55 protein-coding genes and 4 tRNA genes (1 of these 59 running past the window's edge) are annotated in these 57,671 nt (G+C 53.6%); 30 read left to right on the top strand and 29 right to left on the bottom strand.

Annotation, left to right across the window (positions count from 1 at the left end; translation table 11 throughout):
* Positions 1-54 precede the first annotated feature (54 nt).
* The 12 genes from OGV79_RS21565 to aspA all read right to left on the bottom strand — a co-directional run bounded on the left by OGV79_RS21565 (position 55) and on the right by aspA (position 11,528).
* A complete protein-coding gene (locus OGV79_RS21565) occupies positions 55-759 on the bottom strand; it encodes a fimbria/pilus periplasmic chaperone (protein ID WP_161799976.1) in 705 nt (234 codons plus the stop codon).
* A gap of 56 nt (positions 760-815) precedes the next feature.
* The gene (gene fimI, locus OGV79_RS21560; protein WP_200031299.1) at positions 816-1,355 is read right to left on the bottom strand and encodes a type 1 fimbrial minor subunit FimI; all 540 of its coding nucleotides are present in this window, start codon (positions 1,353-1,355) and stop codon (positions 816-818) included.
* A gap of 72 nt (positions 1,356-1,427) precedes the next feature.
* Positions 1,428-1,976 carry a type 1 fimbrial major subunit FimA gene (gene fimA, locus OGV79_RS21555; RefSeq protein WP_012134480.1) on the bottom strand — a complete coding sequence of 183 codons (549 nt, stop codon included), beginning with the start codon at positions 1,974-1,976 and terminating at the stop codon, positions 1,428-1,430.
* Between the two features lie 473 nt (positions 1,977-2,449).
* Complete coding sequence (locus OGV79_RS21550) at positions 2,450-3,088, bottom strand: tyrosine-type DNA invertase (RefSeq protein ID WP_012134479.1); 639 nt, start codon at positions 3,086-3,088, stop codon at positions 2,450-2,452.
* Positions 3,089-3,492: 404 nt separating this feature from the next.
* On the bottom strand, positions 3,493-4,095 hold the full coding sequence (locus OGV79_RS21545; RefSeq protein ID WP_012134478.1) for a tyrosine-type DNA invertase: 603 nt from the start codon (positions 4,093-4,095) through the stop codon (positions 3,493-3,495).
* A gap of 664 nt (positions 4,096-4,759) precedes the next feature.
* Positions 4,760-5,170, bottom strand: a complete 411-nt coding sequence (locus tag OGV79_RS21540) for an ASCH domain-containing protein (RefSeq protein WP_165383406.1) — start codon at positions 5,168-5,170, stop codon at positions 4,760-4,762.
* Positions 5,171-5,718: 548 nt separating this feature from the next.
* Positions 5,719-5,794: transfer RNA gene (locus OGV79_RS21535), tRNA-Phe, on the bottom strand.
* Positions 5,795-5,909: 115 nt separating this feature from the next.
* Positions 5,910-6,485: a transcriptional regulator gene (locus OGV79_RS21530; RefSeq protein ID WP_024130805.1), complete on the bottom strand. Its 576-nt coding sequence runs from the start codon at positions 6,483-6,485 to the stop codon at positions 5,910-5,912.
* A gap of 36 nt (positions 6,486-6,521) precedes the next feature.
* Positions 6,522-8,231, bottom strand: a complete 1,710-nt coding sequence (locus OGV79_RS21525; RefSeq protein WP_286468914.1) for a protein-disulfide reductase DsbD — start codon at positions 8,229-8,231, stop codon at positions 6,522-6,524.
* Positions 8,207-8,554 carry a divalent cation tolerance protein CutA gene (gene cutA / locus OGV79_RS21520; RefSeq protein ID WP_012134473.1) on the bottom strand — a complete coding sequence of 116 codons (348 nt, stop codon included), beginning with the start codon at positions 8,552-8,554 and terminating at the stop codon, positions 8,207-8,209. The genes OGV79_RS21525 and cutA overlap by 25 nt, the downstream gene beginning before the upstream one ends.
* Before the next feature lie 121 nt (positions 8,555-8,675).
* Positions 8,676-9,977: an anaerobic C4-dicarboxylate transporter DcuA gene (gene dcuA, locus OGV79_RS21515; protein ID WP_012134471.1), complete on the bottom strand. Its 1,302-nt coding sequence runs from the start codon at positions 9,975-9,977 to the stop codon at positions 8,676-8,678.
* A gap of 114 nt (positions 9,978-10,091) precedes the next feature.
* Complete coding sequence (gene aspA, locus OGV79_RS21510) at positions 10,092-11,528, bottom strand: aspartate ammonia-lyase (protein ID WP_024130804.1); 1,437 nt, start codon at positions 11,526-11,528, stop codon at positions 10,092-10,094.
* A 338-nt stretch (positions 11,529-11,866) separates the two neighbouring features.
* Here aspA and OGV79_RS21505 point away from each other — a divergent pair, with 338 nt between their 5' ends.
* The gene (locus OGV79_RS21505; protein ID WP_012134469.1) at positions 11,867-12,343 is read left to right on the top strand and encodes an FxsA family protein; all 477 of its coding nucleotides are present in this window, start codon (positions 11,867-11,869) and stop codon (positions 12,341-12,343) included.
* 84 nt (positions 12,344-12,427) lie between these two features.
* On the opposite strand, the gene yjeH is transcribed toward OGV79_RS21505, so the two are convergent.
* Positions 12,428-13,678 carry an L-methionine/branched-chain amino acid transporter gene (gene yjeH / locus OGV79_RS21500; RefSeq protein ID WP_071257317.1) on the bottom strand — a complete coding sequence of 417 codons (1,251 nt, stop codon included), beginning with the start codon at positions 13,676-13,678 and terminating at the stop codon, positions 12,428-12,430.
* Between the two features lie 275 nt (positions 13,679-13,953).
* Between yjeH and OGV79_RS21495 the strand changes: the two genes are divergently transcribed.
* The 3 genes from OGV79_RS21495 to OGV79_RS21485 all read left to right on the top strand — a co-directional run bounded on the left by OGV79_RS21495 (position 13,954) and on the right by OGV79_RS21485 (position 16,550).
* Positions 13,954-14,247, top strand: coding sequence for a co-chaperone GroES (locus OGV79_RS21495; RefSeq protein WP_000027827.1), 294 nt, complete (start codon positions 13,954-13,956; stop codon positions 14,245-14,247).
* 43 nt (positions 14,248-14,290) lie between these two features.
* Positions 14,291-15,937: a chaperonin GroEL gene (gene groL, locus OGV79_RS21490; RefSeq protein ID WP_012134466.1), complete on the top strand. Its 1,647-nt coding sequence runs from the start codon at positions 14,291-14,293 to the stop codon at positions 15,935-15,937.
* A gap of 259 nt (positions 15,938-16,196) precedes the next feature.
* Complete coding sequence (locus OGV79_RS21485) at positions 16,197-16,550, top strand: DUF4156 domain-containing protein (protein WP_024130803.1); 354 nt, start codon at positions 16,197-16,199, stop codon at positions 16,548-16,550.
* Positions 16,551-16,729: 179 nt separating this feature from the next.
* Here the strand turns inward: OGV79_RS21485 and OGV79_RS21480 are convergent, their stop codons facing one another.
* Positions 16,730-17,593, bottom strand: coding sequence for a YjeJ family protein (locus OGV79_RS21480; protein ID WP_058668457.1), 864 nt, complete (start codon positions 17,591-17,593; stop codon positions 16,730-16,732).
* Between the two features lie 183 nt (positions 17,594-17,776).
* A complete protein-coding gene (epmB, locus tag OGV79_RS21475; RefSeq protein ID WP_047459494.1) occupies positions 17,777-18,805 on the bottom strand; it encodes an EF-P beta-lysylation protein EpmB in 1,029 nt (342 codons plus the stop codon).
* Between the two features lie 41 nt (positions 18,806-18,846).
* On the opposite strand from epmB, the gene efp reads away from it, so the two are divergent.
* The 3 genes from efp (at position 18,847) to ecnB (ending at position 19,992) form a co-directional block, all read left to right on the top strand.
* Positions 18,847-19,413 (top strand): elongation factor P, encoded by a 567-nt coding sequence (efp, locus tag OGV79_RS21470; protein WP_012134461.1) that lies wholly within the window; start codon positions 18,847-18,849, stop codon positions 19,411-19,413.
* A 189-nt stretch (positions 19,414-19,602) separates the two neighbouring features.
* Entirely contained in the window at positions 19,603-19,737 is a 135-nt protein-coding gene (gene ecnA, locus OGV79_RS21465; RefSeq protein ID WP_024130802.1) for a lipoprotein antitoxin entericidin A, read from the top strand.
* 108 nt (positions 19,738-19,845) lie between these two features.
* A complete protein-coding gene (ecnB, locus tag OGV79_RS21460) occupies positions 19,846-19,992 on the top strand; it encodes a lipoprotein toxin entericidin B (RefSeq protein WP_024130801.1) in 147 nt (48 codons plus the stop codon).
* Between the two features lie 30 nt (positions 19,993-20,022).
* Here the strand turns inward: ecnB and OGV79_RS21455 are convergent, their stop codons facing one another.
* Positions 20,023-20,622, bottom strand: coding sequence for a LuxR C-terminal-related transcriptional regulator (locus OGV79_RS21455; RefSeq protein ID WP_049011510.1), 600 nt, complete (start codon positions 20,620-20,622; stop codon positions 20,023-20,025).
* A 255-nt stretch (positions 20,623-20,877) separates the two neighbouring features.
* Here OGV79_RS21455 and sugE point away from each other — a divergent pair, with 255 nt between their 5' ends.
* Positions 20,878-21,195 carry a quaternary ammonium compound efflux SMR transporter SugE gene (sugE, locus tag OGV79_RS21450; RefSeq protein WP_012134457.1) on the top strand — a complete coding sequence of 106 codons (318 nt, stop codon included), beginning with the start codon at positions 20,878-20,880 and terminating at the stop codon, positions 21,193-21,195.
* Between the two features lie 16 nt (positions 21,196-21,211).
* Here the strand turns inward: sugE and OGV79_RS21445 are convergent, their stop codons facing one another.
* The 5 genes from OGV79_RS21445 to frdA all read right to left on the bottom strand — a co-directional run bounded on the left by OGV79_RS21445 (position 21,212) and on the right by frdA (position 25,149).
* Entirely contained in the window at positions 21,212-21,745 is a 534-nt protein-coding gene (locus tag OGV79_RS21445) for a lipocalin family protein (protein WP_047459488.1), read from the bottom strand.
* Between the two features lie 109 nt (positions 21,746-21,854).
* A complete protein-coding gene (gene frdD / locus OGV79_RS21440; RefSeq protein WP_012134455.1) occupies positions 21,855-22,214 on the bottom strand; it encodes a fumarate reductase subunit FrdD in 360 nt (119 codons plus the stop codon).
* Positions 22,215-22,224: 10 nt separating this feature from the next.
* Entirely contained in the window at positions 22,225-22,620 is a 396-nt protein-coding gene (gene frdC / locus OGV79_RS21435) for a fumarate reductase subunit FrdC (RefSeq protein ID WP_012134454.1), read from the bottom strand.
* A 10-nt stretch (positions 22,621-22,630) separates the two neighbouring features.
* Positions 22,631-23,365 carry a fumarate reductase iron-sulfur protein gene (frdB, locus tag OGV79_RS21430; RefSeq protein WP_104867865.1) on the bottom strand — a complete coding sequence of 245 codons (735 nt, stop codon included), beginning with the start codon at positions 23,363-23,365 and terminating at the stop codon, positions 22,631-22,633.
* Positions 23,365-25,149, bottom strand: coding sequence for a fumarate reductase (quinol) flavoprotein subunit (gene frdA / locus OGV79_RS21425; protein WP_047459485.1), 1,785 nt, complete (start codon positions 25,147-25,149; stop codon positions 23,365-23,367). Before frdA ends, frdB begins: the two co-directional genes overlap by 1 nt.
* 324 nt (positions 25,150-25,473) lie before the next feature.
* On the opposite strand from frdA, the gene epmA reads away from it, so the two are divergent.
* Positions 25,474-26,451 (top strand): elongation factor P--(R)-beta-lysine ligase, encoded by a 978-nt coding sequence (epmA, locus tag OGV79_RS21420; protein ID WP_012134451.1) that lies wholly within the window; start codon positions 25,474-25,476, stop codon positions 26,449-26,451.
* A gap of 218 nt (positions 26,452-26,669) precedes the next feature.
* Entirely contained in the window at positions 26,670-28,172 is a 1,503-nt protein-coding gene (yjeM, locus tag OGV79_RS21415; RefSeq protein WP_049011512.1) for a glutamate/gamma-aminobutyrate family transporter YjeM, read from the top strand.
* A gap of 84 nt (positions 28,173-28,256) precedes the next feature.
* Here yjeM and mscM read toward each other — a convergent pair whose 3' ends face one another.
* The 3 genes from mscM to rsgA form a co-directional block, all read right to left on the bottom strand.
* Entirely contained in the window at positions 28,257-31,583 is a 3,327-nt protein-coding gene (gene mscM / locus OGV79_RS21410; protein WP_200076228.1) for a miniconductance mechanosensitive channel MscM, read from the bottom strand.
* 17 nt (positions 31,584-31,600) lie between these two features.
* Positions 31,601-32,569 (bottom strand): archaetidylserine decarboxylase, encoded by a 969-nt coding sequence (gene asd, locus OGV79_RS21405; protein WP_071257330.1) that lies wholly within the window; start codon positions 32,567-32,569, stop codon positions 31,601-31,603.
* A 91-nt stretch (positions 32,570-32,660) separates the two neighbouring features.
* Positions 32,661-33,713: a small ribosomal subunit biogenesis GTPase RsgA gene (gene rsgA, locus OGV79_RS21400; RefSeq protein ID WP_230012270.1), complete on the bottom strand. Its 1,053-nt coding sequence runs from the start codon at positions 33,711-33,713 to the stop codon at positions 32,661-32,663.
* A gap of 106 nt (positions 33,714-33,819) precedes the next feature.
* On the opposite strand from rsgA, the gene orn reads away from it, so the two are divergent.
* From orn to OGV79_RS21380, 4 genes are all read left to right on the top strand, one after another.
* Entirely contained in the window at positions 33,820-34,365 is a 546-nt protein-coding gene (orn, locus tag OGV79_RS21395; protein ID WP_047459474.1) for an oligoribonuclease, read from the top strand.
* Between the two features lie 277 nt (positions 34,366-34,642).
* Positions 34,643-34,718: transfer RNA gene (locus OGV79_RS21390), tRNA-Gly, on the top strand.
* A 68-nt stretch (positions 34,719-34,786) separates the two neighbouring features.
* Positions 34,787-34,862: transfer RNA gene (locus tag OGV79_RS21385), tRNA-Gly, on the top strand.
* A gap of 75 nt (positions 34,863-34,937) precedes the next feature.
* Positions 34,938-35,013: transfer RNA gene (locus OGV79_RS21380), tRNA-Gly, on the top strand.
* A 269-nt stretch (positions 35,014-35,282) separates the two neighbouring features.
* On the opposite strand, the gene queG is transcribed toward OGV79_RS21380, so the two are convergent.
* Entirely contained in the window at positions 35,283-36,422 is a 1,140-nt protein-coding gene (gene queG, locus OGV79_RS21375) for a tRNA epoxyqueuosine(34) reductase QueG (RefSeq protein WP_286449922.1), read from the bottom strand.
* Here queG and nnr point away from each other — a divergent pair.
* The 15 genes from nnr to OGV79_RS21300 all read left to right on the top strand — a co-directional run bounded on the left by nnr (position 36,421) and on the right by OGV79_RS21300 (position 54,031).
* Positions 36,421-37,968, top strand: coding sequence for a bifunctional ADP-dependent NAD(P)H-hydrate dehydratase/NAD(P)H-hydrate epimerase (gene nnr / locus OGV79_RS21370; protein ID WP_286468912.1), 1,548 nt, complete (start codon positions 36,421-36,423; stop codon positions 37,966-37,968). The two genes, queG and nnr, sit on opposite strands and share 2 nt — an antisense overlap.
* Positions 37,940-38,401, top strand: coding sequence for a tRNA (adenosine(37)-N6)-threonylcarbamoyltransferase complex ATPase subunit type 1 TsaE (tsaE, locus tag OGV79_RS21365; RefSeq protein WP_012134443.1), 462 nt, complete (start codon positions 37,940-37,942; stop codon positions 38,399-38,401). Before nnr ends, tsaE begins: the two co-directional genes overlap by 29 nt.
* 16 nt (positions 38,402-38,417) lie before the next feature.
* A complete protein-coding gene (gene amiB / locus OGV79_RS21360; RefSeq protein ID WP_286468910.1) occupies positions 38,418-39,746 on the top strand; it encodes an N-acetylmuramoyl-L-alanine amidase AmiB in 1,329 nt (442 codons plus the stop codon).
* A 9-nt stretch (positions 39,747-39,755) separates the two neighbouring features.
* Positions 39,756-41,615 (top strand): DNA mismatch repair endonuclease MutL, encoded by a 1,860-nt coding sequence (gene mutL / locus OGV79_RS21355; RefSeq protein WP_104867862.1) that lies wholly within the window; start codon positions 39,756-39,758, stop codon positions 41,613-41,615.
* Positions 41,608-42,558 (top strand): tRNA (adenosine(37)-N6)-dimethylallyltransferase MiaA, encoded by a 951-nt coding sequence (gene miaA / locus OGV79_RS21350; RefSeq protein ID WP_286468909.1) that lies wholly within the window; start codon positions 41,608-41,610, stop codon positions 42,556-42,558. The genes mutL and miaA overlap by 8 nt, the downstream gene beginning before the upstream one ends.
* A gap of 84 nt (positions 42,559-42,642) precedes the next feature.
* The gene (gene hfq, locus OGV79_RS21345) at positions 42,643-42,951 is read left to right on the top strand and encodes an RNA chaperone Hfq (RefSeq protein ID WP_012134439.1); all 309 of its coding nucleotides are present in this window, start codon (positions 42,643-42,645) and stop codon (positions 42,949-42,951) included.
* Between the two features lie 73 nt (positions 42,952-43,024).
* Positions 43,025-44,305, top strand: coding sequence for a ribosome rescue GTPase HflX (gene hflX / locus OGV79_RS21340; protein WP_047459460.1), 1,281 nt, complete (start codon positions 43,025-43,027; stop codon positions 44,303-44,305).
* Between the two features lie 92 nt (positions 44,306-44,397).
* On the top strand, positions 44,398-45,654 hold the full coding sequence (gene hflK / locus OGV79_RS21335) for an FtsH protease activity modulator HflK (RefSeq protein WP_012134437.1): 1,257 nt from the start codon (positions 44,398-44,400) through the stop codon (positions 45,652-45,654).
* A gap of 2 nt (positions 45,655-45,656) precedes the next feature.
* On the top strand, positions 45,657-46,661 hold the full coding sequence (gene hflC, locus OGV79_RS21330; protein WP_012134436.1) for a protease modulator HflC: 1,005 nt from the start codon (positions 45,657-45,659) through the stop codon (positions 46,659-46,661).
* A gap of 82 nt (positions 46,662-46,743) precedes the next feature.
* Positions 46,744-46,941, top strand: coding sequence for a DUF2065 domain-containing protein (locus OGV79_RS21325; protein ID WP_024130795.1), 198 nt, complete (start codon positions 46,744-46,746; stop codon positions 46,939-46,941).
* Between the two features lie 102 nt (positions 46,942-47,043).
* A complete protein-coding gene (gene purA, locus OGV79_RS21320) occupies positions 47,044-48,342 on the top strand; it encodes an adenylosuccinate synthase (RefSeq protein WP_012134433.1) in 1,299 nt (432 codons plus the stop codon).
* 227 nt (positions 48,343-48,569) lie between these two features.
* Positions 48,570-48,995, top strand: a complete 426-nt coding sequence (gene nsrR, locus OGV79_RS21315; protein WP_024130794.1) for a nitric oxide-sensing transcriptional repressor NsrR — start codon at positions 48,570-48,572, stop codon at positions 48,993-48,995.
* Positions 48,996-49,033: 38 nt separating this feature from the next.
* Entirely contained in the window at positions 49,034-51,466 is a 2,433-nt protein-coding gene (gene rnr / locus OGV79_RS21310) for a ribonuclease R (RefSeq protein ID WP_024130793.1), read from the top strand.
* A gap of 93 nt (positions 51,467-51,559) precedes the next feature.
* On the top strand, positions 51,560-52,291 hold the full coding sequence (rlmB, locus tag OGV79_RS21305) for a 23S rRNA (guanosine(2251)-2'-O)-methyltransferase RlmB (protein WP_012134428.1): 732 nt from the start codon (positions 51,560-51,562) through the stop codon (positions 52,289-52,291).
* A 117-nt stretch (positions 52,292-52,408) separates the two neighbouring features.
* Positions 52,409-54,031, top strand: coding sequence for an isovaleryl-CoA dehydrogenase (locus OGV79_RS21300; RefSeq protein ID WP_286468908.1), 1,623 nt, complete (start codon positions 52,409-52,411; stop codon positions 54,029-54,031).
* Positions 54,032-54,116: 85 nt separating this feature from the next.
* Here OGV79_RS21300 and yjfN read toward each other — a convergent pair whose 3' ends face one another.
* Together yjfN and bsmA are read right to left on the bottom strand one after the other, a co-directional pair.
* Positions 54,117-54,392: a DUF1471 family protease activator YjfN gene (yjfN, locus tag OGV79_RS21295; RefSeq protein WP_012134425.1), complete on the bottom strand. Its 276-nt coding sequence runs from the start codon at positions 54,390-54,392 to the stop codon at positions 54,117-54,119.
* A 130-nt stretch (positions 54,393-54,522) separates the two neighbouring features.
* Positions 54,523-54,852 (bottom strand): biofilm peroxide resistance protein BsmA, encoded by a 330-nt coding sequence (bsmA, locus tag OGV79_RS21290; protein WP_012134424.1) that lies wholly within the window; start codon positions 54,850-54,852, stop codon positions 54,523-54,525.
* 178 nt (positions 54,853-55,030) lie between these two features.
* On the opposite strand from bsmA, the gene yjfP reads away from it, so the two are divergent.
* Positions 55,031-55,780 carry an esterase gene (gene yjfP, locus OGV79_RS21285; protein WP_286468907.1) on the top strand — a complete coding sequence of 250 codons (750 nt, stop codon included), beginning with the start codon at positions 55,031-55,033 and terminating at the stop codon, positions 55,778-55,780.
* Here yjfP and ulaR read toward each other — a convergent pair.
* Together ulaR and ulaG are read right to left on the bottom strand one after the other, a co-directional pair.
* Positions 55,777-56,532, bottom strand: coding sequence for an HTH-type transcriptional regulator UlaR (ulaR, locus tag OGV79_RS21280; RefSeq protein WP_012134422.1), 756 nt, complete (start codon positions 56,530-56,532; stop codon positions 55,777-55,779). The genes yjfP and ulaR overlap by 4 nt on opposite strands.
* A 106-nt stretch (positions 56,533-56,638) precedes the next feature.
* Positions 56,639-57,671 carry the 3' portion of an L-ascorbate 6-phosphate lactonase gene (ulaG, locus tag OGV79_RS21275; RefSeq protein WP_024130791.1) on the bottom strand. It continues 32 nt past the right edge of the window, so the window shows 1,033 of its 1,065 coding nt (coding positions 33-1,065); its start codon lies beyond the right edge, outside the window; its stop codon occupies positions 56,639-56,641.

Raw genomic sequence — 57,671 nt, 5'->3', positions numbered from 1 at the left:
GTCAGTTCTTAATTGTAATGTGCGGGGGAGTCCTGTTGGTGGACGGCCCCTGTGTTAACGCAGAACGCCCTTCATTTGCGGGGTCAGTGCGCCATAGTCATTAATCGTCCGGTAGGTAATGTTGCTACCGGCATCAGGTGGCAACTTGACCGAGGTTTTACCCATTGGCGGCACCAGCGCATTTTCCAGCACGCGCGTGCCGGCATTGAGTTCGGTCACCGTCAGGTAATACGGCGTCGGGTTGTTGAGCGTCAGCGATGAACCGTCACGGTTAAAGGTCAGTTTTTCCGCCGCCTGATCCGGTGGCAGAGCCAGTTTCGTTGGGCGGTAGTAGAGTTTGATGCGGCTGATAATCGCCAGTTGTAAGGTGTTATCGCTGAGCTTTGATTTATCCATCGAAGGAATGGCTTTTACGTTTACCCAGAACAGGCTTTCCCGGTCCTGCGGTAACTGGTTGTTAGTGGCATCAATAATGCGCAAGGTATTCTCTTTCTTACCTTGCATCGCAAACAGCGGAGGGGTGATGACAAAACGACCATCTTTGCCGCCATCGGCGTTTTCAACCCATGACTGAATCAGATAGGTACTGTTATTGTCGTTATTGGTCACCGCCAGCTGAACCTGTTTTTGTCCAGCCGGATAGATAACCCGGGTGGCGCCCAGCGCCACGCCTGCTTCAGCGCTGGTGGAAAAACCGCTTGCGGCGAGCATCAAAAAGCCCGCCAGTAAGCCGCGTGTCATCTCCAGTGTTTTTTTCACATTTTCCCCTTTCGTACTCACCGTTGTTTCCTGTTTCCGGCATACCTGCTGGCTAATTACTGATAGGTCAGAGAGAACCAGATTTGAGCATTGGCGGCTCCCCCGGTGACCTGCTTCCCGGTCGCCCGATACTTCGCCACGAAATGAAGCGTGGTGGGGCCGCTATACAGCCGCGTCCAGGCGCCCGGCGGGCTGTTGAGTGGAATCAATTGATTGTCTTTATCAAATAAAGCGATGCCTACGCCGGTTGCTATCCCCGGCCCTTCGCCAACTGAAAGCACCTCCGGGTTTTTGCCGTCGGCAACTCCGCGAAATGACACGCCTACGTGCTGACTCACGGCAGTGCTGCAATCCTGTAGATGAATATCGAATGGCACGGGGTTGGCATCTTCCCCTGACGAATGAAACCGATTACTGCTGATCTGCCCCATATTGACCGTCATCTGTTGATCTCCTGCTTCAACGCGGCAGGATTCGGCAATAATGACCCCCTGGAAACGCATGTTTCCCCCGGGCAACGTCACGTTCCAGTGATTGCCAGCCAGTGCCAGCGACGGAAACAGAAATATCAGCAGACCTGATTTCACTCCTTGCATCGTTATCACCCCTGTCCTGTTATGGATAACGGGCCATCCTGGCCCGGAATGCTTCCCTGTCAGACGTTTGAATTACTGGTATTGCACTTTGAAGGTTGCGTCTGCGTTCGCAGTACCGGCAGTTGCTGCGCCAGTTGCGTAGTAACGAGCCTGGAAAGGAATGATGTTAGTACCGTCATTCAGCGTGGTAGCGCTGCTGAAGGTCGCGCCATCCAGCCCCAGAGCGGTGCCAGTTTTGTCGAGGATCTGTACGCCGACGTTAGTCGCGCCGCCTGATGCGGAACTCTGTAGCGCCAGAACGGTAGGGTTGGCGCCATTAACAGCAGTACCTGTGAACGCAACGGAAGCCTGGGTCGCAACGGTCGTGTCGCAATCATCCAGTTGAATGTTGAAACCCACAGCGGAGCTGGTGTTGCCTTCAGCAGCGAGTTTGGCGGAACGAACCTGGCCTAACTGAACTGTCTGATCGATAGAACCGGCATCAACTGCACAAGCGGCGTTAACGATTTCCCCTTTAAAATGCACGGTGCCGCCGTTTACCGTGGTGGTGTCGGCCAGGGCTGCTGTGGAGCTCAGGGACAGTGCTGACAGAACAACGATTGCCAGTGTTTTGATTTTCATGCGGTTTTCCTTTAAACAATGTCGATATTACGAACCGAAACTGGCAGTCGTGGTACCTTCCTGGCATTTCAGGTTTAAGCCGAATAGTTCGACTGCCGATCTTGCGCAGTTTTTACCCAACTGATGAGTCAATTGGGACCATTTTGACTCGTCGCAATAAATTTCTTAATTTCGTTTTTTTATGCGTTGTTCTGGAATTTAATTCTTATTTTTTGGTTTTCTATAGATGAATATATCTGAGGTGATCGTGAGTCATATCAACAAGACAAGTGGAAAGCAGAACTCGACGTGCGGAGAAAAGGTGCGGAAAAAAGGTGAGGATGTATGAAACGTAAAAAAATGTGAGTAAAAAAACAATTTTAAATCAGTTGGATATTTTTTTTTCGCAAAAAAAATGGACTTACAGGTTGCAGAAAATTACAAAATTCCTCTACGATATAGACAGTTTGGTCCCAATTGACTTGTTCAGCGTCTTATTTTTCCTTAGTTATCAATGAACTATATAGTTCATCATTTTTGATCTTCTGTTTTAGTAGCTTTTCCTCTAGCGGATTTACCCTTTCCCATAATCCTGCAAACCGGGCGGCATTACTGGCTGTATAACGTACGGTGTGGCGAATATTTCGGTGACCAAGGTAATCCTGGATTAGACGTGTATCTGTACCTCTTTCAGCAAGTTCATAACCACATGCATGTCGCAGCATATGCGGATGTGTGGTGGTGCTGGTTCCGGCCTTTTGACCAGCAGAACGTATTATACGGTATGCCTGCTGGCGGGAAAGTTGTGAGCCTTTGCGGGAAATAAACACCGCGTTTATTTTCTGCGCTCCTTTCCAGCTCGCACGAACCCGGCTCCAGCATTCAATGGCTTCACACTCATCCGGCATGAGGGGATGAATAGTAGAAAAACCATTTTTCAGTCGGCGGATATTGATCCGACCTTCATAAAGATCAAAATCCCGGTAATGCAGGTTCAGTAGTTCACTTATACGCATTCCATGACGAAAGGCCAGCAGGATAAGGCAATAATCTCGCTCTCCTGTCTGACCATGACGTACGGCTTTCATCATGGCCTGAACTTCTCTGGCAGTAAGAAAACGGCGTCGGTTCATAATATTTCTCCTGGTATCAGAATGATAAAGAGTCAGCTCCAGTGATACGAATAACTGATAGCTAAAGCTAGGGATGTATTATTAATTGCACATATTGACCACTATCCCATTTTATTCTATGAAGCTCACAAAGCCCCATGTCAGTGGGCGACTTCATTCTAAAGATTTCATCAGACATCACAAGAAGACTATTCCGTATATTCTCAGAGGGGAAAAACGTATTCAGCGGGGGAATAACTATTCAGACCATGTCAGAGGTGTCAATTATACTGGTCAGAAAAAATAACACAGGATATAGTGCAGAAACATAAAATAGATAACCATACTGCCAATGCGACTATTACAGTGCCATCCATGGCACATAGCTTTATTCAGACTTATTTACTGTCTATATTTTTCTTTCCTTACAGTCTGCTACAGACATCTCTGTTTTTTGTTTTATTCCAGATGCCATAAAAACGACCAGCGTTACTGGCAGTATACCAGACAGTATGACGAATATTGCGATGGCCAAGGTAATCCTGAATCAGGCGGGTATCTATCCCCATATTTGCCAGAGCAAACCCACAGGAATGGCGAAGCATATGCGGGTGGGCACAAATTGCAAGTTTTGCTTTCTTCCCGGCTCTGGCGATTATCTGATAAAATTGCTGTCTTGAAAGGGGATTGCCTTTACGTGATAAAAATAACCATTCAGTTTCTGAATGTTGGCTTGTAAGGCGAATTTTCAGCCAGGACTTTATCGAACGAATTTCCTCTTCAAGTAAGGGATGGGTAGTTGAGAATCCTTTTTTTAATCGGTAAATATGTATACATTTATCCTTAAGGTCAATATCTGAGATACGCAGACGACATATTTCGCTTGCCCTTAACCCATGAATAAAACACAGCAAAACCAGACAGCGATTACGCACTGCATAGGTTCCTGTACTAACAGCATTAAGAATTAAATTGATTTCATTTTGTGTCATAAACCTGCGTTTCTCTAGTCCATTATTATTTTTCATATCACCTGTTATCCTTTATTTTGCCGACATTCCGCTTATACCTGACTCTCTTCTAATGGATTAAAATCTGCCGAATAATAGCTTTTTCTTCAGGAAATAACCAGGTGTAGTTAAAAATAATGATATGTTCTTAAATTTATGTAGAGTCACAAATGAATAATTAGTCATATGCAGAACTAATTTGTTTTTTGATATCGTAGATGAATTACATATCTGTAATGGCGGGGCTATCGCTGTAGTTATCATATGGTAATATGATTAATTTAACTTAAGGGTAATTGAATGGCGAAAAGATAAGGTGAATGAACCACATAAGATTCTACATAAATATATTATTCTCAATGGACTGATTTTTTTCGGCGTGTGCGGTGTATTGTTATTTCAATAGGCTATTTCACTCTTTCACACAGTTCATTTTACCGGGGTTGCAGGTTTTCTTCAGTTTGTATATGTCTTTCAATCTTTCTCGCTTTGATATCTACCATTAAGTCAGAACGGTTTGCTGCGGTGCGAAGCCTGTATACACTCTTCATAGGTATTAGCTCAGACTTGATCTGGCTTTGTCACAATACAGAGATTTTATCTAATCTGACAGGCAGCTCTGTGCCAGAAGCGGACATTGTTATAAATGGCAATTGATAAAACATCAGCCGTTTATCTCGTTTTACAGCATCTCAACCACTTCAAACTCTTCTGCGATCAACTCCATATCTTCAGAAAAATGACCTTCGCGGGTGAAAAATCGCTGATGCTCTTTCTGCCAGTATTCAAGGCTTAAATCGCCTTCACCTTCTTTGCGGGCGAACGCCTCAGTCACATCACAAAAACGCACCAGTCGCATTGAAACCAGTCTGATCACGCAGACCGGAACATTCTGGCCATCAAGGATAATGTTATAACTCCCAATCCTCGGGGCAGATTCCTCCTGCTGGTAAGAGGCAAAAGATCCGCAAGAGGCCGTTTTGATCCCTTTTTTGATCAAGTCCGCAAGCTCGCTAGCCAGTTCCGGGCTGTCACCCATTTGCCAGGCATCTGCGCCTGGATACTTCATTTTTATTTCCTCAACCGAAACCATTAAAATCCCTTCTGAATCGTCGATGAAAAGAAAAGTTATACATTTTTTAGTATGAGCTGTCCCGACATTATCAGTGATGCCTTTCTTCAGATAATGTGGTCCGCTTATCGCTCAGAGCGGATACTCAGGTTTAATAATGCAATACGTTCAGCTCAAGTAGTATTACTACTGATAAATCATTTTATGATGGCGTGGAGGGCGGGGGATTCTGGTAATGGTAAGAAGTGAAAGGGAAAGAAGTGTATGTTGCAGGTGGACGGACTTGTGAAGACCCCCATATGACTAGTGGAGGGCGCATGTTGTCAGATTCCCCCGTTTTCCTCGTGCTTTTGCATCATTATGAACAGTTAGAAATGAAAAGAACCGTAGCTGACCGTAGCTGGAAGTAAGAGATAGGCTTGTCAGAGGGTATATATGTCTTTAAATGCAACGAACATCTAAGAAAATGGCGAGAAATCCAGCAAGCAAATAACGTCCTGCAATGACCAGAAATCTACCGGAACGCCAGAAAGCAAAAAACCAGCCCGTAGGCTGGTTTCTTTAAATAGTGGTGCCCGGACTCGGAATCGAACCAAGGACACGGGGATTTTCAATCCCCTGCTCTACCGACTGAGCTATCCGGGCAACGGGGCGCATTAAACCGTAAAGGGGCGCAGGCGTCAACGGCTTTCCATGAAAAAAATGACAAAAGACAGCTGACTGCCTGCTTTTCACGCAAAAAGCGCAAAATTGGCTCTAATTACGTCAACGCGCCACCCTGACGGCAGCGGGCAAAGCGCAGTATATCCTCCGCCAGACGGTGAGCGGTATCCACATCAGCCTGGCTGCGATTGACCAGCATTCGGCTGAGGCAACCTTCCAGCACCAGTTCCATCTGTTTCGCCACCATCGCCGGGTCGTCAATTTCGAGCGTTGTCAGCAATTCGTGGGTGAAGTCATGTGCCGCCCGTTTTTGCTGATCGGCCAGTTGGTGAATAGGGTGGGCAGGATCGGGATAAAACGTACAGGCAGCAATAAACAGACAACCGGGGTAGCGGTTGTTGCTCACGCACTCCGAAAGCGCGTTGTAGCGCGCCAACAGTTTTTGTTCTGCGGTAAGGGTTTCATCAAGCAAAAGCTGGCGACGCCAGATGTCTACCTGTTGACTCAGATAACGCAGGGCGTCGTACAGAATAGCCTCTTTATCGGGCCAGAAGCGCTGTAACTCATCAAGTGGATAATCAATGCGTTCTGCCACCATCTCAAGCGTGGTGTTTGCTATCCCTTGAACCTCAAGTAATTTCAGGGCTTCTCCCAGGACATCTTCACGTTGCACGGTATTCTCCTCCGTCTTTCCCACAGAAAGTGTCGCTCACGGTTGGCGATCGCGCAAATGTGCGCTAAAGGTCGTCGCATCCATAAAGCCCGTCACTCGCGCATTCGGGTACTCATGGCCTTGCGCATCAAAAAACAGGATTGTCGGTAAACCCAGCACATTCAGGTGCCTGAGTAAGGCGACATCCTGCGCATTGTTGGCGGTGACATTAGCCTGTAGCAGCACGGTGTCGCCCAGCGTCTGCTGAACCTGCGGATCGCTGAAGGTGTACTTCTCAAACTCTTTACAGGCGACGCACCAGTCGGCGTAGAGATCCAGCATTACCGGCTTTCCTTTTGCCTCTGCCAGCGCCTGATTTAACGCATCGACTGTCGTAATCGGCTTGAAGTTCAGGTTCGCCTGCGTCTGGGCGGTTGTTGCGCCAAACGCCCAGTCCTGTAACGGACGTACGCTGACCAGCGCCGCCGCCAGCAGGATGATTTGCACAATGCGCATCCCGCCGCGTCTGGCGTGCAGGCTGGTAATAAACGCCCAGCCGAAGAAGGCGACGCCCAGCAGCGACCACAGACGCAGTCCCCACTCGTCACCGATTACCCGCTCCAGCAAAAAGACCGGCAGCGCGAGGATCACAAAGCCAAAAGCGGTTTTGACGTGTTCCATCCACGGGCCGCTTTTCGGTAGCAGACGGTTGCCAAACACGGTGACCAGAATCAGCGGCAGCCCCATGCCCAGCGCGTAGAGATACAGCGTTCCACCGCCAAGCCACATGTTCCCGCTCTGGGCGATGTACAGCAAAATGGCGCTCAGCGGCGCGGTGGTGCATGGCGAGCAGATAAGCCCGGCAATCGCGCCCATGACAAATACGCCGCCAGGAGAGCCGCCCTGCTGACGGTTACTCATCAACGTGAGGCGAGTTTGCAGTGAAGAAGGCAGTTGTAGCGTGAACAGTCCGAACATTGACAGCGCCAGCAGCGTGAAGACCAGCGCAAGGCCGATTAGCACATAAGGGTGCTGGAGCGCCGCCTGGAACTGTAGCCCGGCAGCAGCCACAACCAGCCCCAGCGCGGTGTAGGTAAGCGCCATACCCTGTACGTAGATAAAGGTCAGCAGCAGCGCGCGTCCGGTTGAGAGGCGTTGTTTACCGCCGAGCACAATGCCGGAAATCAGCGGATACATCGGCAGGACGCAGGGCGTAAAGGCGATCCCGATGCCAATCAGCAATGCCCACAGCGCGGAGAAAGGCAGCCGGGCGGCAGGTTGCGGCGTCTCTTCCGTTTGCGCTGCGACCGGCGACGGCGTGGATTTAGCCACCGTGCTGGCGCTCACTTCGCTTAACGGCACGGTTTTGGTTTCCGGCGGATAGCAGAAGCCTGCGTCAGCACAGCCCTGATACGTCACGGTTAACGTCGCGCCGGATGCGGCCTGGTTAACGATGACCGGAATGTTTAAGCGCTTGCGGTAGATTTCGCTTTTGCCATAAAACTCATCTTCATGCCAGACGCCCGCAGGGAGCCGGACTTCGGCAATTTCGGCCTGAGATGGGGTGATGCTTATCTGCTTGCGGTAAAGATAGTAGCCGTCTTTCACCTGCCAGGAGAGGTTCAGGTCATGTTGATTCTGCTGAAAATCAAAGGAAAAAGCCTGGTCAGCAGGGACAAACTGCGAGCGGCCTGGTGCGTCAAATAATTCGGCGAAGGCGGATGTGCTACACAGCAGCAGGATCAGCGTAAGGATGCGTTGAGCCATGAGAGGTAATCAGTGTCTCCGTGAGTGACGGGTAAAACCAGAAGTTCAGGCGTTTGATACGGATGGTGAGACTTCAGGCATTCAAGAAGCGCTTGCTGGTGCGAAACGGTGGTTTTTAAAATCATCTGTACTTCGTATTCCTGCTCCAGTTTGCCCTCCCAGTAATACAAGGATGTCGCGCCCGGCAGTAACGTGGCGCAGGCGGCCAGTTTTTCCGCCAGCACCTTAGCGGCCAGATCCTGGGCTGTTGCTTCATCCGGCGCGGTACAGAGCACCACGACGGCCTCGGGGATGGAGATATCCTGACTATTATCATCAAGCATAAACACCTCGAAAGAACAGAAAGAGCAGCAAGAGTGTGGTCACTATACAACGGAAGGCGGCGGGATGTTAGTCAAAGCGGAGGTAAGAAAGCGGGGCGCGTATACGCCCCGCGAGGAGAACTTACAGCATGACGCTGCCCAGCAGGAAGCCGAAGCAAACGGCAAGGGCAACACCCAGCGTACCTGGGATAAAGAACGGGTGGTTAAAGACGAATTTACCGATACGGGTTGTACCGGTGTCATCCATCTGAACCGCAGCAACCAGCGTTGGGTAGGTCGGCAGAATGAACAGGCCGGAAACCGCAGCGAAAGACGCGACAGCGGTCAGCGGAGAGACGTTCAGCGCCAGCGCCATTGGCATCAACGCTTTCGCTGTGGCTGCCTGAGAGTACAGCAGAGCGGAAGCAAAGAAGAAGATGACGGCCAGCAGCCACGGATGGCCCTGAATCACACTACCCGCAGTGTCTTTGATCCAGTCGATGTTGTGAGAAACGAAAGTATCGCCCAACCATGCTACGCCCAGAATACAGATACAGGCGCTCATACCCGCTTTAAAGGTACTGGAGTTCAGGATGGAGTCCGTTTCGACACGGCAGACGATGGTCGTCAGCGTCGCGACGCTCAGCATGATGATCAGAATCGCGTTGGTGGTGTTCATCAGCGGTGTTGCGACCAGGCCGAGGCTTGGACTGTTGACGATGGCATAAACCACGACGCAGACAACGCCCAGCAGGAACAGCCAGACCGAGGTTTTTGCCATCGGTTTGATTTCAATTTGCTTTTCGCCGCGCAGCTCGATCAGCCCTTCTTCCAGACGTTTGCGGTAAACCGGGTCGTCAGAAAGTTTAGAGTTAAACAGCATTGTGACCAGGAAGGACATCACCAGTACCGCCAGCAGAGTGGACGGAATCACCACGGACAACAGGTGAATATAGCTGATGCCATGACCTTCCATGACGGAAGACATGTACACAACCGCCGCAGAGATAGGCGATGCGGTGATCGCAATCTGTGCGGAAACCACCGCCGTGGAGAGCGGGCGGCAAGGTTTGATGCCTTGCTCCTTCGCCACTTCAGCGATAACCGGCAGGGTTGCCAGAGAGATGTTGCCAGTACCGGCAAAGATAGTCAGGAAATAGGTGACGATCGGTGCAAGGATCGTGATGTATTTCGGGTTTTTGCGCAGCAGTTTTTCCGTCTGGTTAACCAGATAGTCCAGACCGCCCGCAACCTGCATTGCGGAGATGGCAGCGATAACCGCCATGATGATGGAAATAACATCGAACGGGATATTCCCTGGTTTAACGCCGATGGCTGCAAGAACCAGAACGCCAAGCCCACCTGCAAATCCAATACCGATGCCCCCAAGTCTGGCACCCAAAAAGATTGCCAGCAAAACGATGATAAGTTCTAAAACTATCATATTAGCCTTCCTTGTTGTTTAACAAGTTGATATTAAATTGTTGTTATTTGGTAACTTATGACAAGAAAAAAGGCACGTCATCTGACGTGCCTCCTGTGTTACTACCCTGTACGATTACTGTTCGCTTTCATCAGTATAACGTTTTGCTTTGTAAGCCGGGTGCATCAGGTTCTGTGCGGAGAAAATATCGTCCAGCTCTGCTTCAGTCAACAGGCCGCGCTCCAGCACCACTTCACGGACGCTCTTACCGGTCTCGGCGCAAATCTTACCAACGATGTCGCCGTTGTGGTGGCCGATGAACGGGTTGAGGTAGGTGACGATGCCGATGGAGTTATAAACGTATCCTTCGCACACTTCTTTGTTTGCGGTAATGCCGTTAATGCATTTTTCCAGCAGGTTGTAGCAGGCATTGCTCAGAATATGGATAGATTCGAACATCGCCTGGCCGATAACCGGCTCCATTACGTTCAGCTGCAACTGGCCTGCTTCGGCTGCCATCGTTACGGTGGTGTCGTTACCGATGACTTTGAAGCATACCTGGTTAACAACTTCTGGTACTACCGGGTTTACTTTCGCTGGCATGATAGAAGAGCCCGCCTGTAGTTCCGGCAGGTTGATCTCGTTCAGACCCGCGCGTGGGCCTGAGGAGAGCAAACGCAGGTCGTTACAGATTTTAGACATCTTCACAGCCAGGCGTTTCAGCGCGCTGTGTACCATGACATAAGCGCCGCAGTCGGACGTTGCTTCAATCAGGTCTTCTGCCGGTACGCAGGCAAAGCCAGTGACTTCAGCCAGTTTCTGCACCGCCAGCGGAGAGTATTCTTTCGGGGTGTTCAGGCCAGTACCGATTGCCGTCGCGCCGAGGTTAACTTCCAGCAGCAGCTCAGCAGTACGTTCAATGCTTTTCACTTCTTCTTTCAGCAGTACGCTGAAAGCGCGGAATTCCTGGCCGAGAGTCATCGGTACAGCATCCTGCAACTGGGTACGGCCCATTTTCAGGATGTCCTGGAACTCAACGGCTTTACGCTCGAAGCCTTCACGCAACTGATTGATTGCATCAATGAGTTTGACGATAGACGCGTAAACGGCAACACGGAAACCGGTCGGATAGGCGTCGTTGGTGGACTGACATTTATTCACATGGTCGTTCGGGTTCAGGTACTGATATTCACCTTTCTGATGACCCATCAGCTCCAGCCCGATATTGGCCAGCACTTCGTTGGTGTTCATGTTGACGGAAGTACCTGCACCGCCCTGGTAAACGTCTACCGGGAACTGGTCCATGCATTTGCCGTTATTCAGGACTTCATCACATGCGGCAATGATGGCGTTGGCCACACTTTTAGGGATGGTTTGCAGCTCTTTGTTAGCCAGGGCCGCTGCCTTTTTCACCATTACCATACCGCGTACAAATTCAGGGATATCGCTGATTTTGTTATTGCTAATGTAGAAGTTTTCAATCGCTCTCAGAGTGTGAACACCATAGTAGGCATCCGCTGGAACTTCCCTGGTACCCAACAAATCTTCTTCGATACGAATGTTGTTTAACATGTGAACCTTCTTTTTCAAGCTGCCAATAATTACATAAACACACAGGATATATGTGGTTTCGAATGTTTCCTGACCGACGATTATCCCCTGCATCGGTCTGATACTCGAGATCATATTCTGCTTCAGGATTTCTACCGTAACCTGGATCACTTAAAGTGTGGGAAGTTACCCCTTATTTATTATTTTGTGAAATAGGTCACCGCTTTGGGATTACCACTAAAAATAAGTGTACAAACAGCTTGAAATTTTGCTAACCGTCTCAACATCTGACGCATGCGAATCGCGCACCCATATCAGACAGACGTGATGAAAACGGCTGTCATTTACAGGAGAGTCCTTTGCGCTGGATACCGTTTATTGCCATCTTTCTCTATGTTTACATTGAGATTTCTATTTTTATCCAGGTCGCCCATGTGCTGGGCGTCCTGATGACGCTGATCCTGGTGATTTTCACCTCGGTCATTGGTATGTCGCTGGTGCGAAACCAGGGTTTCAAGAACTTTTTGTTGATGCAGCAGAAAATGGCGGCTGGCGAAAGTCCGGCGGCGGAGATGATCAAGAGCGTGTCGCTGATCATCGCGGGCCTGCTGCTGGTGCTGCCCGGCTTCTTCACCGACTTCCTGGGGCTGCTTCTTTTATTGCCGCCCGTGCAGAAACACCTGACCATGAAGCTGCTGCCGCATTTGCGTTTTTCCCGTATGCCCGGCGGCGGTTTTAGCGCCGGAACGGGCGGCGGCGAGACGTTTGACGGTGAGTTTCAGCGTAAAGATGACGAGCGTGACCGTTTAGATCATAAAGACGACCGCAAGGATTAAATCAAACGTTGAATCGTAGGCCGGATAAACCGCTTCAGCGGCGTCATCCGGCATAAATGCCCGGTGGCGCTATGCTTACCGGGCCTACAACTGCTGACGCTTAGCCAACCTGCGGGGTAAAAACAGCCACAGCGCTGTCAGCATAATCAGCGCGTACAGACACTTCCATCCCACCATCGCCAGCAATAACAGACACAGCAGAGCGCCAGTCACCGCCAGCGCGCGATAGCGTCCTGCCAGCAACCGACACCCGGCCAGCATGCACAGCAAGTAGATCATAATGAAAATGCCGTTGGCATAGACGATCAGCGCGTCGAGATTGATCTCAAGGATGTAAATGCACAATGTGCTGAGTACGCAACAGCCCAGTACGGCGTTCAGCGCATTGCGGGGAACGCGGCGGGCAGAAAGGCGTGCCAGATAATGATCTGGCCTGTCCTGCGCCTGTGACCAGACAAGGCGGGCGAAACTCTGGATATAGATATTCAGGCTGGCGAAGCAGGCCAGATAACCAATAATGCAGGCGACCCACAGCGCCTGTACGCCAAACAATCGCACGACGATGTCAGGGAGCGACGCTGCCGCCGCCATTTGCGCGCCGTAGGCGTCAAAATGCAGAACCGCCACCGTACACGCCCAATAAACGGAGCCGGCCAGCAGCAGACCGATCATCAGTGCGCGCGGGAAATCGCGTTCAGGGTTTTTAAATTCCGATGCCAGATGGGCGAACGCTTCAAGGCCGACAAAGCACCAGAACATAACCGACAGCGCGGCGAACAGGGCGGGCAGCTCAATATCCGCAGGGGCAGGGAATGGAATTTTGTTCGGCTTGAGATCGCCCGCCCACCAGATAGCGACAATCAGCGCCACAATCAGCCCGGCAATGATCGTTTGCAGGTTGGCGCTGGAACTGGCGCCGCGAGAGCCAATGAACCACACCAGCGCCAGCGTGCCGAATTCCGCCAGTAAAAGCTGCCAGCCGTGCCAGCCAAACATCGCCTGACCGAACCCGGCGGCGATATGCAGCGCCGCCGGCAGGCCGACGGGGATGACCGACAGGAACAGCCATCCGGTGACGCGCGCCATTCGCGAACCAAACGCCATCCCGACAAAATGCGCCACGCCGCCCGCACTGGGGAAATGACGTCCCAGGATGGCAAAAACAATCGCCACAGGAAAGACCAAAACGATGAGCGCAGGCCAGGCCCACAGGCTGTTATTGCCCGCCACCAGCGCGGCCAGCGCCGGGACGGCAAAGACGCCGGTTCCTAACAGTGATGTCGACAACAGGCCCACGCCCTGAGCCAGTCCCAGCTCTTGTTTTAGTCCACTCATGAGTCACTATCCGGTTACGCCCAATTTTTGGGCAACTGCGCAGATTTTCGATGGTAACACAATCGGATTTACTTATGACGGGCCGCCTTAAATCGTTATGAAATGTGAGGTGACCTACCGTTTTCGCGCGATTTTCTGCTGATAAGAATTTTTTTTCATCTGCCCCCTTGAAGGGGCAAAAACCCATCCCCATCTCTCTGGTCACTAGCCGGGAAACCGTTCACGGGCCGGCGTCACCCATAACTGATAAAGACTTTCTCAAAGGAGAGCTATCAATGAGTATTCGTCCGTTACATGATCGTGTGATCGTCAAACGTAAAGAAGTTGAATCCAAATCTGCTGGCGGCATTGTTCTGACCGGTTCCGCAGCGGGTAAATCAACGCGTGGCGAAATCATCGCTGTCGGTAAGGGTCGCATCCTGGATAACGGTACTGTGCAGCCGCTGGACGTTAAGGTTGGCGACATCGTTATTTTCAACGATGGCTATGGTGTGAAATCTGAGAAGATCGACAATGAAGAAGTGTTGATCATGTCTGAAAGCGACATTCTGGCAATTGTTGAAGCGTAATCCGCGAACGACACTGAACATACGAATTTAAGGGAAAGAGAAAATGGCAGCTAAAGACGTAAAATTCGGTAACGACGCTCGTGTGAAAATGCTGCGCGGCGTAAACGTACTGGCAGACGCAGTGAAAGTGACCCTCGGTCCGAAAGGCCGTAACGTGGTTCTGGATAAATCTTTCGGTGCGCCGACCATCACTAAAGATGGTGTTTCCGTAGCGCGTGAAATCGAGCTGGAAGACAAGTTCGAAAACATGGGCGCGCAGATGGTGAAAGAAGTTGCCTCTAAAGCGAACGACGCGGCAGGCGACGGCACCACCACCGCGACCGTACTGGCTCAGTCCATCATCACTGAAGGTCTGAAAGCCGTTGCTGCGGGCATGAACCCGATGGATCTGAAACGTGGTATCGACAAAGCGGTTGCTGCTGCGGTTGAAGAACTGAAAACCCTGTCCGTACCGTGCTCTGATTCTAAAGCCATTGCTCAGGTTGGTACTATCTCCGCTAACTCCGACGAAACCGTAGGTAAACTGATCGCTGAAGCGATGGACAAAGTCGGTAAAGAAGGCGTGATCACCGTTGAAGACGGTACTGGTTTGCAGGATGAGCTGGACGTGGTTGAAGGTATGCAGTTCGACCGTGGCTACCTGTCTCCTTACTTCATCAACAAGCCGGAAACTGGCGCAGTAGAACTGGAAAGCCCGTTCATCCTGCTGGCTGATAAGAAAATCTCTAACATCCGCGAAATGCTGCCGGTTCTGGAAGCCGTTGCGAAAGCAGGCAAACCGCTGCTGATCATCGCTGAAGATGTGGAAGGCGAAGCGCTGGCTACGCTGGTGGTTAACACCATGCGCGGCATCGTGAAAGTGGCGGCGGTTAAAGCGCCGGGCTTCGGTGATCGTCGTAAAGCGATGCTGCAAGATATCGCAACCCTGACCGGTGGTACCGTCATCTCTGAAGAGATCGGTATGGAGCTGGAAAAATCTACCCTGGAAGACCTGGGTCAGGCAAAACGCGTTGTGATCAACAAAGACACCACCACCATCATTGATGGCGTGGGTGAAGAGTCTGCGATCCAGGGCCGTGTCACTCAGATCCGTCAGCAGATCGAAGAAGCCACTTCCGATTACGACCGTGAAAAACTGCAAGAGCGCGTAGCGAAACTGGCAGGCGGTGTTGCGGTTATCAAAGTTGGCGCTGCGACCGAAGTTGAAATGAAAGAGAAAAAAGCACGCGTTGAAGATGCCCTGCACGCGACCCGTGCTGCGGTTGAAGAAGGCGTAGTTGCCGGTGGTGGCGTAGCGCTAATTCGCGTCGCGTCTAAAATTGCGGAACTCAAAGGCCAGAACGAAGACCAGAACGTGGGTATCAAAGTTGCGCTGCGCGCAATGGAATCCCCGCTGCGTCAGATCGTGCTGAACTGCGGCGAAGAACCGTCTGTTGTGGCTAACACCGTTAAAAGCGGCGACGGCAACTACGGTTACAACGCAGCAACCGAAGAATACGGCAACATGATCGATATGGGTATCCTGGACCCGACCAAAGTAACCCGTTCTGCTTTGCAGTACGCGGCATCCGTGGCTGGTCTGATGATCACTACCGAGTGCATGGTAACTGACCTGCCGAAAGGCGATGCTCCTGACTTAGGCGCAGCCGGCGGCATGGGCGGTATGGGTGGAATGGGCGGCATGATGTAATTGCCCACACCCTGCATCCTTCAGGCCGCAGGTGCGTTGGTTGCGTTTGCTAACCCCAGTCACTTACTTGAGTAAGCTTCTGGGGATTAACAAACTGGCCGCCTCCCTGCAACCAGAATGATTTGGGTGCTCATCTCCCAGAATTTAGAAACCCCCGGGCAGAAATGTTCGGGGGTTTTTCTTTTGGTCATCTTTTTAGTATAAGATTCAGACATGGACGACGTGAGTGGCGTCCAGCTCATTGATTATGGGGAATAACATGCACGTAAAATATTTAGCAGGGATCGTCGGTGCTGCGCTGCTGATGGCGGGTTGTAGCTCCAGCAACCAACTGACCGCTGCCGGGCAAAGTGTGCGTTTTGTGGAAGACAAGCCTGGCGCAGAATGCCAGTTGATCGGCACTGCGACCGGTAAGCAAAGCAACTGGCTTTCTGGTCAGCACGGTGAAGAGGGCGGCTCCATGCGTGGTGCAGCGAACGACCTGCGTAACCAGGCTGCGGCAATGGGCGGAAATGTGATTTATGGCGTCAGCAGCCCAACGCAGGGAATGTTGTCCAGCTTTGTCCCGACCGCCAGTGAAATGAACGGTCAGGTTTATAAGTGCCCTAACTGATTACACTTCATTCTTCAACCTGCCTCTTTGTTGGTTGCGCTGTGAAACCCCAGTCACATAGTTATCTGTGCTGCTGGGGATTTCTTCGCTTGCCGCTGCGATGCAGGTTGAATGATTTTGTGTAATACAGTGGGTCTATACAGGCGCATGTGGTCGTAGGCCGGATAAGCGCAGCGCCATCAGGCGTTTTTCGCTTTCTCTACCGATTGTACGCGTAAATGATGCAACGCGCGCAGGCACTGCTCCTGAGTGAGTTTGTGCGTCTTATCAGCGGTTAGCGTTCTGACAAACACCTGGCACGGTTTCCCGGCCAGCTTCTTCAGCCGTGGGCTGAAATCAAGCAGTCGGCGTGAAATGGCCTCTGCCTCTTTGCTGCCAGAAGGGGTACGGTTTTTCACCACGGCGCCGCTAAAATGTGTTTTACCTGTCTCATCGGTATAACGATAGAGCACCGCCAGATAATGGCTGAAGAGATTGTGCTTCCATTCAGGTTGCGCGTAGGCGTCATATTCCAGATTACCGTTATCCAGACAGTCGGCATCATATAATGGCAGAAAATCCAGTAGTGATGTAATACGCAGCACCAGCTCACGCATACCGGCATTATCTATAGCGCGAATAATTGCGCGCACCAGAACGTCAATCTGTAATTCATTAATCATCAGCTCGCATGTTTTACCGTCATGCAGCGTAAAAGAAAGCATGACGTTTTCGCTCTGGTCGTCTATCAGCGTTAATGTATTCACCCGGCGATTAATATCTGCGTTTTTGAGTTCCTCTTCCTGAATGGCCGGAATGCTCTCAAGCATTTTTTTACTGACTCTATCCCGTGCTTTTTCATATTGTTGGCGAGCGTTGGGGGACAGGTGATGCTTCTGGTGCAGCCGGCTTTCCAGAGCGATCAGCAGATCTCTTAATTCCAGCGCCGTCAGAAAAAACAACGACTCTTTATTCCTCGGTTCTTTTATTTTTAATGCCAGCGCAATAAACTCATTCGCTTTGCGAATAACGCCTGTATTAACGCCTTTGATACTCATCGCCATAAAGGTTCTCCCTAACCAATTATTAATCAGGTAACTTAATTTGAATCAATATATAATTTTGAAATATATTCGGTGTGTTATGTTATTAAAATAACATAATATGGAAAGCGTCGCGCTATATGAACGGATTCAAATAAGCGATTTTAAGGGCGAGTGTCCGAAACCGGACACTCGTTTGAACAATTATTGCTGGCGTAACTGCAAATCTAATGGTGTTTTGCTCGGCTCACCGCCAATTTCACGCGCCAGTCTGGGTACCATATAACCGGATACCCGCGTCAGCAGTTCACGCATAATTCGCCGCGCTTCATCGTCGCTCACCATGAAATGCGCCGCGCCCTGAACTTTATCCAGTACATGCAGGTAGTAGGGCATGACGCCGGCGTCAAACAGCGCATTGCTGAGGTTTGCCAGCGTTTGCGCGTTATCGTTCACCCCGCGTAGCAGTACGCTCTGGTTGAGCAGGGTAACGCCCGCGTTGCGCAGCGTCGTCATGGCCTGACGGAACGTGTCGTCAATTTCGTTGGCGTGGTTGATGTGATTCACCAGCAGAATTTGCAGAGAAGAGCGCGCAAAGCGGGCTGCCAGCCCATCCGTAATGCGCGCGGGGATCACGATCGGCAAACGACTGTGGATACGCAGCCGTTTGATGTGCGGGATCGTTTCCAGTTGCGTAAGCAACCAGTCCAGTTCGTGATCTTTCGCCATCAAAGGATCGCCGCCGGAGAAGATGATCTCATCCAGCTCAGGGTGTGCGGCGATGTAGTCCAGCGCGACCTGCCAGTTGCGTTTGTTGCCCTGATTATCCGCATACGGGAAGTGGCGACGGAAGCAGTAGCGGCAATTTACCGCGCATCCGCCTTTTACCAGCAGCAACGCACGGTTGCGGTATTTGTGCAGTAATCCGGGCACGACGCTGTGCTGCTCTTCCAGCGGGTCGGTGGAAAAACCGGGGGCGGTTACGAATTCGTCCTGCGAGGTAAGTACCTGACGCAGAAGCGGATCGTTGGGATTGCCTTTCTCCATACGCGCGATGAAAGATCGCGGTACGCGCAGGGCGAACAGGCGTTTGGCGTCGCGTCCGGCCAACAGTTTTTCATCTGCGTCTATATTCAAAAGATGCAGTAGTTCATCGGGATTGGTCACAACATCGGCAAGTTGCGCTAACCAATCTTCTCTGGATGGGGTATTTAGGGTTACAATATGCGCCATTTTGTGGCTTAGCTACCAGTTAACAATTTTCAGAGGGCCTTATGGCAACGTACTATAGCAACGATTTTCGTGCTGGTCTTAAAATCATGTTGGACGGCGAACCTTATGCGGTTGAAGCCAGCGAATTCGTTAAACCGGGTAAAGGCCAGGCGTTCGCACGCGTTAAACTGCGCCGCCTGCTGACCGGCACTCGTGTAGAGAAAACCTTCAAATCCACCGACTCTGCTGAAGGTGCTGATGTTGTCGATATGAACCTGACTTACCTGTACAACGACGGTGAGTTCTGGCACTTCATGAACAACGAAACGTTCGAACAACTGTCTGCTGACGCCAAAGCGATCGGCGACAGCGCGAAATGGCTGCTGGATCAGGCTGAGTGCATCGTGACCCTGTGGAACGGCCAGCCGATCACCGTGACCCCGCCGAACTTTGTTGAGCTGGAAATCGTAGATACCGATCCAGGCCTGAAAGGCGATACCGCAGGTACTGGCGGCAAACCGGCTACGCTGTCTACTGGCGCAGTGGTTAAAGTTCCGCTGTTCGTCCAGATTGGCGAAGTGATCAAAGTGGATACGCGCTCTGGCGAATACGTATCCCGCGTTAAATAAGACGCTGATATTAAGATTGATGACAACGTCTGAAATGCCCGATGGCGCAAGTTTATCGGGCCTACGGCGACTGCGTGACGCATGGGTATTAACGCCATTCGGTAAAACAGACGTGGAGTTTGTCAGCAATTTGCTAAGTTGAATTTATGGTGCGGCATTGAGCTGCGCCATACCTTTTCCAGGGCAGGAATGATGAAACGTCTTATCAGTCTTGTAGCACTCATTCTTTTCACCGGCGCGTTGCTGACGGGGTGTAATACCGCGCGTGGCTTTGGTGAAGACATCAAACATCTCGGCAATTCTATCTCTCACGCTGCCAGCTAATTACTTCCAGGTGTCTTAAAAAATCGTCGAACGCCCGTCACATTGCGGGATCTTGTCTATGCTTAAGTGGCTATACACAAACAACATTGGCTAGAAAAGGAAGACGTTATGGTTAAGAAAACAATTGCAGCGATCTTTTCTGTTTTGGTGCTTTCTTCCGTGCTAACTGCGTGTAATACAACACGCGGCGTTGGGCAGGATATCTCTGAAGGCGGCAGCGCCATTTCAGGCGCCGCGACCAGAGCCCAGCAATAAATGTGAACGGTACGGCGTGGCGTCGTACCGTTAATTGATTTGCTCCGGTAAGGATAAAAACGGCGAGTAGCGATTATCCATATGCAATTTCATGCGGATATTGCGTTTGTAGGTGTAGACCGTTTTGCCGTGAATACCGAGCGCAGCCGCGATTGCGTTGTTTCCCGCACCTTCCATCCACATTGTCAGCACCTTTTCCTCCTGCGGCGTAAGCAGCGGTGTGGCGGTTTTTGGCGTGTCAGTAACGGACTGGGCAAGCAGCACGTCCTGAATATTCCGCGATAGTTCATGCAGCGTGGCCTGTTTCGACACTACGGCATGAACCTGATACAGCGGGTCGCTATCGGCCTGGTACTGTCCGCCGCCTGATTGCAGCAAAATTAAAGGCGTGGCTCCGCAGGCCATCAGGAGCGGCGCTGCTGGCTTAAAAGAGTGGCTGTAGTTGAAAAAACTATATAAGTCAGCGATAACCAGATGAGGTTTCCACTGGGAAATATGCTCTTTTGCCAGTAGCAGGTTATTCAACCCTGATACCAGGAACGAAGAATCAAATAAGCCAGAATGATTAAGCCAGGCCTCTATCCCCGTGCGGGTGAAATGGCAGCGGTCAATCACTAAAATTTTTAACATAAACTTTCCGCATCCAGAAGTAGGCGATGGCTTCCTGACCTCAGAAAGCGTCTCATCATAGAGAAGTCCGATGAGCGTCGAATGCGTGAACTGCGCTGCGAATTGCGCCCAATTCATGCTTTTGCAACGGCGGAAAATAAAAGGGTTGAATTTGATTTTTTCGCAGGCAAAAATGCTTTCTCACACCTCTGCTTTGCAGGACGACCTGCAAATGTATCTTTCACCGGGGACGGCCCCATTTTTCTGGAGCCAGATATGTCCTGGATAATTTTGTTCATTGCGGGTCTGCTTGAAGTCGTTTGGGCGGTTGGCCTGAAATATACCCACGGATTCAGTCGCCTGACGCCCAGCGTCATTACCATTGCGGCGATGATTGTCAGTATGGCGCTGTTGTCATGGGCGATGAAAACGCTGCCTGTCGGTACTGCCTATGCGGTCTGGACGGGGATCGGCGCGGTAGGGGCTGCCATCACCGGTATTTTGCTGCTTGGCGAATCCGCCAGTCCTGCGCGTCTGGCGAGCCTTGCGCTGATCGTAGCGGGGATTATTGGGCTGAAGCTCAGCGCTCACTAATCCTCCGGGAAAAGCGTTAAGCGCCGGGTTGTTTTACCCAGATTAATTTACTGACATCAAACCCTTCCCGGGTCGCGACGGCCAGCATCTGCTGCTTCATCTCTTCAGAGAGTGTCGGCGTGCGTGAGAGTATCCACAGGTAGTCGCGATCCGGGCCGCACACCAGCGCATGGCGGTACTCTCTGTCGATCGCAATGACGTTATACCCGCCGTAGAAGGGGCCGAAGAACGATACTTTCAGCGCGGCGCGGCTGGGGTCGCCCGTAAACCAGGCTTTCCCTTCTGTTTTCTGCCACATGCCCCTGTCCGGGTTGTAGCCTTTGTTGAGGACGTTCAGGCCACCGTCATCCCGCAGACTGTAGGTTGTCGTCACTTTTTCAAGACCGCTTTCAAAGCGGTGATCGAAACGCGCGATTTCATACCAGGTGCCCATGTAGCGTCTGGCATCAAAGTCAGTGACAACGGTAACGCCCCTGGGCGGGACAGGCGTGCTACACGCGACGACCAGAAACGCAGCGGTAACGGCGGCAACGACAGGCAGCAGGCGCATGGGATTTTCCTTAGCGGTTTTTTCTAAGTGTAGAACCTGGCGGGAAAAATAAGGGAGAAGGGGAAATAAAAAAGCGCCCTCTTATCGCGCAGATAAGAGGGCGTATGGCTTAGATTGTGAGGATGCCGATTGCCGTGACAACGGTCAGAATCGCCGCCAGACCGTAGAATACCCATTTTCCGCTTGGCACATGGATTTTCAGGTCATGCATCGCATGGTGCATACGGTGTAAACCGCACCACAGCGGCAGGACGATCATCAGGAACAGGAACGCGCGGCCAATGAAGCTCTGGGCGAACGCCAGTACGCGTTCATAGCTCAGCGCATCGCCCGGGAAAAGTCCCAGCGGCAGCAGAATACCCACCAACAGAACCATTACCGGCGCAATAATCGCGCCCCACATACCACCTGCACCGAACAGGCCCCAGAATACGGGTTCGTCAGAGCGTTTTGGATTTGGATTAATCATCCCGGACTCCTTACCAGTACAGGGCAACATACAGTATGACTACGGTGACAACCGCAGTAACAACCCAGAGACCTTTAATGATCGGCTCTGGCCCCATTTTTTCGTCTTTAACAATGATGTTGGCGGCTTTTGGCGCCAGCTCAAACCAGGTTTTGGTGTGCAGCAAGGCTGCCGCCAGGGCGATCAGGTTTAAGATCACCACTACCGGGTTTTGCAGGAAGCCAACGAAGCCCATCCAGGATTCCGCGCCATGTTTGAGGGCAAACAGGCCGAAAATCAGTTCAATGCTGAACCAGACTGCCGGAACCGCCGTGCCTTCGCGCAGCATGTAAAAGCGATAAAACGGCAGTTTTTTCCACCAGGTGGACGTCATTGGCCGCACATAGGCTTTGCGTTTAGTCGTCATGTTGCACTCCTTAGCGTGGTTTCAGGGTGGCGATAAGAAAGTCTTTCGAACTTTCTACTTTACCCTGCTGAATGGCCGCAGCCGGATCGACGTGTTTCGGACAGACTTCGGAGCAGTAGCCCACGAAGGTACAGGTCCATACGCCGTTCTGACCGTTTAACTGCGCCATACGCTCCTTCTTACCGTGGTCGCGGCTGTCTTCGTTATAACGATGCGCCAGCGTGATCGCAGCCGGGCCGATGAACTCAGGGTTCAGGCCGAATTGCGGGCACGCGGCGTAGCACAGACCACAGTTGATGCAACCGGAGAACTGGTGATACTTCGCCATCTGCGCCGGGGTCTGGGTGTTTGGCCCCTGATCCGGCGTACGCGGGTTGCCGATGATGTACGGCTTGATCGCTTCCAGGCTCTCGATAAAGTGCGTCATATCGACGACCAGATCGCGTTCGATCGGGAAGTTCCCCAGGGCTTCAACCTTCATACCCTTGGTGTAATCACGCAGGAAGGTTTTGCACGCCAGTTTTGGCACGTTGTTGACCATCATGCCGCAAGAACCGCAGATCGCCATACGGCAGGACCAGCGGTAGCTCAGGTCCGGCGCCAGGTTATCTTTGATGTAGCCTAACGCATCCAGCAGCGACGTCGCTTCATCGTAAGGCACTTCGTAGAAAGCACTGTGCGGCGCGGTGTCGGTTTCCGGGTTATAGCGCACCACCTCAATTTTCAGGTTTTTCATCTCAGCCATTACGCCTTCTCCTTCTTATCGGCGGCTTCCGCTTCAGCGCCATACACACGTTTTGCCGGTGGCAGAGTGGTGATTTTCACGTCGCTGTATTCCAGGCGAGTTGTGCCATCAGCATCGCGGAAGGCGAGGGTATGTTTGAGGAAGTTGACGTCGTCACGCTCGGTGCAGCCTTCGTCCAGACGCTGGTGAGCGCCGCGTGATTCTTTACGTGCCAGCGCGGAGTGCGCCATACATTCCGCTACGTTCAGACCATGACCCAGCTCGATGGTGTACAGCAGGTCGGTGTTGAATACGCTGGAGGTATCGGTGATACGAACACGCTTGAAGCGTTCCTGCAACTCCGCCAGCTTATCCACGGTTTTCTGCATGAGTTCCGGCGTACGGTAGATACCGCAACCTTCTTCCATCGACAGGCCCATTTCATCGCGGATTTTCGCCCAGTTCTCGTTGCCTTCCTGGTTAACGAGGTCTTTCAGACGTTGTTCAACGCCCGCAACCTGCGCATCAAGCGCGGCGTCGTTAGCCGTGCCTGCGGTTGAGGCGCGTTCCATTGCTTGTTCGCCCGCCAGACGGCCAAAGACCACCAGTTCCGCCAGAGAGTTAGAACCCAGACGGTTAGCGCCGTGCAGACCCACAGAGGAGCACTCGCCAACGGCAAACAGACCTTTAATGCGGGTTTCGCAATTCTGATCGGTTTCGATGCCGCCCATGGTGTAGTGCGCGGTCGGACGAACCGGAATCGGCTCTTTAACCGGATCGACACCCACGTAGGCTTTCGCCAGTTCGCAGATGAACGGTAAACGTTCGAGCAGTTTTTTCTCGCCCAGATGACGCAGGTCGAGGTAAACCACATCGCCACGCGGCGTGGAAATGGTGTTGCCTTTGCGCCATTCGTGCCAGAACGCCTGAGACACTTTGTCTCGCGGCCCCAGTTCCATGTATTTGTTTTTCGGCTCGCCAAGCGGCGTTTCCGGGCCCATGCCGTAATCCTGCAAATAGCGGTAGCCGTTTTTGTTGACCAGAATACCGCCTTCACCACGGCAGCCTTCGGTCATCAGGATACCGGAACCCGGCAGACCGGTCGGGTGATACTGAACGAATTCCATATCACGCAGCGGTACGCCGTGGCCCAGCGCCATGCCCATACCGTCGCCGGTCACGATGCCGCCGTTGGTGTTGTAGCGATACACGCGGCCTGCGCCGCCGGTAGCCATCACCACCGCGTTGGCGCGGATCTGCACAAGCGTGCCTTCCATCATGTTCATGGCCACGAGGCCACGGGCATGACCGTCATCGACCAGGATATCCAGGACGAAGTGTTCATCAAAGCGTTGGATTTGTGGGAACTGCAAAGAGGTCTGGAACAGGGTATGCAGCATATGGAAGCCGGTTTTATCCGCGGCAAACCAGGTACGCTCAATTTTCATACCGCCGAAACGACGTACGTTGACGCTGCCGTCCGGGCGGCGGCTCCACGGGCAACCCCATTGCTCAAGTTGCGTCATTTCAGTTGGACAATGGTGGACAAAGTAATCCACGACATCCTGTTCACACAGCCAGTCTCCGCCCGCTACCGTATCGTGAAAATGGTAGTCAAAGCTGTCATGATCCTGGGCGACAGCGGCTGAACCCCCTTCGGCAGCAACGGTGTGGCTGCGCATCGGGTACACTTTTGAGATCAGTGCGATTTTAGCGTTAGGATTCGCCTGCGCGGCAGCTATTGCAGCACGTAATCCCGCGCCACCGGCGCCTATAATGGCAAGATCGGCTTGAAAGGTTTGCACGACATTCCTCCAGATTGTTGTTATTTCGTCCCCGTACACCATCAGATTGAACTCCTGATTGATGCGGGTTGCGAACGCGTTTCCACTGCTCCTTTATAGGTACAACAGTATAGTCTTACGGATGTGAGGGAAATTTGACGTGTTCGATTTTTTTAGCGCATCAACGGGTCGATTTATCATTGATTCTGATTAATTTAATTACTAAACCACCTGGCTTCACTTTTTTTACTTTTCCGGCGGAGCGCATTATTCCCGCACAAAATTTGTTTCACTGGCGTGTTACGAGTAGACTTCGTGCCCTTGTCTTAAATCGGAGAAAGTACCATGAGCGAAACGGCAACCTGGCAGCCGAGCGCGTCCATTCCTAACCTGTTAAAACGTGCGGCAATTATGACGGAGATCCGTCGTTTCTTTGCCGATCGTGGAGTGCTGGAGGTTGAGACGCCCTGCATGAGCCAGGCGACGGTAACGGACATTCATCTGTTCCCGTTCGAAACGCGTTTCGTCGGCCCTGGCCACTCTCAGGGCATGAACCTTTATCTGATGACCAGCCCGGAATACCACATGAAACGCCTGCTGGTGGCGGGATGCGGCCCGGTTTTCCAGCTGTGCCGTAGCTTTCGCAACGAAGAGATGGGGCGTCATCACAACCCGGAATTCACCATGCTGGAGTGGTATCGTCCCCACTACGACATGTACCGTTTGATGAACGAAGTGGACGACCTGCTGCAACAGGTGCTGGAATGTCAACCTGCGGAGAGTCTTTCTTACCAGCAGGTGTTTCAGCGCCATCTGGAGATTGATCCGCTGTCTGCGGATAAAACTCAACTGCGTGAAGCGGCGGCGAAACTGGATTTAAGCAATATCGCGGATACCGAAGAAGATCGCGATACGCTGCTGCAACTGCTGTTTACTATGGGCGTGGAACCGCACATTGGCAAAGAGAAGCCGACGTTTGTGTACCATTTTCCGGCAAGCCAGGCATCGCTGGCGCAAATCAGCACTGAAGACCATCGGGTGGCTGAACGCTTCGAGGTTTACTTCAAAGGTATTGAGCTGGCGAATGGTTTCCACGAACTGACGGATGCGCGCGAGCAGCAGCAACGCTTCGAGCAGGATAACCGTAAGCGCGCCGCGCGAGGCTTACCGCAGCAGCCTATCGATAACAATCTGCTGGAGGCGCTGAAGGTGGGGATGCCTGACTGTTCCGGCGTGGCGCTGGGCGTGGATCGTCTGGTGATGCTGGCGCTGGGGGCGGAAAGCCTCGCTGAGGTTATCGCTTTTACCGTTGATCGGGCATAAATCTGAAAACCCCTCTTTTGCGAAACAAAATGGCGCAATGAGCGCCATTTTGTAGCACATTTTTTCAATTCCCCTCTTATAGCCACAATATAAGTCTGGATGTTTGATACCATTCAGGTATCAATTCTGTGTTGATTTTTATTGCTGACCTCTGCAAGGGGGCAGTGCAAACCGGTGAGCGCCGTTTAGCCAACGTGCCCAGAGTAAGGGATGGTTTCATGAACCAGACAATAAAGAAGATGAGCCTGGCTGGCCTCATCCTGATGATATTTACGTCCGTTTTTGGTTTTGCCAATAGCCCGTCGGCGTTTTATTTAATGGGGTATAGCGCGATCCCGTGGTATATCTTTTCTGCATTATTATTCTTTATTCCATTTGCCTTAATGATGGCTGAAATGGGTTCTGCTTATCGAAAAGAAGAGGGCGGAATCTATTCGTGGATGAATAATAGCGTTGGCCCGCGTTATGCGTTTATCGGCACTTTTATGTGGTTCTCCTCCTATGTTATCTGGATGGTGAGCACTGCGGCGAAAGTCTGGGTGCCTTTCTCTACGTTCTTGTTTGGCGCAGATATGACGCAGCACTGGCGGATCGCCGGGCTTGAACCGACGCAGGTTGTTGGTCTGCTCGCCGTCGGCTGGATGATTCTGGTGACCTGTATCGCATCAAAGGGAATTAATAAAATTGCGCGTATTACGGCAGTAGGGGGGATTGCCGTGATGTGTCTTAATTTGGTTTTGTTGTTAGTGAGTGTCGCTATTTTGTTATTAAATGGTGGGCATTTTGCGGAAAATATTAATTTTGTCTCCTCGCCCAATCCCGGGTATCAATCCGGCCTGGCCATGCTCTCATTTGTTGTTTTCGCTATTTTTGCCTACGGCGGAATTGAAGCGGTAGGCGGCCTGGTGGATAAAACAGAAAAGCCGGAAAAGAACTTTGCGAAAGGAATTGTTTTTGCGGCAATTGTTATTTCCGTTGGTTATTCGCTGGCGATATTTTTATGGGGCGTTAGCACCAACTGGCAACAGGTATTAAGTAATGGCTCCGTTAACCTCGGAAATATCACCTATATTCTGATGAAAAGCCTGGGGATGACGCTGGGTAACGCGCTGCATCTGTCGCCGGAAGCGGCAATGGCGACCGGCGTCTGGTTTGCGCGTATCACTGGCCTCTCCATGTTCCTTGCCTATACCGGCGCGTTCTTTACGCTGAGCTACTCGCCATTGAAGGCCATTATCCAGGGAACGCCAAAAGCGCTGTGGCCTGCGCCGATGACGACGCTGAACGCGGCAGGTATGCCAGCCACCGCAATGTGGATGCAGTGTCTGCTGGTGAGTCTGTTTATTCTGCTGGTCTCTTTTGGCGGTGATACCGCGTCGGCGTTTTACAACAAACTGACGCTGATGGCGAACGTGTCGATGACGTTGCCGTACCTGTTCCTCGCGCTGGCCTTCCCGTTCTTTAAGTCTCGCGAAGGCCTGGAACGGCCATTTGTGATCTTCAAAACCCATGTTTCTACGATGCTGGCAACGGGCGTGGTCGTGCTGGTGGTGACGTTTGCGAATGTGTTTACCATCATTCAGCCGGTAATTGAAGCCGGGGACTGGAATAGCGCACTGTGGATGACCGGCGGCCCGATATTCTTCTCGCTGTTAGCAATGGCGATTTATCAGAACTACAGCCGCCGGATGGCAAATCAGCCCCAGTGGGCGGTAGAGTAATCTTTTTGCCGTTACCCGGCCTACGCGTTCATTGCTGTTCTGTAGGCCGGATAACGCGAAGCCGCCATCCGGCATTATTACGGCTTACAAACTTCCCGCCGGGCGACTTTTCCTGGCTACGGATGTCAGCGTTCTTCCTGTCTGCCTGCCATTCAGGCTTTCCAGGCGCATCTGGAACGGCGGGAATGGCATATCGATGCCGTGCTCATGGAAGCCCGCCAGAATCAACTGGTGAATTTCATGGCGCAACGGCATACGGTGCCCCATCTCTGCGGCATAGATACGCAGTTCGAAGATCTGAATCCCCTGTTGCAGGTCAACCAGGAATACTTCCGGCGCCGGGTTGTCAATCACCAGTGAACAGCGGTGCGCCGCAGTCAGCAGAATTTGCGTCACCTCTTCGCTGTTAGCGTCTGACGGCGCCGGGATGGTCAGCACCACACGCGTTACCGAATCCGACAGCGACCAGTTGATAAACTGCTCGGTGATGAACGCTTTGTTCGGCACGATAATCTCTTTACGGTCCCAGTCGCTGATGGTGGTGGCGCGGGTGTTGATTTTGGTCACGCTGCCGGTAAGGTCGCGAATGGTCACCGTATCGCCAATACGAATCGGCTTTTCGAACAGGATGATTAAGCCGGAAATAAAGTTGGCGAAGATCTCCTGTAAACCAAAGCCCAGACCGACACCGAGCGCGGCGACCAGCCATTGTAACTTCGACCATTCAATGCCAATCATCGAGAAACCGACCAGCCCGCCAATCAGCATCAACAGATACTTGGTGATGGTGGTGATGGCGTAGCCGGTGCCGGGCGTCAGATCCAGATGCTGCAAGAGCGCCAGCTCCAGCAGGGCGGGCAGGTTACGCACCAGTTGCGTGGTGATGATAAACACCAGGATCGCAATCAACACCGCGCCCAGCGTAATCGGCTCCAGACTTTCAACCCCTTGCACCGTGGAGGTGACATCCCACAGCGAGATATTCTCCAGGAAGCCAAAGGCGGAATGGATTTCCGACCACAGCACAATGACCGACAGCAGGGCGATAAGCATCAGGATAGAACGTACCAGGCGCAGCGACTGGGCGCTGATGGCGTCGAGATCCACTTCGCTTTCATCCACTTCGACGGCCCCTTCGAGGCTGGTGGAGTGGGCGGGTTCTTCTTCACCGCGCGCACGTTGCGCCAGCATTTCGGCCCGGCGATGCTTAGCGCGATCGAACGCCAGACGGCGACGCTGAATCAGCATCCAGCGGCGAATGACGTGATAGATAACCAGCAGCAGGAACCAGATGGCGACGGAGGTCTCCAGTCGCGCCAGCAGCGCCTGTGCGGTGGCCAGATAGCCGACAGCGGCCGCAAGGATCGCAATGAGCGGCGCGCCCATCAGCAGGTTCCAGAGCATACTGTTGACCATATTGTCGCCGCTGCCCTCTTTATCGAGGTACAGCGGGATACCGGCGCGCTTCAGGCTCAGCGTGACAATCGCGAGCGCGCCGCAGATCAGGATGAAACAGAGACGCCCCAGCGAAGCGGAGAACTCCCGATCGTTAAGATTATCAAACATAATCAGCGCCATAATGAGCGGGACAATCAGCCCGATGCTCATCAGGTAATAGCGCATGGCGCGCGCGACACGGTTTCGGGGCCAGCCAAAATGCGCCACGAACAGACCGTTAGGGCGGGCAAAGGTGGCGCAAATCATGACGACCCACAGCAGCGGAACCGTTGCTGTCACCCCGTCGCCGATGGCGACGGCCAGAGGATAAGGCCATGCCTCCTGCAACCCATAGCCCAGCGTGGCCCACAGTACGGGCAGCGGGGAGGCGACCAGAATCGACCAGAACACGGTGCGCAGCGTCAGCCAGAAGTGATCCTGCGTGACTTTCCCGACGCGGGAGGATGAACGCTCCAGAAAACGGGTGAAATGTTTGCGCGAATAGAGACTAAAACCAACCAGCACCAGCGCGCCAAACAGCGGCAGCAGCGTCTCCTTGCTGGTAAGCATCATGATGCTGGCTTTGCCGAGCTGATTGAACGTATCCAGTGAGATCAGTCGACGCAGATCCTGAACGAGGCTGATAGGCCACGAGAGCGACATCGGACTCACGTCAGACGTCCAGAACAGGTAACGGTGAGTGGCTTCGTTGACCTCTTTCAGCGCGTCTTCCAGTTGACTATTGGACACTTTCAGCTTGGTGAGTTCGAGGATCAGCGTATCACCGCCCTGCAACAGTGAATTCAGCAGCTCGCGTTGGGTACGCAGTTGGGCGTCAAGAATGCGGCTCTGCTCAGAGGTCAGCGTTTGACCGTCGGCCTGGCGAATCTGACGTAGTTGCGGTTGTTTGTTGAGCAGGTCTTCGTAGCGCATACGGTGTACGCGCAGCTGCGCCATTTCGGTATCTAACTGCTGCGGCTTGGGCATTTCCGGGAGACGCGATACCTGTGCGCGCAGGGCTTCCCCCAGCATATTCGATACGCCTAACCACTGCGACTGTTCCCGCAGGGTGTTCAGGGCCTGACGAACCTGTAGCGTCTGGCTGGTGGCCTGGCGTTGCTGTGAGGCCACCAGATCCATGCGTTGCGCCTGCTGGTTAAGCGCCTGTGACAGCTCGCGGTTCACCTTGAACTGTTCGATAATGCCCGGCGGCAGGTCTGCGCTGTTTTCCGCCAGCAGTTCGGTGCTTTCCAGCGCTCGCTCTGCTTCTCGTTGGCGCTGGCTGTTTAATTGATTGCGTAATGCCTGTAACCAGGCATCCAGCTGTTGGCTCTGTTTTTCCGCCAGTTCGGAGCGCATTCGCGCCAGTTCCTGACGGTTATTCGCCGAAAGCTGCGCCAGTTCCAGCTCATCAACCTGCGCTTTGAGTCTGGCGGATTCGGCCTGCATACTCAGATTTTGCGCCTGGTTGAGCGGGGAGTTGCCGCTGGCGGTGCCAATGCGCCGCTCAATCTCATTTAACTGGCGACGGGCATCCGTTTGCTGTTGTGGAAGCTGGCTTAACGAATCGGCGATTTCACGGGCGCGCTCTCGCTCCTGCTGGGCCTGACGGCTTTTATCCAGCAACTGGCTGCTGACCTGGAGGATCTCCTGGCTTAGCGCATCGGTGGACATGCCTGGTGGCACGCTGCGCGGTTCATCGCGCAAGTTATTGAGCTGTGCGCGTAGCGTCGCGGACAGCTTAGGGAAATTGTCGATAACTTGCTGATATTGTTCGGCGCGCTCAAGAGAACCTTTTCGTTCCTCAAGCGCGTTCAGCGCGGACTGGAGGGCCTCTACGGCCTCTGGCTGAGCGGGTTTTGCCGCTTTTGCCTGCTCCAGTTCCTGGGTAATCAGTTTGGCGTCGGGGGCCGTCGCAGCGTACGCCCCCAGGCTGAGGCACCAGGCCATCAGAAAAGTGATAATCAGGCGCACAGCAGCGATTCCTTTATTTAACTTTCGTCTTTCTTGTCGTCAACCAGCGGGCTGGCGTCGTGTTCGGCGTTGATCTCTTCTTCCGGCAGCGGCGTGGGTTCCGCTTCAGGGGGCACGAAGAGTTCGGTAGAAACGGCCAGCGGCTGACCGATTTTGGTCACTGACAGGCTTTGCAGCTGTTCAGCCAGCGTGACTTTACCCGGCGCAAACAGGTTGATCACGGTTGAACCCAGTTTGAAACGGCCCATCTCCTGACCTTTCAACAGCGCCACAGACCCTTCGCTTTCCCCTTCCGGCCAGGTCCAGCGTTTGATCACGCCTTCACGCGGCGGCGTAATGGTTCCCGCCCAGACGGTTTCGATGCTGCCGACAATGGTTGCCCCGACCAGAATTTGCGCCATTGGGCCAAATTCCGTGTCAAACAGGCAGATCACGCGTTCGTTACGGGCAAACAGGTTTGGCACGTTTTGCGCGGTCAGGTGATTCACCGAGAACAGATCGCCCGGTACGTAAATCATCTCGCGCAGGATGCCGTTGCACGGCATGTGTACGCGGTGGTAGTCGCGCGGAGAGAGGTAGGTGGTGACAAACGAGCCGTTGCGGAACAGGTCCGCCATCAGGTAGTTACCTGCCAGCAGCGCTTCCAGGCTGTAGTTGTGACCTTTCGCTTGCAGGATTTTATCTTCTTCGATTTTACCTGACTGGCTGATCACACCGTCAGCCGGCATCACCAGTACGTTTGGATCGGTATTCACCGGACGGACGTCGTCACGCAGCGGACGAACAAAGAAATCGTTAAAGGTGCGATAGCTGGCGGTATCCGGCTTCTGCGCCTCTTTCATATCGACCTTGTAGTATTTCACGAACAGATCGATAACCAGTTTGGTCAGCCAGCCTGCTCGTTTTCTCGCGCCCCAGCCCGCCAGGCGAGTGAGCCATAGTTTCGGCAGAATGTATTGTAGCGAAAGTTTAAATGAGTTTAACAAGGTAGCCTCCAGGCCATTGTTGTTCCTGAACCGGCATTGACGCCGGCATCCTGAAAAAAGGGGACGATTCTAGCGATGCTTAGCGTAGTTGTCAGTCGTCCATATCAGAAAAGTTTTTACGTGTTTTTACCTGTGCCATGCTTTCCAGAATGCGGTGATAATTTTCGAAACGGGTTTCTGCAATTTTACCGTCTTCTACCGCTTCACGGATGGCGCAACCTGGGTCGGTACCATGCTTGCAGTCGCGATATTTGCAATGGCCCAGGTAGTCATGAAATTCGACAAATCCGTGGGTGATTTGTTCCGGTTCGAGATGCCAGAGGCCAAATTCGCGTACCCCAGGGGAGTCAATCACATCGCCGCCGTGCGGGAAGTGATACAGGCGCGCGGCGGTCGTGGTGTGCTGCCCCAGACCGGAGTTATCCGACACATCATTGGTGAGGATCGCTTCTTGCAGGCCCAGAAGGGCGTTCAACAGGCTCGATTTTCCAACGCCAGACTGCCCGGCAAAGATGCTGATGCGACCGGTTAGCGCCTCTTCTAATGGTTTGAGGCCATCTTGCGTATGGCTGGATACCATCAACACGCGATAGCCGATGCCGCGATAGATATCCATCTGCTCATTAACGAAGTCCATCCCTTCGTCATCCAGCAGATCGATTTTATTGAGCACGATAATCGGTTCAACCTGCAACGTTTCGCAGGCCACCAGGTAGCGGTCGATAATATTGAGCGACAGCTCCGGCAAAATGGCGGAGACAATGACGATTTGGTTGATATTGGCGGCAATAGGCTTCACGCCGTCGTAGAAATCCGGGCGCGTTAGCACGGAGGTGCGTTCGTGTACGGCTTCGACGATCCCTTTGACGTTGACGCCTTCAGCCGCCGCTTTACCCGGACGCCAGACGACGCGATCGCCGGTGACCAGCGAACGGATCGTGCGACGGATGTTGCAGCGGTGAATCTCGCCATTGGCGGATTCTACGTCGGCATGCATGCCAAAGCGGCTGATGACGATACCTTCAGCGGTCTCGCCGAACAGGTTGTCATCGAAGTCTGCCTTCTCCGTGGACGTTTTTAGACGACGCTGATGATTGGCTTTCACGCGGCGCTGTTGGCCTTTGGAGAGTTTATTTTTACTCAATCGTACTGGCTCCTGGTCGCCCGCAATGGGCAAAACATCTATGATACACGCTATTTTAGATGAATATAGTCACACTGACTGTGACCTCTGAAGGGTGGAAAATAGCATGAGTGCCAATGAAAACAACCTCATTTGGATAGATCTTGAGATGACCGGCCTGGATCCCGAGCGCGATCGCATTATTGAGATCGCGACGCTGGTGACCGATGCCAACCTGAATATCCTGGCGGAAGGGCCGACGATTGCGGTGCATCAGTCTGCTGAACAACTGGCGTTAATGGATGACTGGAACGTGCGTACTCATACCGGAAGTGGTCTGGTGGAGCGGGTAAAAGCCAGCACGTTTGACGATCGCGCCGCAGAACTGGCGACCATTGAATTTTTAAAAGAGTGGGTTCCGGCAGGTAAATCACCGATTTGTGGCAACAGCATCGGCCAGGATCGCCGTTTTCTGTTTAAGTACATGCCTGAACTGGAAGCCTATTTCCACTATCGCTATCTGGATGTGAGTACGCTGAAAGAGCTGGCGCGTCGCTGGAAGCCGGAAATCCTTGCCGGTTTTACCAAGCAGGGGACGCACCAGGCAATGGATGATATTCGCGAGTCGGTGGCGGAGCTGGCTTATTACCGCGAGAATTTTATTAAGCTGTAAACGGCGTGTTTGCCGGATGGCGAAGCGAAGCGTCTTATCCGGCTTACGATTTGCCTGCCGGGTGTGCTTGCGGCGGGGTGAATTTGGCGCTAAATTGTACGCTTTGCTGATAAATTCAACACTCAGAACGAAAACGGAAAAAATTGCGTTTTAGGGGGTTGCAGCAGAAAGGATTTCTCGTATAATGCGCCTCCCGTAACGACGCAGAAATGCGAATTACGACAGCAACAAATTTAATCACAGAATTTCAGATAACAGTCTGAAAAACGAAGATTAAGCGGGAATAGCTCAGTTGGTAGAGCACGACCTTGCCAAGGTCGGGGTCGCGAGTTCGAGTCTCGTTTCCCGCTCCAAAATTTGAAAGCAACACCAGATACCCAATCGCAGGATTTCAGGCAACGGTCTGAAAGACGAAGATTAAGCGGGAATAGCTCAGTTGGTAGAGCACGACCTTGCCAAGGTCGGGGTCGCGAGTTCGAGTCTCGTTTCCCGCTCCAAAATTTGAAAGTATCAGCAGATACGCACCACCCAATCGCAGGATTTCAGGCAGCGGCCTGGAAGACGAAGATTAAGCGGGAATAGCTCAGTTGGTAGAGCACGACCTTGCCAAGGTCGGGGTCGCGAGTTCGAGTCTCGTTTCCCGCTCCAAATTCTTATCTCCATAAAATTATCCACAGCGTATTTTCACGTTGGGGACCTTTTGTTTTGCCTCTGAAACACTCTTGTAAACAGACTTATCCACAGGTCCAGGCATTATTCCTGGAATACAAAAAACTTCGCCTGGTGAATAGTAACTTTGTAACTTATTGAAATTAATAAATTAATTATCATTTCGAAATGTTAATGCGATCACTTGACGATTTTTTCCCTCTTGAATCGCAATGTCTTTTTATTTTTATACACAAGCTGTGGATGACTCAGGCGTCGCGCGGCAGTCCCTTTTCAATGACCCTGACCAGGCGTTGTTTCTTCGGTAATTGCACCTCCACCACGCAGGTATTTCGCTTCTCAATTTGCTGCGCAATCGCCCACTCTATGTGTTCATCGAGAAGTGGGTGCTCACCCCGGCGACTTTCCAGGGCGGTAATTACGGCGTTATCCCAGGGCGCATTGCCTAACGCGACGGCAATATTTCGCAGCCAGCGTAAGTGACCAATGCGGCGAATCGCCGATCCTTCCGTAACTTTTAAAAACCAGGCTTCGCTCCAGCCAAACAGTTCAATCAGCTCTGGCGCGTGGAGATGCTTGCGGGGACTGAAATCTTCTTCATCGGTCAGTTGCGAGTAGCGGTTCCACGGGCAGATAAGCTGACAATCGTCGCAGCCGTAAATCCGGTTGCCCATTAATGGCCGAAGCGCTTCTGGTATCGCCCCCTCCAGCTCAATCGTGAGATAGGAGATGCAGCGGCGCGCATCCACCGTGTAGGGCTCGACGATTGCGCCAGTCGGGCAGATGGTCAGACAGGCAACGCATTTCCCGCAGCCTTCTTCAACTGGCGTATCAATGGGGAGAGGCAAATCAATTAACAACTCCCCCAGAAAAAAGAACGAACCGGCTTCGCGGTTAAGGATTAGTGAGTGCTTACCTGTCCAGCCAAGCCCGGCTTTTTCAGCCAGCGGACGTTCCAGAATGGGCGCAGAATCGACAAACGGTCTAAAATTCAGCGAAACGCAGTGCTGCTGAATCCTCTCGCCGAGTTTTTTGAGACGGTTACGTAACAGCTTATGGTAGTCACGGCCCAGCGCATAACGGCTGACGTAGCCCAGAGAGGGATTTTTTAGGGTACTGGCGAAAGCGGCATTGGCAGGCAGATAATTCATGCGCACACTGATGACGCGTAGCGTGCCGGGCAATAATTCGTGAGGGCGGGCGCGCATCATTCCGTGGCGAGCCATCCAGTCCATTTCGCCGTGGTATTGTTTATCCAGCCATGCCTGTAATTTGGGTTCGCTGGCGCTGAGATCGGTATCGGTAATACCGACCTGCTGAAAGCCCAGTTCCAGCCCCCACTGTTTAATATTTTGCGCTAACTGATTGAGATCGAGGGGCTCTGACATGACGGACCATACAATGAAGAAAAACCCCGCAAGTATACCACACTCCATCTGGCCCGCCGATGAGATCAAACGGGCGGAACGCGAGGCGGCGGACAGCTTAGGGCTGACGCTGTATGAGCTGATGCTGCGGGCGGGGGAAGCCGCATTTCAGGTTGCACGCGACGCGTACCCCGATTCCCGGCGCTGGCTGGTGCTTTGCGGTCACGGTAATAATGGCGGCGACGGCTACGTGGTGGCGAGGCTGGCGAAAGCCGCAGGTATTGAGGTGACTCTACTGGCGCAGGAGAGCGATAAGCCGCTTCCTGAAGAGGCGGCGCAGGCGCGCGAGGCGTGGCTCAATGCCGGGGGCGTCATTCATGCGTCGGATATCATCTGGCCGGATCATATTGATGTGATTATTGACGCCCTGCTGGGGACCGGCCTGACGCAGGCTCCGCACACCTCCCTCTCTACGCTTATTGAACGAGCGAACAGCCATCCAGCGCCGGTGGTGGCTATTGATATCCCTTCCGGTTTGCTGGCGCAAACGGGCGCCACGCCTGGTGCGGTGATGAATGCCGCGCATACCGTTACCTTCGTTGCGCTGAAACCCGGTTTACTGACGGGCAAGGCGCGGGATGTGGTGGGAGCGCTGCACTTTGACGCGCTGGGGCTGGAAAGCTGGCTGGCAGGACAAGAAGTTCGTATCCAGCGCTTTGCGGCTTCGCAACTTTCCCACTGGCTGACACCACGCCGCCCGACGTCGCATAAAGGCGATCATGGTCGGCTGGTCATTATTGGCGGCGACCACGGGACGGCGGGAGCGATACGTATGACCGGCGAAGCGGCGCTGCGTGCCGGAGCGGGATTAGTGCGGGTGCTGACGCGCAGCGAAAATATTGCGCCGTTGCTGACCGCCCGTCCCGAACTGATGGTGCATGAACTGACGCCTCAATCCCTTGATGACAGTCTGCAATGGGCGGACGTGGTGGTGATAGGCCCCGGGCTCGGACAGCAGGAATGGGGTAAAAAAGCGCTACAGAAAGCTGAGAATTTTCGCAAACCGATGCTCTGGGATGCGGATGCGCTGAACCTGCTGGCAATCAATCCCGATAAACGTCACAATCGCGTGATCACGCCGCATCCGGGGGAAGCCGCGCGGCTACTGGGTTGTTCTGTCGCAGAAATTGAAAGTGATCGCTTACTTTCAGCACGTCGTCTGGTAAAACGGTATGGCGGCGTGGCGGTGCTGAAAGGTGCGGGAACGGTCGTTGCCGCCCAATCGCATGCGTTGGGCATTATTGATGCCGGTAACGCCGGGATGGCCAGCGGTGGAATGGGCGATGTGCTTTCCGGCATTATTGGCGCATTGCTTGGACAGAAGTTTTCCCCGTATGATGCAGCGTGTGCGGGATGTGTTGCCCACGGTGCGGCGGCGGATGTTTTAGCGGCGCGTTATGGCACCCGCGGCATGCTGGCAACCGATCTCTTTTCTACGCTACAGCGTATTGTTAACCCTGATGTGATTGACGTAAACCATGATGAATCGAGTAATTCCGCTACCTGACGAGCAGGCGACTTTAGACCTGGGACTACGCGTAGCGAAAGCCTGTGACGGTGCGACCGTCATCTATTTGTACGGCGACCTGGGGGCGGGGAAAACCACCTTCAGCCGGGGATTTCTACAGGCGTTGGGCCACAAAGGTAATGTGAAAAGCCCGACCTACACGCTGGTTGAACCCTATACGCTCGATAACTTAATGGTGTATCACTTCGATTTATACCGACTTGCGGACCCTGAGGAGCTGGAATTTATGGGGATCCGTGATTATTTTGCCAACGATGCCATTTGCCTGGTGGAATGGCCGCAACAAGGTAAAGGTGTACTGCCTGACCCGGATGTCGAAATACACATAGATTACCAGGCGCAAGGTCGTGAGGCGCGCATTAGTGCTGTCTCCTCATCAGGTGATTTGTTGCTGGCGCGTTTGGCCGGTTAACCTTAAGGGTGGCGGGATGATTTATCGCATCAGAAATTGGGTGGTGGCAACGCTGGTCCTGCTGTGCGCGCAGGCGGGGGCCGCCAGCCTCTCCGATATTCAGGTATCTAACGGCGATCGGCAGGCGCGGATTACGTTCAGTTTTATCGGCGATCCTGATTACGCGTTTTCGCAAGAAGGTAAACGTACCGTCGCGCTGGATATCAAACAGACCGGCGTGATTCAGGGACTGCCGTTGCAGTTTAGCGGCAACAACCTGGTAAAAGCGATTCGCTCCGGTACGGCGAAAGATGCGCAGTCGCTGCGGTTGGTTGTCGATCTGACGGAGAACGGTAAAATCGAGGCCGTGAAACGACAGAGCGGCGGTAACTATACCGTGGTCTTTACCATCAACGCCGATACGCCGCCGCCACCTCCACCGCCTGTCGTCGCAAAACGCGTTGAGACGCCGGTGGTCGCTCCGCGTCCGACTGAACCTGCGCGAAATCCGTTTAAAACAAACCAGGATCGCGCTACCGCTGTCACCAGCAGCAATACGGTAACGCGCCCGGCAGCGCGGGCGACATCCAGTAACGGCGACAAAGTGGTGATTGCCATTGATGCCGGTCACGGCGGGCAAGACCCCGGCGCTATTGGCCCCGGCGGGACGCGGGAGAAAAACGTGACGATTGCTATCGCCCGTAAGCTGCGCACGTTGTTGAATAACGATCCGATGTTCAAAGGCGTATTGACCCGCGACGGGGATTATTTCATCTCCGTGATGGGGCGCTCCGACGTGGCGCGTAAGCAGAACGCCAATTTCCTCGTCTCCATTCATGCGGATGCCGCGCCAAACCGCAACGCGACGGGCGCCTCGGTATGGGTGCTGTCAAACCGTCGCGCCAACAGCGAAATGGCGAACTGGCTGGAAGAACATGAGAAGCAGTCTGAGCTGCTGGGCGGCGCGGGCGATGTGCTGGCGAACAGTCAGGCTGACCCCTACTTAAGCCAGGCGGTACTGGATTTGCAATTCGGTCATTCCCAGCGCGTAGGGTATGATGTGGCGACAAACATGTTAGGTCAGTTGCAGCGCATTGGTTCGCTGCATAAGCGTCGCCCTGAACACGCCAGCCTCGGCGTGTTGCGTTCCCCGGATATCCCCTCGGTGCTGGTTGAAACGGGCTTTATCAGCAACAGCGGCGAAGAACGTTTGCTGGCAAGCGATGCTTATCAGCAGCAGCTGGCAGAGGCGATTTACCAAGGGTTGCGTAACTACTTCCAGGCGCATCCGGTGCAATCCGGGCCGCAGAGCGCTCCGGCGCAAACGGCCAGCGCGGTATCGCCGGGCGAGTCGTTGATTAACTAAGGATTTTACATGCCGATTCAGGTTCTACCGCCGCAACTGGCGAACCAAATTGCCGCAGGTGAGGTGGTAGAGCGACCTGCGTCGGTTGTGAAAGAGCTGGTGGAAAACAGCCTTGATGCAGGGGCGACGCGGATCGATATTGATATCGAACGCGGCGGCGCAAAGCTTATTCGTATTCGCGATAATGGCTGCGGAATTAAAAAAGACGAGCTGGCGCTGGCGCTGGCCCGCCATGCCACCAGTAAAATCGCCTCGCTTGACGATCTCGAAGCGATTATCAGTCTCGGATTTCGCGGCGAAGCGCTGGCAAGTATCAGCTCGGTTTCGCGTTTAACCCTCACGTCACGTACCGCGGAACAGGCGGAAGCCTGGCAGGCCTATGCCGAAGGGCGTGATATGGACGTGACGGTAAAACCGGCGGCGCATCCGGTCGGCACCACGCTGGAGGTGCTGGACTTGTTCTACAACACGCCGGCACGGCGCAAGTTTATGCGCACCGAGAAAACCGAGTTCAATCACATTGACGAAATTATCCGCCGCATTGCGCTGGCGCGCTTCGACGTCACCCTTAATTTGTCGCACAACGGTAAAATGGTGCGCCAGTACCGCGCGGTTGCGCAGGACGGGCAGAAGGAACGTCGATTAGGCGCGATTTGCGGCGCACCGTTTTTGGAACAGGCGTTGGCGATTGAATGGCAGCACGGCGATCTGACGCTGCGCGGCTGGGTGGCCGATCCTCACCACACCACGGCGGCGCTGGCGGAAATCCAGTACTGCTACGTGAACGGCCGCATGATGCGCGACCGGTTAATCAATCATGCGATTCGTCAGGCCTGTGAAGACAAACTGGGCGGCGATCGGCAACCGGCATTTGTGCTGTATCTGGAGATTGACCCGCATCAGGTGGATGTGAACGTGCATCCGGCGAAACATGAAGTGCGTTTCCACCAGTCGCGGCTGGTGCATGATTTCATCTATCAGGGCGTATTGAGCGTGCTACAGCAGCAGCTTGATGCGCCGCTGCCGCTGGCGGAAGAAGCGCCTGCGCCGCGTCACATCCCGGAAAACCGCGTGGCGGCCGGGCGTAATCATTTCGCTGAACCGGCCTCTGCGCGGGAACCCGCCGCGCCGCGCTATTCCACGTCGTCAGGGGCAACCGGCGGACGCCAGCCTGCTGCCAGTTGGCCGCATGCCCAGCCGGGCTACCAGAAACAGCAGGGCGAAGTGTACCGCCAGCTGTTACAGACGCCCGCTCCGCGACAACCGGCGCTTGCACCGGAAGCAGAAACGGCAGCGCCGTCGCTGGCAGGGCATAGCCAGAGTTTCGGTCGCGTGCTGACCATTGTCGGCGCGGATTGCGCATTGCTTGAGCGTGACGGCAATATTCACCTGCTGGCGCTGCCCGTGGCGGAACGCTGGCTGCGTCAAGCCCAACTGACGCCGGGGCAGACGCCGGTCTGCGCCCAGCCGTTGTTGATTCCGCTGCGCTTAAAAGTGTCGGCGGAGGAGAAATCCGCGCTGGAAAAAGCGCAAACACCACTGACGGATCTGGGGATTGAATTCCAGTCAGATGCGCAGCATGTGACCATTCGTGCAGTGCCTTTACCCTTACGCCAACAAAATTTACAAATCTTGATTCCTGAACTGATAGGCTACCTCGCGCAGCAGTCAGCGTTTGACGCGGGCAATATTGCACAGTGGATTGCGCGGAATTTGATGAGTGAACATCCGCAGTGGACGATGGCGCAGGCCATTACGCTGTTGGCTGATGTAGAGCGGCTATGTCCGCAGCTCGTGAAGGCGCCGCCGGGTGGTCTGTTACAACCTGTTGATTTACATTCGGTGATGAACGCCCTGAAACATGAGTGATGTAAGTAAGGCGAGCCTGCCAAAGGCGATTTTTTTGATGGGGCCGACGGCCTCCGGTAAGACAGCGTTAGCAATTGAATTGCGTAAAGTTTTGCCAGTAGAGTTGATAAGCGTTGATTCCGCCCTTATTTATCGGGGGATGGACATCGGTACGGCGAAGCCGACGGCTTCAGAGTTAAAGGCCGCTCCGCACCGATTGCTGGATATTCTCGATCCGGCGCAAGCGTACTCAGCAGCGGATTTTCGCTGCGATGCGTTAGCGGAAATGGCGGAGATTACTGCGGCGGGGCGTATTCCGCTGTTAGTGGGCGGCACCATGTTGTATTTCAAGGCGTTGCTGGAGGGACTTTCGCCCTTACCGTCGGCGGAACCTGAGATCAGAGCCCGAATTGAGCTACAGGCGGCAGAGCAGGGATGGGATGCGTTGCACCGACAGCTTCAGGATATTGATCCGGTCGCTGCTGCACGGATTCATCCAAATGATCCGCAAAGACTTTCCCGGGCACTGGAAGTTTTTTTCATTTCGGGTAAAACTTTAACGGAACTGACGCAAACGTCAGGAGACGCTCTACCGTATCAGGTGCATCAGTTCGCCATCGCCCCGGCGAGCCGTGAACTGCTCCATCAGCGAATTGAGCAGCGTTTTCATCAGATGTTGGCTTCAGGTTTTGAAGCAGAAGTTCGGGCGCTTTTTGCCCGTGGAGATTTGCATACGGACTTGCCTTCCATTCGTTGTGTGGGATACCGCCAGATGTGGTCATACATTGAAGGCGAAATTTCATATGATGAAATGGTTTATAGAGGTGTTTGCGCCACGAGGCAGTTGGCGAAGCGTCAGGTAACCTGGTTGCGTGGTTGGGAAGGAGTACGCTGGCTTGACAGTGAAAAGCCTGACCAGGCGCGAAACGAAGTATTGCAGGTTGTTGGTGCTATCGCGAACTGAATGTGTACAATTGAGACGTATCGTGCGCAATTTTTCAGAATCGAAAGGTTCAAAGTACAAATAAGCATATAAGGAAAAGAGAGAATGGCTAAGGGGCAATCTTTACAAGATCCGTTCCTGAACGCACTGCGTCGGGAACGTGTTCCAGTTTCTATTTATTTGGTGAATGGTATTAAGCTGCAAGGTCAAATCGAGTCTTTTGATCAATTCGTGATCCTGTTGAAAAACACGGTCAGCCAGATGGTTTACAAGCACGCGATTTCTACTGTTGTCCCGTCTCGCCCGGTTTCTCATCACAGTAACAATGCCGGTGGCGGCACCAGCAGTAACTACCATCACGGTAGCAGCGCGCAGGGTACTTCTGCGCAACAGGACAGCGAAGAAACCGAATAAGGTTTTGGCTGTTTTACACACGGGGAGCCAGGGAACCTGCGTTCCCCGCTGATATATATCGAGGGGTTGACGCTTGTTTGACCGTTATGATGCCGGTGAGCAGGCGGTACTGGTACACATCTATTTTTCGCAAGACAAAGATATGGAAGACCTCCAGGAGTTTGAGTCTCTGGTCTCTTCCGCCGGTGTCGAAGCAATGCAGGTGATTACCGGTAGCCGTAAAGCACCGCACCCGAAGTACTTTGTAGGTGAAGGTAAGGCAGTTGAAATTGCGGAAGCCGTGAAAGCGTCTAACGCTGCGGTCGTGCTTTTCGATCATGCTTTAAGCCCGGCCCAGGAGCGTAACCTGGAACGTTTGTGTGAATGTCGCGTGATCGACAGAACCGGTCTTATTTTAGATATTTTTGCTCAGCGTGCACGTACCCACGAAGGTAAGTTGCAGGTTGAACTGGCGCAGTTGCGTCATCTGGCCACGCGTCTGGTTCGTGGCTGGACCCACCTTGAAAGGCAGAAAGGCGGGATTGGTTTGCGCGGTCCGGGTGAAACCCAGCTCGAAACCGACCGTCGTTTGCTGCGTAATCGTATTGTACAAATACAGTCGCGCCTGGAGAAAGTTGAGAAGCAACGTGAGCAGGGGCGGCAGTCGCGTATAAAAGCGGATGTCCCGACGGTCTCGCTGGTGGGATATACCAACGCCGGTAAATCCACCCTTTTCAATCAGATTACTGAAGCCAGGGTGTATGCCGCAGACCAACTGTTTGCGACCCTGGACCCGACGCTGCGCCGTATCGATGTCGCAGATGTGGGGGAAACCGTACTGGCGGATACCGTAGGGTTTATCCGTCATTTACCGCACGATCTGGTGGCGGCGTTTAAAGCGACCTTGCAGGAAACCCGGCAGGCCACGCTCTTGTTACACGTTGTTGATGCCGCTGATGTGCGCGTACAGGAAAACATCGACGCAGTGGATACGGTTCTCGAAGAGATCGACGCTCACGAGATCCCAACCCTGATGGTGATGAACAAGATCGATATGCTGGACGATTTTGAACCGCGTATCGACAGGGATGAAGAGAACAAACCAATCCGTGTCTGGCTTTCTGCGCAAACAGGGGTTGGGATACCACAGCTTTTTCAGGCTTTGACGGAGCGGCTTTCCGGCGAGGTGGCGCAGCATACGTTGCGTTTGCCGCCGCAGGAAGGGCGTCTGAGAAGCCGGTTTTACCAACTTCAGGCAATAGAAAAAGAGTGGATGGAGGAGGACGGCAGCGTAAGTTTGCAGGTTCGCATGCCGATTGTCGACTGGCGTCGCCTCTGTAAACAAGAACCGGCGTTGATCGACTATGTGATCTAATGGCGGCTCGTCTGGAGCATGGAGTAATTTCGCCTTATTCCTCTCGTCGAAAGACAACGGGGATCACCGCATAACAAATATGGAGCACAAACATGGCGTGGAATCAGCCCGGTAATAACGGACAAGACCGCGACCCGTGGGGAAGCAGCAAACCTGGCGGCAACTCTGAGGGAAATGGAAACAAAGGTGGTCGCGATCAGGGACCACCTGATCTTGATGATATCTTCCGCAAACTGAGTAAAAAGCTCGGTGGTCTGGGTGGCGGTAAAGGTACAGGCTCTGGCGGTGGTAGTTCATCGCAGGGGCCGCGCCCGCATATCGGAGGTCGTGTCGTTACCATCGCAGCGGCAGCGATCGTCATTATCTGGGCTGCCAGCGGTTTCTACACCATCAAAGAAGCTGAACGCGGCGTGGTGACACGCTTCGGTAAATTCAGCCACCTGGTTGAGCCGGGTCTGAACTGGAAGCCGACGTTTATCGATGAAGTCACCCCGGTGAACGTGGAAGCGGTTCGCGAACTGGCGGCGTCCGGTGTGATGCTGACTTCTGATGAAAACGTTGTGCGCGTTGAAATGAACGTGCAGTACCGTGTGACCGATCCGCAGCGTTATCTGTTCAGCGTGACCAGCGCGGATGACAGTCTGCGTCAGGCGACCGACAGCGCCCTGCGTGGGGTTATCGGTAAATACACGATGGACCGCATTCTGACGGAAGGTCGTACCGTTATTCGTAGCGATACCCAGCGTGAACTGGAAGAGACCATTCGTCCGTACAACATGGGTATTACCCTGCTGGACGTCAACTTCCAGGCAGCGCGTCCGCCGGAAGAGGTAAAAGCGGCGTTTGACGATGCTATCGCGGCGCGTGAGAACGAACAGCAATACATCCGTGAAGCGGAAGCGTACACCAACGAAGTTCAGCCGCGTGCGAACGGTCAGGCGCAGCGTATTCTTGAAGAAGCGCGTGCATACAGAACCCAAACCATCCTGGAAGCGCAGGGTGAAGTGGCTCGCTTCGCTAAAATTCTGCCGGAATATAAAGCCGCACCAGAGATTACTCGCGAGCGTCTGTATATCGAGACGATGGAAAAAGTGTTGAGCCATACGCGTAAAGTTCTGGTCAACGACAAAGGCGGCAATCTGATGGTTCTGCCATTGGATCAGATGCTGAAAGGCGCTAACGCGCCTGCGGCAAAAGACAGCACGGGTAACAATCTGCTGCGTCTGCCGCCGGCTTCATCGTCCAGCACGAGCGGAGCAAGCAATACCTCGTCCACCAGTCAGGGCGATATTATGGACCAACGCCGCGCTAACGCGCAGCGTAACGACTACCAGCGTCAGGGGGAATAACGATGCGTAAGTCAGTTATTGCGATTATCATCATCGTGCTGGTAGTGCTGTACATGTCTGTCTTTGTTGTCAAAGAAGGCGAGCGCGGAATTACGCTGCGTTTCGGTAAAGTTCTGCGTGACGATGAAAACAAACCGCTGGTTTATGAGCCGGGCCTGCACTTTAAGATCCCGTTCATTGAGTCGGTGAAAACGCTTGATGCGCGTATCCAGACGATGGACAACCAGGCCGATCGCTTTGTAACCAAAGAGAAAAAAGACCTGATCGTTGACTCCTACATCAAATGGCGCATCAGCGATTTCAGCCGTTACTACCTGGCGACAGGCGGCGGCGATGTTTCTCAGGCCGAAGTGCTGCTGAAACGTAAGTTCTCTGACCGTTTGCGCTCTGAGATTGGTCGTCTGGATGTGAAAGACATCGTGACCGATTCCCGTGGTCGTTTAACGCTGGAAGTGCGTGACGCGCTGAACTCCGGTTCTGCGGGAACGGAAGATGAAGTGGCGACTCCGGCGGCGGATAGCGCGATTGCCGAAGCGGCTGAACGCGTTGCGGCAGAAACCAATGGCAAAGTGCCGGTGATCAACCCGAACAGTATGGCGGCGTTAGGTATCGAAGTGGTGGATGTGCGTATCAAGCAGATCAACCTGCCGACCGAGGTATCCGAGGCGATTTACAACCGTATGCGCGCCGAGCGTGAAGCGGTAGCCCGTCGTCACCGTTCACAGGGTCAGGAAGAAGCGGAGAAACTGCGCGCGACCGCCGACTATGAAGTGACCAGAACGCTGGCGGAAGCCGAGCGTCAGGGCCGCATTTCGCGTGGTGAAGGTGATGCCGAAGCCGCGAAACTGTTTGCCGATGCCTTCAGTCAGGACCCGGACTTCTACGCCTTTATCCGTAGCCTGCGTGCTTACGAGAAGAGCTTCGAAGGCAATCAGGACGTGATGATCATGAGCCCGGACAGCGATTTCTTCCGTTACATGAAGACACCGAATACGGCAACACGTTAAAATCGTATCAACGGTTTTAGATGAACAAAACCACCGGCATCCTCAGGGAGGCGGTGGTTTTCTTTTTATATAAGGACGATGGATGAATTCAACTATCTGGCTGGCGCTTGCCCTCGTTTTGGTGCTGGAAGGTTTAGGCCCGATGCTGTATCCCCGCGCCTGGAAGAAAATGATCTCTGCCATGACGCAACTGCCGGAAAATGTTTTACGTCGTTTTGGCGGCGGTCTTGTGGTTGCCGGAGTTGTTGTCTACTACATGTTGAGGAAAACGATTGGCTGATCAAAAAGTAGTCGTATTTGCCGATCTTGGCATGCAAAAAGTGCTGTATATCTGAAAAAGCGATGGTAGAATCCATTTTTAAGCAAACGGTGATTTTGAAAAATGGGTAACAACGTCGTCGTACTGGGCACCCAATGGGGTGACGAAGGTAAAGGAAAGATCGTCGATCTTCTGACTGAACGGGCTAAATATGTTGTACGCTACCAGGGCGGTCACAACGCAGGCCATACTCTCGTAATCAACGGTGAAAAAACCGTCCTCCATCTTATTCCATCAGGTATTCTTCGTGAGAATGTTACCAGCATCATCGGTAACGGCGTTGTGCTGTCTCCGGCTGCGCTGATGAAAGAGATGAAAGGACTGGAAGACCGTGGTATCCCTGTCCGTGAGCGCCTGCTGCTGTCTGAAGCCTGTCCGCTGATCCTTGATTATCACGTTGCGCTGGATAACGCGCGTGAGAAAGCGCGTGGCGCGAAAGCGATCGGCACCACCGGTCGTGGTATCGGCCCGGCTTATGAAGACAAAGTGGCTCGTCGCGGTCTGCGCGTTGGCGATCTGTTCGATAAAGCTACCTTCGCTGTAAAACTGAAAGAAGTGATGGAATATCACAACTTCCAGCTGGTGAACTTCTACAAAGTGGAAGCTGTTGACTACCAGAAAGTGCTGGATGATGTGATGGCAATTGCCGACATCCTGACCTCTATGGTTGTTGATGTTTCCGATCTGCTGGACCAGGCGCGTAAGCGTGGCGATTTCGTCATGTTCGAAGGCGCGCAGGGTACGCTGCTGGATATCGACCACGGTACTTATCCGTACGTTACCTCCTCTAACACCACTGCGGGTGGTGTAGCGACCGGTTCTGGCCTGGGGCCGCGTTATGTGGACTACGTTCTGGGTATCATCAAAGCTTACTCCACTCGCGTGGGTGCGGGTCCGTTCCCGACTGAGCTGTTTGATGACACCGGCGAGTTCCTGTGCAAGCAGGGTAACGAATACGGCGCCACCACCGGTCGTCGTCGTCGTACCGGCTGGCTGGACTCCGTTGCTGTGCGCCGTGCGGTGCAGATCAACTCCCTGTCTGGCTTCTGCCTGACCAAACTGGACGTGCTGGACGGCCTGGAAGAGGTGAAAATCTGCGTGGCTTACCGTATGCCGGATGGCCGTGAAGTAACCACCACACCGCTGGCAGCGGATGACTGGGAAGGCATCGAGCCGATCTACGAAACCATGCCGGGTTGGTCTGAGTCCACCTTTGGCGTGAAGGATCGCAGCGGCCTGCCGCAGGCGGCGCTGAACTACATCAAACGTATCGAAGAACTGACCGGCGTGCCGATTGATATTATTTCTACCGGCCCGGACCGTACTGAAACGATGATTCTGCGTGACCCGTTTGACGCATAATTTGGGGTCATGGCGCAGTGCCTGATGGTGCTGCGCTTATCAGACCTGTTCACACTGTAGGCCGGATAAGGCGCTTTTCGCCGCCATCCGGCTTAATACAGCGTAAGATCCTCGCTTTTTTCCTTCCCGAACTGAAATAAATTAGCGACCTGGCTGGTGGCTGGTTTATCATCAATGTAATTAATACAACCTGGTTTATCCCGTTTTCCCCTTTTCCTGAGGTTGATGTGCAGTTAACGAGTTTCACCGATTACGGATTACGTGCGCTAATCTATATGGCGTCGCTACCCGAAGGACGTATGACCAGTATTTCTGAGGTGACAGAAGTCTACGGCGTGTCCCGTAATCATATGGTCAAAATAATCAATCAACTTAGCCGGGCGGGCTTCGTTACTGCTATTCGAGGAAAAAATGGCGGTATCCGCCTGGGTAAACCGGCTAATGTTATTGTTATCGGTGATGTGGTTCGTGAGCTGGAACCTTTATCTCTGGTAAATTGCAGCAGCGAATTTTGCCACATTACTCCTGCCTGCCGACTCAAGCAGGCACTTTCGAAGGCCGTGCAAAGTTTTCTCAAGGAACTGGATAACTACACGCTTGCCGATTTGGTTGAAGAGAATCAACCGCTTTATAAATTATTGCTGGTGGAGTGACGAAAATCTTCATCAGAGCTGACAATGGAGGAACCTCGATGTCACAAGATCCTTTCCTGGAACGTGAAGCTGAAAAATACGCTAACCCTATCCCGAGCCGGGAATTTATCCTCGAACATTTAACAAAACGTGAAAAACCAGCCAACCGTGATGAGTTGGCTGCGGAACTGAACATTGAAGGTGAAGAGCAGCAGGAAGCCCTGCGCCGCCGTCTGCGTGCGATGGAACGCGACGGACAGCTGGTCTTTACCCGCCGCCAGTGCTATGCGCTGCCGGAACGCCTCGACCTGCTGAAAGGTACCGTTATCGGCCACCGTGATGGCTACGGCTTTTTGCGTGTCGAAGGACGTAAAGATGACCTGTATCTCTCCAGTGAGCAGATGAAAACCTGCATTCATGGCGATCAGGTACTGGCGCAGCCGCTGGGGGCCGATCGTAAAGGCCGCCGCGAAGCGCGTATCGTGCGTGTTCTGGTGCCGAAAACCAGCCAGATTGTCGGTCGTTACTTTACCGATGCGGGCGTGGGCTTTGTGGTGCCGGACGATAGCCGTCTGAGCTTCGACATCCTGATCCCGCCTGAAGAGGTGATGGGCGCGCGCATGGGCTTTGTGGTGGTGGTGGAACTCACCCAGCGCCCGACCCGCCGCACTAAAGCGGTCGGTAAAATCGTTGAGGTTCTCGGCGATAACATGGGCACTGGCATGGCTGTCGATATGGCGCTGCGCACCCATGAAATTCCTTATATCTGGCCGCAGGCGGTAGAACAGCAGATCGCCGGCCTGAAAGAAGAAGTGCCGGAAGAGGCGAAAGCAGGCCGTGTGGATCTGCGCGACTTACCGCTGGTGACGATTGATGGCGAAGACGCCCGTGACTTTGACGATGCGGTTTACTGCGAGAAGAAACGTGGTGGCGGCTGGCGCCTGTGGGTGGCTATCGCTGACGTAAGTTATTACGTGCGTCCGCCAACGCCGCTGGATCGCGAAGCGCGCAACCGTGGGACGTCGGTCTATTTCCCGTCGCAGGTTGTGCCGATGCTGCCGGAAGTGCTCTCCAATGGCCTGTGCTCGCTGAACCCGCAGGTTGACCGCCTGTGTATGGTCTGCGAAATGACCGTTTCATCAAAAGGGCGTTTAACCGGCTATAAATTCTACGAAGCGGTGATGAGTTCCCATGCGCGCCTGACGTATACCAAAGTCTGGCATATGCTACAGGGCGACCAGGACCTGCGTGAGCAGTATGCGCCGCTGGTCAGGCACATCGAAGAGCTGCATAACCTCTACAAAGTGCTGGATAACGCCCGCGAAGAGCGTGGCGGCATCTCATTTGAAAGCGAAGAAGCGAAGTTTATCTTCAATGCTGAACGTCGCATTGAACGTATCGAGCAGACGCAGCGTAATGACGCGCACAAGCTGATCGAAGAATGCATGATTCTGGCGAATATCTCGGCGGCGCGATTCGTTGAGAAAGCCAAAGAGCCTGCGCTGTTCCGTATCCACGACAAGCCGAGCACCGAGGCGATAACCTCCTTCCGTTCCGTTCTGGCGGAGCTGGGGCTGGAATTGCCGGGCGGCAATAAGCCGGAACCGCGTGATTATGCGGAGCTGCTGGAGTCGATTGCCGACAGGCCTGACGCGGAAATGCTGCAAACCATGCTGCTGCGCTCAATGAAACAGGCAATTTACGATCCAGAAAACCGTGGCCACTTTGGTCTGGCATTGCAGTCTTACGCGCACTTTACCTCGCCGATCCGCCGTTATCCTGACCTGTCGCTGCACCGCGCCATTAAGTATCTGCTGGCGCATGAGCAAGGGCATAAGGGCAACACGACGGAAACGGGCGGCTACCACTATTCGATGGAAGAGATGCTGCAACTGGGCCAGCACTGTTCTATGACCGAGCGCCGTGCTGACGAAGCCACGCGCGACGTCTCTGACTGGCTGAAGTGTGACTTCATGCTGGATCAGGTGGGGAACGTCTTTAAAGGGGTGATTTCCAGCGTAACCGGGTTCGGCTTCTTTGTTCGTCTGGATGAACTGTTTATTGATGGTCTGGTACACGTCTCTTCGCTGGACAACGATTACTACCGTTTCGATCAGGTAGGGCAGCGTCTGATGGGGGAATCCAGCGGCCAGACCTACCGTCTGGGCGACCGCGTGGAAGTCCGCGTCGAAGCGGTCAATATGGATGAGCGTAAAATTGACTTTAGCCTGATCTCCAGCGAACGCGCCCCGCGCAACGTCGGTAAAACCGCGCGTGAGAAAGCGAAAAGAGGCGAAACGGCTAAAAATGCCGGTAAGCGTCGTCAGGTGGGCAAAAAGGTGAATTTCGAACCGGATAGCGCCTTCCGCGGCGAGAAAGCGAAAGGTAAGGCGAAGAAAGAGAAGAAAGCCAAAAATCCATCGGCAAAGACGCAGAAAATCGCTGCCGCGACAAAAGCGAAGCGCGCGGCGAAGAAAAAGTCAGCTGAGTAATTTCCCCCTCTCCCCCCGCGTGGAGAGGGCGTTTGTACTGTAGACCGGGCAGGCATCGCGCCGCCCGGCAAAATTGATCAATGAGAACCATCAATGAGTGAAATGATTTACGGCATCCACGCGGTGCAGGCTCTGCTGGAACGTGCGCCAGAGCGCTTTCAGGACGTCTTTATTCTGAAAGGGCGGGAAGATAAACGCCTGCTGCCGCTGATCCATGCGCTGGAAGCGCAGGGCGTGGTGATCCAACTGGCGAACCGCCAGTATCTTGATGAAAAAAGCGAGGGTGCGGTACATCAGGGGATCATTGCGCGCGTGAAGCCGGGACGCCAGTATCAGGAAAACGATCTTCCTGATCTGATCGCGAAGTTCGACAATCCCTTCCTGCTGATCCTCGACGGCGTGACCGATCCGCATAACCTCGGCGCCTGTCTGCGTAGCGCAGACGCCGCTGGCGTACATGCGGTCATTGTGCCGAAAGATCGTTCCGCACAGCTTAACGCAACGGCGAAAAAGGTGGCCTGCGGCGCAGCCGAAAGCGTGCCGCTGATCCGTGTGACCAACCTGGCGCGTACCATGCGTCTGTTGCAGGAAGAGAATATCTGGATTGTCGGTACGGCGGGCGAAGCTGACCATACGCTGTTCCAGAGCAAAATGACCGGCCGGATGGCGCTGGTGATGGGCGCTGAAGGCGAAGGGATGCGTCGTCTGACCCGCGAGCACTGTGATGAGCTGATCAGCATTCCGATGGCGGGTAGCGTGTCGTCGCTGAACGTCTCCGTCGCGACCGGGATCTGCCTGTTTGAAGCGGTGCGACAGCGCAGCTAAGCGCTTTTGACTGATGAAGCCATCCCTCGGGATGGCTTTTTTGTGACCGTTATCCCAGGCGTGTCCCCCGCAGGCTGACCATACTTAATGCGACTGCCATTGACGGAGGGAAACACAATGCACTGGCAAACGCATACCGTTTTTAACCAACCGGCACCGCTCAACAACAGCAATTTATTCCTGTCTGATGGCGCGCTTTGCGAGGCGGTCGCCCGTGAAGGCGCGGGCTGGGACAGCGATCTTCTCGCCAGCATCGGTCAACAATTGGGCACTGCGGAGTCGCTGGAGCTGGGGCGGCTGGCGAACGCCTTTCCACCTGAACTGCTACGTTACGATCCACAAGGGCAGCGGCTGGACGATGTTCGTTTTCATCCCGCCTGGCATCTGCTGATGCAGGGCCTGTGCGCTAACCGTGTGCATAATTTGGCCTGGGAAGAGAACGCCAGGCAGGGGGCGTTTGTCGCGCGGGCTGCTCGTTTCATGCTGCATGCGCAGGTGGAAGCAGGCACGTTGTGTCCAGTCACGATGACTTTTGCCGCCACGCCGCTGCTGCTACAGATGCTGCCGCCCCCCTTCCACGACTGGTTAACGCCGCTACGCAGCGATCGCTATGATTCACACCTCCTGCCCGGTGGGCAAAAACGCGGCCTGCTGATTGGCATGGGCATGACGGAAAAGCAGGGCGGCTCCGATGTGCTGAGTAACACCACCCGGGCAGAGCGACTGGACGACGGCACCTGGCGCCTGGTGGGGCACAAATGGTTTTTCTCCGTGCCGCAAAGCGACGCGCACCTGGTGCTGGCGCAGACGAAAGGCGGATTATCCTGCTTTTTTGTCCCGCGTTTTTTGCCTGACGGGCAGCGAAACGGCGTTCGCCTTGAGCGACTGAAAGACAAACTGGGCAACCGCTCTAATGCCAGTTGCGAGGTTGAGTTTCAGGATGCGGTAGGCTGGCTACTGGGTGAGGAAGGCGAGGGGATTCGTCACATACTGAAGATGGGAGGGATGACCCGCTTTGATTGCGCGCTGGGCAGTCATAGTATGATGCGCCGGGCGTTTTCCGTGGCGATTTACCACGCGCATCAGCGGCAGGTGTTCGGCAAATCTTTGATTGATCAGCCCATGATGCGGCAGGTTTTAAGTCGTATGGCGCTCCAGCTTGAAGGCCAGACGGCGCTGCTGTTTCGTCTGGCTCGGGCGTGGGATCGTCGTGGCGACCCGAAAGAAGCGCTCCGGGCGCGTTTGTTCACGCCAGCCGTGAAGTTTGCTATTTGCAAAAGTGGCATCCCCTTTGTTGCCGAGGCGATGGAAGTGCTCGGTGGCGTTGGCTATTGCGAGGAGAGCGAGCTGCCGCGCCTGTATCGTGAGATGCCGGTCAACAGCATCTGGGAAGGGTCGGGAAACGTCATGTGTCTGGACGTGCTGCGGGTGCTGAGTAAACAGACCGGCGTCTATGAGCTGCTCAACGAGGCTTTTGCGGAGGTCAAAGGGCAGGATCGGCATTATGATCGGGCGGTACGTCAGCTGCAACAGCGCTTGCGCAAACCCGATGAAGTGCAGGGGCGGGAGATAACACAGCAGCTGTTCCTGCTCGGCTGCGGGGCGCAAATGCTGCGCTATGCTTCTCCGCCGTTGGCACAGGCCTGGTGCCAAATGATGCTGGACACGCGCGGCGTGTTACGCCTGTCTGAACAGGTGCAAAATGATCTGTTGCTGCGGGCAACGGGGGGATTGCGATAACGATTTGCCTGATGGCGGCGCGGGCACGTCTTATCATGCCTGCGATCGGTGCAGGCCAGATAAGTTTATGCCATCAGGCAATCTGTTACGCATAAAGTATGGCTTGTACGCGCCAGTTATCGGGCTGCTGTTCTTCGTACATCTGGATAATCCGATACCACGAAGCGCCCTGCTCATCGGCTTTTAACGCAATGATACGTTCCACATCCTGCTGATTTCCCGAAATATTACTCACGGATATCAGACCAATTTCATTCAGGCCCGTTACGCAGTCCGCGCTGGCGAATTCGGCAGACTGCGCCGTCGTACTCACCAGACCGGCAGAAAGCAGCAGTGAGGATAAGGCAAGAGATCGTTTCATCGTCAGCTCCTTTTACGTGACCCCGCATTCAACAGGGCATTCCATTGCGGTCATCCCATGATTTCATTGTGCACAGGTAAACGCATAGAGGCGCAAAGCAATGTAAAGCTGACTAAATTTCAACCTTCCGCTATTTACGATACAGGATGGCTTGCGAATACCATTGGCCTGTTACGATGGTTTCATCAACCAACAAAATAACGTAATAATCTGCTTTAGCGGCGGCGGCTTTCGCTCTGATCTCTGCCACAGCATCGTCAGGAGAACCCCGAACCATTGAGCTTACCGTTCCCAGGCGCTGCAACCCTTGTGTCTGGTCACGGCGAATTTCCTGAGGATGGTCAGCGACTGGCGGTGCTGGTTGCGGCGTCCCTTGCAATACGCTACAAGCGCTTAAAAACAGTACCAGCATCAATGGGGCGAACCGGCGCATAACTCTATCTCGTTTACTGATAGCCATAGTGTAGTGCCTTATTAATTTCCTTTAGGGGGAATGTTCCCAAATTGTTATCTCTCACGCGATTTTCGAATGAAAATAGGGTGAAAGCGTAATCCACTTCTCAACATTATGAATCATTGCCGTACTCATTAACTTGAGTTATGTATTTCTCCGTGGCATATCAGAGAAAGGGGGATATATGATAAAAATAGAAACACGGTACCTGGCAGGACATTCCATACTCCACGCGTTTCCTGACGGTAAACGTGACACGCCCCTTCCATGTATTATTTTTTACCACGGTTTTACCTCTTCCAGCCTGGTCTATAGCTACTTTGCGGTTGCTCTGGCGCAGGCCGGGTTCCGGGTTATCATGCCGGATGCGCCCGAGCATGGCGCGCGGTTTAGCGGTGATGCGCAGGGGCGAATGACCCAATTCTGGCAGATTCTGCGGCAAAACATGCAGGAATTCGCTGCGTTACGTGCGGCAGTTCAACAGGAAAACTGGGTGCTGGAAGAACGTCTGGCCGTGGGGGGCGCATCAATGGGCGGTATGACGGCGCTGGGGATCATGGCCCGCCACCCGGAGGTAAAATGCGTCGCCAGCCTGATGGGGTCGGGTTATTTCATCCGACTGGCGCATACGCTTTTTCCGCCATTAATTCCTGAGACGCCTGAGCAACAGCGAGAATTTGACGACATCATTGCTCCCCTGGCTGAGTGGGAGGTGGCGCATCAGTTGCCAAAACTGGCCGACCGGCCGCTGCTGCTATGGCATGGACAGGAAGATGACGTCGTCCCTGCGGTGGAAACGTTCCGCTTACAACAGGCGCTGATTCAGGCGAACAGGGATCAGAACCTGACCTGTCTGTGGGAAGCAGGCGTACGCCACCGTATTACGCCAGAGGCGCTGGCGGCAACGGTGTCGTTTTTCCGCCAGTATCTTTAAACGCGCAGAATGCTAACGCCTTGCGCTTCAAGCTGTTGCAGAATGTCAGGGTTAGCATTTTTGCCCGTAATCAGCGTGTCGATTTGATCGGCGCGGCTGAACAACATGCCTGCGCGCTCGCCGATCTTGCTGCTATCCACCAGCACCACCAGCTTCCCGACCACGCTGAGCATTTTCTGCTCGGCCATAGCGGTGAGCATATCGGTTTTATACAGACCGTCTGCGGTCAGGCCTTTGCCGCTGGTAAACATCCAGTGCCCGGCATACAGGCTGTTTTCGCTGCCCTGGGGACTAAGCGTGATGGACTGGCTCTTGTTGTACTGACCTCCCATGATGATCACGCTTTCATGCTCCTGATCGATCAGATAGTTCGCCAGCGGGAGATAGTTGGTGATGATCTGCACCGGCTTACCGCATATTTCTCTGCCCAGCAGAAAGGCGGTCGATCCACAGTTGATCACCACGCTTTCCCCAGGATTCACCAGTTGCGCTGCCGCTTTAGCAATGCGCACTTTTTCATCGTGGTTCTGCGCCTGATGCAGATTCATCGGCGTCCAGCGCGGACGTTGCTGAGCGATCGCTTCGGCGCCATTACGCACCTTTTTGAGCTTTCCGCTCTCATCGAGCTTGTTGATATCCCGACGCGCCGTGGCCGGGGAGATCCCCAGACGTTCGATCACATTCTCGACGGTAACAAAGCCCAATTGCGCCAGCATATCCAGCAATATTTGATGTCTTTGTGCTTCAGTCATGAGCTATTCCGATACGAATTGATTTTAAAAGATGATATTTGAAATAGCCTGAAAATACTAAAGTAAATATAGAAAAATGCCGGGAAAACCCGGCATCGGAGAACAATTACAGGAAGGATTTGAACGGTAAATCCGGTTCCATCGTGAAGCAGTCATCAAAACCACGCGGGTAGTGATATTCAAAGTTGTCTTTATCCAGTGGCCAGGTGAACTTACCGCCAACCTGCCAGATAAACGGCTTGAAGCCATACTTCAGGCGATCTTTTTTCATTTCCCACAGAACGCGGATTTCCTGCGGATCGGCCTGGAAGTTCGACCAGATATCATGGTGGAACGGAATCACAACTTTCGTGTTCAGCGCTTCCGCCATACGCAGCATGTCGGCGCTGGTCATCTTGTCGGTGATGCCACGCGGGTTCTCGCCATAGGAGCCGAGCGCCACGTCGATCTGATGCTCATTGCCGTGCTTCGCATAGTAGTTGGAGTAGTGGGAGTCGCCGCTGTGATACAGCGTACCGCCCGGCGTTTTGAACAGGTAGTTCACTGCGCGCGCGTCCATGCCGTCCGGCAGTACGCCCGCCGCCTTTTGATCGGCCGGAAGCGTGATGAGCGCAGTACGATCAAACGCATCAAGCGCATGAATTTCGATGTCTTTCACTTTCACAACATCGCCCGGTTTGACCACGATGCAGCGCTCTTTCGGCACGCCCCAGCCAATCCACAGGTCAACGCAGGTTTGCGGCCCGATGAAAGGCACATCGTCAGCGCAGTTTTGCATCACCGCTGCGGCGACGTTGACGTCGATATGATCGTTATGATCGTGAGTGGCCAGCACGGCATCGATCTGGCGAATCGCGAAAGGATCGAGAACAAACGGCGTGGTGCGCAGGTTCGGCTGCAATTTCTTCACCCCTGCCATGCGCTGCATCTGATGGCCCGTTTTCATCAACGGATTGCCGTGGCTTTGTTTGCCGGTGCCGCACCAGAAATCAACGCATACGTTGGTGCCGCCTTCTGATTTCAGCCAGATGCCGGTGCAACCGAGCCACCACATAGCAAATGTGCCGGGCGCGACCTGTTCCTGTTCGATCTCTTCATTCAGCCAGCTTCCCCACTCAGGAAAGGTGCTCAGGATCCAT

Origin of the sequence: Citrobacter sp. CK185 (genome assembly GCF_030333565.1) — a bacterium.
GTDB lineage: Bacteria > Pseudomonadota > Gammaproteobacteria > Enterobacterales > Enterobacteriaceae > Citrobacter_B > Citrobacter_B koseri.
The sequence above is the reverse complement of the archived record's forward strand: the minus strand, read 5'-3'. Positions and strand labels throughout refer to the sequence as shown.

Coding starts and splice junctions, on each gene's coding strand:
- OGV79_RS21325 (WP_024130795.1), top strand. CDS start 46,744: ATGAATTCAACTATCTGGCTGGCGCTTGCCCTCGTTTTGGTGCTGGAA.
- tsaE (WP_012134443.1), top strand. CDS start 37,940: ATGATGAATCGAGTAATTCCGCTACCTGACGAGCAGGCGACTTTAGAC.
- sugE (WP_012134457.1), top strand. CDS start 20,878: ATGTCCTGGATAATTTTGTTCATTGCGGGTCTGCTTGAAGTCGTTTGG.
- ecnB (WP_024130801.1), top strand. CDS start 19,846: ATGGTTAAGAAAACAATTGCAGCGATCTTTTCTGTTTTGGTGCTTTCT.
- frdC (WP_012134454.1), bottom strand. CDS start 22,620: ATGACGACTAAACGCAAAGCCTATGTGCGGCCAATGACGTCCACCTGG.
- cutA (WP_012134473.1), bottom strand. CDS start 8,554: ATGCTTGATGATAATAGTCAGGATATCTCCATCCCCGAGGCCGTCGTG.
- orn (WP_047459474.1), top strand. CDS start 33,820: ATGAGTGCCAATGAAAACAACCTCATTTGGATAGATCTTGAGATGACC.
- epmA (WP_012134451.1), top strand. CDS start 25,474: ATGAGCGAAACGGCAACCTGGCAGCCGAGCGCGTCCATTCCTAACCTG.
- OGV79_RS21485 (WP_024130803.1), top strand. CDS start 16,197: ATGCACGTAAAATATTTAGCAGGGATCGTCGGTGCTGCGCTGCTGATG.
- OGV79_RS21495 (WP_000027827.1), top strand. CDS start 13,954: ATGAGTATTCGTCCGTTACATGATCGTGTGATCGTCAAACGTAAAGAA.
- OGV79_RS21300 (WP_286468908.1), top strand. CDS start 52,409: ATGCACTGGCAAACGCATACCGTTTTTAACCAACCGGCACCGCTCAAC.
- yjfN (WP_012134425.1), bottom strand. CDS start 54,392: ATGAAACGATCTCTTGCCTTATCCTCACTGCTGCTTTCTGCCGGTCTG.
- ulaR (WP_012134422.1), bottom strand. CDS start 56,532: ATGACTGAAGCACAAAGACATCAAATATTGCTGGATATGCTGGCGCAA.
- nnr (WP_286468912.1), top strand. CDS start 36,421: ATGACGGACCATACAATGAAGAAAAACCCCGCAAGTATACCACACTCC.
- hflC (WP_012134436.1), top strand. CDS start 45,657: ATGCGTAAGTCAGTTATTGCGATTATCATCATCGTGCTGGTAGTGCTG.
- bsmA (WP_012134424.1), bottom strand. CDS start 54,852: ATGGCTATCAGTAAACGAGATAGAGTTATGCGCCGGTTCGCCCCATTG.
- queG (WP_286449922.1), bottom strand. CDS start 36,422: ATGTCAGAGCCCCTCGATCTCAATCAGTTAGCGCAAAATATTAAACAG.
- aspA (WP_024130804.1), bottom strand. CDS start 11,528: ATGTTAAACAACATTCGTATCGAAGAAGATTTGTTGGGTACCAGGGAA.
- hfq (WP_012134439.1), top strand. CDS start 42,643: ATGGCTAAGGGGCAATCTTTACAAGATCCGTTCCTGAACGCACTGCGT.
- fimI (WP_200031299.1), bottom strand. CDS start 1,355: ATGCAAGGAGTGAAATCAGGTCTGCTGATATTTCTGTTTCCGTCGCTG.
- miaA (WP_286468909.1), top strand. CDS start 41,608: ATGAGTGATGTAAGTAAGGCGAGCCTGCCAAAGGCGATTTTTTTGATG.
- frdD (WP_012134455.1), bottom strand. CDS start 22,214: ATGATTAATCCAAATCCAAAACGCTCTGACGAACCCGTATTCTGGGGC.
- yjfP (WP_286468907.1), top strand. CDS start 55,031: ATGATAAAAATAGAAACACGGTACCTGGCAGGACATTCCATACTCCAC.
- epmB (WP_047459494.1), bottom strand. CDS start 18,805: ATGGCGCATATTGTAACCCTAAATACCCCATCCAGAGAAGATTGGTTA.
- ecnA (WP_024130802.1), top strand. CDS start 19,603: ATGATGAAACGTCTTATCAGTCTTGTAGCACTCATTCTTTTCACCGGC.
- purA (WP_012134433.1), top strand. CDS start 47,044: ATGGGTAACAACGTCGTCGTACTGGGCACCCAATGGGGTGACGAAGGT.
- dcuA (WP_012134471.1), bottom strand. CDS start 9,977: ATGATAGTTTTAGAACTTATCATCGTTTTGCTGGCAATCTTTTTGGGT.
- fimA (WP_012134480.1), bottom strand. CDS start 1,976: ATGAAAATCAAAACACTGGCAATCGTTGTTCTGTCAGCACTGTCCCTG.
- rnr (WP_024130793.1), top strand. CDS start 49,034: ATGTCACAAGATCCTTTCCTGGAACGTGAAGCTGAAAAATACGCTAAC.
- OGV79_RS21455 (WP_049011510.1), bottom strand. CDS start 20,622: ATGTTAAAAATTTTAGTGATTGACCGCTGCCATTTCACCCGCACGGGG.
- efp (WP_012134461.1), top strand. CDS start 18,847: ATGGCAACGTACTATAGCAACGATTTTCGTGCTGGTCTTAAAATCATG.
- OGV79_RS21550 (WP_012134479.1), bottom strand. CDS start 3,088: ATGAACCGACGCCGTTTTCTTACTGCCAGAGAAGTTCAGGCCATGATG.
- OGV79_RS21525 (WP_286468914.1), bottom strand. CDS start 8,231: ATGGCTCAACGCATCCTTACGCTGATCCTGCTGCTGTGTAGCACATCC.
- groL (WP_012134466.1), top strand. CDS start 14,291: ATGGCAGCTAAAGACGTAAAATTCGGTAACGACGCTCGTGTGAAAATG.
- yjeH (WP_071257317.1), bottom strand. CDS start 13,678: ATGAGTGGACTAAAACAAGAGCTGGGACTGGCTCAGGGCGTGGGCCTG.
- mutL (WP_104867862.1), top strand. CDS start 39,756: ATGCCGATTCAGGTTCTACCGCCGCAACTGGCGAACCAAATTGCCGCA.
- frdB (WP_104867865.1), bottom strand. CDS start 23,365: ATGGCTGAGATGAAAAACCTGAAAATTGAGGTGGTGCGCTATAACCCG.
- OGV79_RS21540 (WP_165383406.1), bottom strand. CDS start 5,170: ATGGTTTCGGTTGAGGAAATAAAAATGAAGTATCCAGGCGCAGATGCC.
- amiB (WP_286468910.1), top strand. CDS start 38,418: ATGATTTATCGCATCAGAAATTGGGTGGTGGCAACGCTGGTCCTGCTG.
- OGV79_RS21445 (WP_047459488.1), bottom strand. CDS start 21,745: ATGCGCCTGCTGCCTGTCGTTGCCGCCGTTACCGCTGCGTTTCTGGTC.
- rlmB (WP_012134428.1), top strand. CDS start 51,560: ATGAGTGAAATGATTTACGGCATCCACGCGGTGCAGGCTCTGCTGGAA.
- hflK (WP_012134437.1), top strand. CDS start 44,398: ATGGCGTGGAATCAGCCCGGTAATAACGGACAAGACCGCGACCCGTGG.
- yjeM (WP_049011512.1), top strand. CDS start 26,670: ATGAACCAGACAATAAAGAAGATGAGCCTGGCTGGCCTCATCCTGATG.
- OGV79_RS21480 (WP_058668457.1), bottom strand. CDS start 17,593: ATGGCGATGAGTATCAAAGGCGTTAATACAGGCGTTATTCGCAAAGCG.
- OGV79_RS21545 (WP_012134478.1), bottom strand. CDS start 4,095: ATGAAAAATAATAATGGACTAGAGAAACGCAGGTTTATGACACAAAAT.